The 41,839-nt window shown below is 41.5% G+C and carries 38 protein-coding genes and 1 riboswitch; of the genes, 17 read left to right on the forward strand and 21 right to left on the reverse strand.

The window, feature by feature from the left end; all coding sequences use genetic code 11:
- Window positions 1-35: 35 nt before the first annotated feature.
- Entirely contained in the window at window positions 36-587 is a 552-nt protein-coding gene (locus tag AAGC65_RS09985; RefSeq protein ID WP_343112300.1) for a DUF4296 domain-containing protein, read from the reverse strand.
- Window positions 588-733: 146 nt separating this feature from the next.
- Between AAGC65_RS09985 and AAGC65_RS09990 the strand changes: the two genes are divergently transcribed.
- The 6 genes from AAGC65_RS09990 to AAGC65_RS10015 all read left to right on the forward strand — a co-directional run bounded on the left by AAGC65_RS09990 (window position 734) and on the right by AAGC65_RS10015 (window position 5,854).
- Window positions 734-1,420, forward strand: a complete 687-nt coding sequence (locus AAGC65_RS09990; protein ID WP_343112301.1) for a YggS family pyridoxal phosphate-dependent enzyme — start codon at window positions 734-736, stop codon at window positions 1,418-1,420.
- A 173-nt stretch (window positions 1,421-1,593) separates the two neighbouring features.
- A complete protein-coding gene (locus AAGC65_RS09995) occupies window positions 1,594-2,061 on the forward strand; it encodes a GNAT family N-acetyltransferase (protein ID WP_343112302.1) in 468 nt (155 codons plus the stop codon).
- 4 nt (window positions 2,062-2,065) lie between these two features.
- Window positions 2,066-2,875, forward strand: a complete 810-nt coding sequence (locus AAGC65_RS10000; protein ID WP_343112303.1) for a DUF3298 domain-containing protein — start codon at window positions 2,066-2,068, stop codon at window positions 2,873-2,875.
- Entirely contained in the window at window positions 2,876-4,132 is a 1,257-nt protein-coding gene (locus AAGC65_RS10005; protein WP_343112304.1) for an aspartate kinase, read from the forward strand.
- Window positions 4,133-4,245: 113 nt separating this feature from the next.
- Window positions 4,246-5,106: a YitT family protein gene (locus AAGC65_RS10010; RefSeq protein ID WP_343112305.1), complete on the forward strand. Its 861-nt coding sequence runs from the start codon at window positions 4,246-4,248 to the stop codon at window positions 5,104-5,106.
- Between the two features lie 124 nt (window positions 5,107-5,230).
- Complete coding sequence (locus tag AAGC65_RS10015) at window positions 5,231-5,854, forward strand: porin family protein (protein WP_343112306.1); 624 nt, start codon at window positions 5,231-5,233, stop codon at window positions 5,852-5,854.
- Between the two features lie 102 nt (window positions 5,855-5,956).
- Here the strand turns inward: AAGC65_RS10015 and AAGC65_RS10020 are convergent, their stop codons facing one another.
- The 5 genes from AAGC65_RS10020 to AAGC65_RS10040 form a co-directional block, all read right to left on the reverse strand.
- A complete protein-coding gene (locus AAGC65_RS10020) occupies window positions 5,957-6,340 on the reverse strand; it encodes an acyl-CoA thioesterase (protein ID WP_343112307.1) in 384 nt (127 codons plus the stop codon).
- Between the two features lie 204 nt (window positions 6,341-6,544).
- Entirely contained in the window at window positions 6,545-7,546 is a 1,002-nt protein-coding gene (locus AAGC65_RS10025) for a beta-ketoacyl-ACP synthase III (protein WP_343112308.1), read from the reverse strand.
- Between the two features lie 57 nt (window positions 7,547-7,603).
- Window positions 7,604-9,910: a 5-methyltetrahydropteroyltriglutamate--homocysteine S-methyltransferase gene (metE, locus tag AAGC65_RS10030; RefSeq protein WP_343112337.1), complete on the reverse strand. Its 2,307-nt coding sequence runs from the start codon at window positions 9,908-9,910 to the stop codon at window positions 7,604-7,606.
- A 164-nt stretch (window positions 9,911-10,074) separates the two neighbouring features.
- A riboswitch (cobalamin riboswitch) is annotated at window positions 10,075-10,280 on the reverse strand.
- A 263-nt stretch (window positions 10,281-10,543) separates the two neighbouring features.
- Window positions 10,544-10,900, reverse strand: a complete 357-nt coding sequence (locus tag AAGC65_RS10035; protein ID WP_343112309.1) for an endonuclease domain-containing protein — start codon at window positions 10,898-10,900, stop codon at window positions 10,544-10,546.
- 336 nt (window positions 10,901-11,236) lie between these two features.
- Window positions 11,237-12,718 carry a TonB-dependent receptor gene (locus AAGC65_RS10040; protein ID WP_343112310.1) on the reverse strand — a complete coding sequence of 494 codons (1,482 nt, stop codon included), beginning with the start codon at window positions 12,716-12,718 and terminating at the stop codon, window positions 11,237-11,239.
- A 708-nt stretch (window positions 12,719-13,426) separates the two neighbouring features.
- Between AAGC65_RS10040 and AAGC65_RS10045 the strand changes: the two genes are divergently transcribed.
- Together AAGC65_RS10045 and AAGC65_RS10050 are read left to right on the forward strand one after the other, a co-directional pair.
- On the forward strand, window positions 13,427-14,314 hold the full coding sequence (locus tag AAGC65_RS10045) for a helix-turn-helix domain-containing protein (RefSeq protein ID WP_343112311.1): 888 nt from the start codon (window positions 13,427-13,429) through the stop codon (window positions 14,312-14,314).
- 87 nt (window positions 14,315-14,401) lie between these two features.
- Window positions 14,402-15,442: an NAD(P)-dependent alcohol dehydrogenase gene (locus AAGC65_RS10050; RefSeq protein WP_343112312.1), complete on the forward strand. Its 1,041-nt coding sequence runs from the start codon at window positions 14,402-14,404 to the stop codon at window positions 15,440-15,442.
- A gap of 326 nt (window positions 15,443-15,768) precedes the next feature.
- On the opposite strand, the gene AAGC65_RS10055 is transcribed toward AAGC65_RS10050, so the two are convergent.
- From AAGC65_RS10055 to AAGC65_RS10065, 3 genes are read right to left on the reverse strand one after another with little or no spacing between them, the layout of a single operon-like run.
- Window positions 15,769-16,338: an isochorismatase family protein gene (locus AAGC65_RS10055; RefSeq protein ID WP_343112313.1), complete on the reverse strand. Its 570-nt coding sequence runs from the start codon at window positions 16,336-16,338 to the stop codon at window positions 15,769-15,771.
- Window positions 16,339-16,354: 16 nt separating this feature from the next.
- Window positions 16,355-17,614 (reverse strand): MFS transporter, encoded by a 1,260-nt coding sequence (locus tag AAGC65_RS10060; protein WP_343112314.1) that lies wholly within the window; start codon window positions 17,612-17,614, stop codon window positions 16,355-16,357.
- A gap of 27 nt (window positions 17,615-17,641) precedes the next feature.
- Window positions 17,642-18,079, reverse strand: a complete 438-nt coding sequence (locus tag AAGC65_RS10065; RefSeq protein WP_343112315.1) for a MarR family transcriptional regulator — start codon at window positions 18,077-18,079, stop codon at window positions 17,642-17,644.
- Window positions 18,080-18,525: 446 nt separating this feature from the next.
- On the opposite strand from AAGC65_RS10065, the gene AAGC65_RS10070 reads away from it, so the two are divergent.
- Both AAGC65_RS10070 and AAGC65_RS10075 read left to right on the forward strand, forming a co-directional pair.
- Window positions 18,526-18,918, forward strand: coding sequence for a group III truncated hemoglobin (locus AAGC65_RS10070; protein ID WP_343112316.1), 393 nt, complete (start codon window positions 18,526-18,528; stop codon window positions 18,916-18,918).
- A 42-nt stretch (window positions 18,919-18,960) separates the two neighbouring features.
- Window positions 18,961-19,860: a glycoside hydrolase family 25 protein gene (locus tag AAGC65_RS10075; RefSeq protein WP_343112317.1), complete on the forward strand. Its 900-nt coding sequence runs from the start codon at window positions 18,961-18,963 to the stop codon at window positions 19,858-19,860.
- A gap of 3 nt (window positions 19,861-19,863) precedes the next feature.
- On the opposite strand, the gene AAGC65_RS10080 is transcribed toward AAGC65_RS10075, so the two are convergent.
- The 3 genes from AAGC65_RS10080 to AAGC65_RS10090 form a co-directional block, all read right to left on the reverse strand.
- Complete coding sequence (locus AAGC65_RS10080) at window positions 19,864-21,129, reverse strand: hypothetical protein (protein WP_343112318.1); 1,266 nt, start codon at window positions 21,127-21,129, stop codon at window positions 19,864-19,866.
- A gap of 74 nt (window positions 21,130-21,203) precedes the next feature.
- Window positions 21,204-22,718, reverse strand: a complete 1,515-nt coding sequence (locus AAGC65_RS10085; protein WP_343112319.1) for an FAD-binding protein — start codon at window positions 22,716-22,718, stop codon at window positions 21,204-21,206.
- Window positions 22,719-22,729: 11 nt separating this feature from the next.
- Window positions 22,730-23,080, reverse strand: coding sequence for a Bor/Iss family lipoprotein (locus tag AAGC65_RS10090; RefSeq protein ID WP_343112320.1), 351 nt, complete (start codon window positions 23,078-23,080; stop codon window positions 22,730-22,732).
- A gap of 177 nt (window positions 23,081-23,257) precedes the next feature.
- Between AAGC65_RS10090 and AAGC65_RS10095 the strand changes: the two genes are divergently transcribed.
- Entirely contained in the window at window positions 23,258-23,749 is a 492-nt protein-coding gene (locus AAGC65_RS10095; RefSeq protein ID WP_343112321.1) for a nuclear transport factor 2 family protein, read from the forward strand.
- A gap of 64 nt (window positions 23,750-23,813) precedes the next feature.
- On the opposite strand, the gene AAGC65_RS10100 is transcribed toward AAGC65_RS10095, so the two are convergent.
- Complete coding sequence (locus AAGC65_RS10100; RefSeq protein ID WP_343112322.1) at window positions 23,814-24,515, reverse strand: head GIN domain-containing protein; 702 nt, start codon at window positions 24,513-24,515, stop codon at window positions 23,814-23,816.
- A gap of 157 nt (window positions 24,516-24,672) precedes the next feature.
- On the opposite strand from AAGC65_RS10100, the gene AAGC65_RS10105 reads away from it, so the two are divergent.
- Complete coding sequence (locus tag AAGC65_RS10105) at window positions 24,673-25,563, forward strand: glutamate--tRNA ligase family protein (RefSeq protein ID WP_343112323.1); 891 nt, start codon at window positions 24,673-24,675, stop codon at window positions 25,561-25,563.
- Here the strand turns inward: AAGC65_RS10105 and AAGC65_RS10110 are convergent.
- From AAGC65_RS10110 to AAGC65_RS10130, 5 genes are all read right to left on the reverse strand, one after another.
- The gene (locus AAGC65_RS10110; protein ID WP_343112324.1) at window positions 25,560-26,282 is read right to left on the reverse strand and encodes a hypothetical protein; all 723 of its coding nucleotides are present in this window, start codon (window positions 26,280-26,282) and stop codon (window positions 25,560-25,562) included. The two genes, AAGC65_RS10105 and AAGC65_RS10110, sit on opposite strands and share 4 nt — an antisense overlap.
- A gap of 224 nt (window positions 26,283-26,506) precedes the next feature.
- Window positions 26,507-27,925 (reverse strand): glycoside hydrolase family 30 beta sandwich domain-containing protein, encoded by a 1,419-nt coding sequence (locus AAGC65_RS10115; RefSeq protein WP_343112325.1) that lies wholly within the window; start codon window positions 27,923-27,925, stop codon window positions 26,507-26,509.
- 73 nt (window positions 27,926-27,998) lie between these two features.
- Window positions 27,999-29,474 carry a RagB/SusD family nutrient uptake outer membrane protein gene (locus AAGC65_RS10120; RefSeq protein WP_343112326.1) on the reverse strand — a complete coding sequence of 492 codons (1,476 nt, stop codon included), beginning with the start codon at window positions 29,472-29,474 and terminating at the stop codon, window positions 27,999-28,001.
- Between the two features lie 21 nt (window positions 29,475-29,495).
- Window positions 29,496-32,549, reverse strand: coding sequence for a TonB-dependent receptor (locus AAGC65_RS10125; protein WP_343112327.1), 3,054 nt, complete (start codon window positions 32,547-32,549; stop codon window positions 29,496-29,498).
- Between the two features lie 315 nt (window positions 32,550-32,864).
- The gene (locus AAGC65_RS10130) at window positions 32,865-34,802 is read right to left on the reverse strand and encodes a 7TM diverse intracellular signaling domain-containing protein (RefSeq protein WP_343112328.1); all 1,938 of its coding nucleotides are present in this window, start codon (window positions 34,800-34,802) and stop codon (window positions 32,865-32,867) included.
- A 687-nt stretch (window positions 34,803-35,489) separates the two neighbouring features.
- Here AAGC65_RS10130 and AAGC65_RS10135 point away from each other — a divergent pair.
- From AAGC65_RS10135 to AAGC65_RS10150, 4 genes are all read left to right on the forward strand, one after another.
- Window positions 35,490-35,699 (forward strand): hypothetical protein, encoded by a 210-nt coding sequence (locus AAGC65_RS10135; protein ID WP_343112329.1) that lies wholly within the window; start codon window positions 35,490-35,492, stop codon window positions 35,697-35,699.
- Window positions 35,700-35,888: 189 nt separating this feature from the next.
- Window positions 35,889-36,962: a glycosyl hydrolase gene (locus AAGC65_RS10140; RefSeq protein ID WP_343112330.1), complete on the forward strand. Its 1,074-nt coding sequence runs from the start codon at window positions 35,889-35,891 to the stop codon at window positions 36,960-36,962.
- Window positions 36,963-37,172: 210 nt separating this feature from the next.
- Window positions 37,173-37,394: a hypothetical protein gene (locus AAGC65_RS10145; RefSeq protein WP_343112331.1), complete on the forward strand. Its 222-nt coding sequence runs from the start codon at window positions 37,173-37,175 to the stop codon at window positions 37,392-37,394.
- Between the two features lie 96 nt (window positions 37,395-37,490).
- On the forward strand, window positions 37,491-37,796 hold the full coding sequence (locus tag AAGC65_RS10150) for a hypothetical protein (protein WP_343112332.1): 306 nt from the start codon (window positions 37,491-37,493) through the stop codon (window positions 37,794-37,796).
- Between the two features lie 108 nt (window positions 37,797-37,904).
- Here the strand turns inward: AAGC65_RS10150 and AAGC65_RS10155 are convergent, their stop codons facing one another.
- The 3 genes from AAGC65_RS10155 to AAGC65_RS10165 are packed head-to-tail and all read right to left on the reverse strand — an operon-like array spanning window position 37,905 to window position 40,710.
- Window positions 37,905-38,591: a LytTR family DNA-binding domain-containing protein gene (locus AAGC65_RS10155; RefSeq protein ID WP_343112333.1), complete on the reverse strand. Its 687-nt coding sequence runs from the start codon at window positions 38,589-38,591 to the stop codon at window positions 37,905-37,907.
- 4 nt (window positions 38,592-38,595) lie between these two features.
- Window positions 38,596-39,741, reverse strand: coding sequence for a TlpA disulfide reductase family protein (locus AAGC65_RS10160; RefSeq protein WP_343112334.1), 1,146 nt, complete (start codon window positions 39,739-39,741; stop codon window positions 38,596-38,598).
- A gap of 45 nt (window positions 39,742-39,786) precedes the next feature.
- Window positions 39,787-40,710 carry a histidine kinase gene (locus AAGC65_RS10165; protein ID WP_343112335.1) on the reverse strand — a complete coding sequence of 308 codons (924 nt, stop codon included), beginning with the start codon at window positions 40,708-40,710 and terminating at the stop codon, window positions 39,787-39,789.
- A 631-nt stretch (window positions 40,711-41,341) separates the two neighbouring features.
- Here AAGC65_RS10165 and AAGC65_RS10170 point away from each other — a divergent pair.
- Window positions 41,342-41,749, forward strand: a complete 408-nt coding sequence (locus tag AAGC65_RS10170; RefSeq protein WP_343112336.1) for a hypothetical protein — start codon at window positions 41,342-41,344, stop codon at window positions 41,747-41,749.
- The last annotated feature ends 90 nt before the right edge of the window (window positions 41,750-41,839 follow it).

A 41,839-nucleotide genomic window follows, 5' to 3' on the forward strand; every position in this document is an offset into this window, starting at 1 on the left:
ATTCTTTTACCTCGGTAAACCCCAGCTTATCAACACTATTTTTTGGGTAAAGCATTAGAACGTTTTTGTTTTTTTAACTTTTTTAAAGAATCAACCCTTTGCTGGGCTTTTGTTTCCTGCACTTTTTTTAATGAATCTGCCTTCCGGATGGCGGCAGGTTTCTGTTGTGCTTTTTTCAGTGAGTCGGCCACGTGAACGGCTTTGATCGAATCGGCTTTCATGATGGCCTTCCGTTCTTTAGCCTGTATCAGGTTAATAGAATCTGAAAGGGCCTTAATGCGGTTATCCACATCATCATATATGGCTGATATTTTTTCGGGCTCGGTTGAATAGTAATTCATACTTTTCCTGAAAGCGGCCGAATCGGTATGGAATCGTTCAAACGCGGCCAGGTAGTTGCCCATGCCGTATTTATAAATGGTATCGGGTACCTGACTGGTGTTGGCCAGCCGGCCATCTATCAGGTGTATCTCGGTCAGTAAACCGGCCATCGTTTTAGGCTGGATAATGTCGCCCGGCACCGTATCGCTTTTACAAGAACACCAAAAAAGTGTTACTGAAAAAAACAAGATTAAATATTTATGCATTCTGTAATTTAGCGGCTAATTAAATAGGCAAACGAGCCTCTCCCAGCCCTCTCCAAAAGAGAGGGTTCAAAAATAGCTATTTTAAAGTCCTCTCCTTTGGAGAGGATTTAGGTGAGGCTCCTTTTACAATACAAATTTACGCATAAATGAGCATTGCAGACAATATCAAGAGTTTAAAAGTACAAACAGGCCCGGGAGTAACCCTGCTGGCAGTATCAAAAACAAAACCGGCAGCCGACCTGCAGGAGGCCTATGATGCCGGACAGCGCCTTTTTGGCGAGAATACTGTGCAGGAAATGGTGGAGAAATATGAGCAGCTGCCTAAGGATATTGAGTGGCACCTGATAGGGCACCTGCAAACCAACAAGGTAAAATATATTGCTCCTTTTGTGAGCATGATACAATCTGTAGATAGCCTTAAACTACTGCACGAGATCAACAAACATGCTGAAAAATCCGGTAGGGTAATTGACTGTCTGCTGCAGATTTATATTGCCGACGAGGAAACGAAGTTTGGTCTCGGCTTTGACGAGGCTATTGAACTGCTGCGGTCAGACGAGTTTGTGATGTTTAAAAATGTGCACATCCGCGGATTGATGGGTATTGCCACCAATACCGACAACGAAAAGCAGATCAAAGAAGAATATTACGAACTAAAGACATTTTTTGATGGCATTAAGCAAAGCTATTTCCGGAAGATAGATACTTTTGATACCCTGTCGATGGGTATGTCGTCGGATTATAAACTGGCTATTGAGCAAGGCAGCAACATGGTACGCGTAGGCAGTACCATATTTGGCAGCAGGGTTATTAAGCACTGGAAAAATAATTGAGTTGAGGAGCGGGGTTGCCGGTGCGGGGTGCGGGGATTGATTTCGGATTTAATTAGAATTTAGAACTTAGTTTTTAGAATTTATTATCCCCGATTTAGGATTTATTTTTTAGAGTTTAGAATTTAAAAAATACCGCTGCAAGGCCCAATGAACTAATGAGAACAACTGAACTAATGAACATTAATATAAGAATTGCCCGCCGGGAAGATTGCCCGCGTTTAATGGAACTGGTGCATGAGCTTGCACTTTATGAAAAGGCTCCCGAAGAAGTAACCGTTACCCTTGAGGCCTTTGAGGATGCGGGCTTTGGCCCTAAGCCTGTTTGGAAAGCCTTTGTTGCCGAGATTGACGGGCAAATTGCCGGCTTTGCTATCTATTACGTCCGCTACTCTACCTGGAAAGGCTGCCGCCTGTACCTGGAAGACCTGATTGTTACCGAAGAGCACCGTGGCAAGGGCCTGGGTAAACTGCTGTTTAATCAACTTATTGCCGAAGCCCGGGAACTGGGTTACAGCGGCATGGTATGGCAGGTATTGGACTGGAACGAGCCCGCCCTTAACTTTTATAAAAAATACGAAGCTAATATTGAGCCGGGATGGCTTAACGCATCATTGTCAAAAGAACAGCTTTTAAATTATTAAAACTATGAAAACCACCTACCTCATCTGTTTTATTGCTTTAAGTTTTACAGTTGCATCATGCCAATGGGGCGTACCTAAAAAGGCCGCTGAAGCTACGACTGAACACGATACGCTGGCATATACCTATAAAAGTGTGCATGAACGCGCGGCCGACTGCGGCAATAAACCTGATAGCGGTTGTACCGTGGTTAAAATAAAATACCCGGTTTTTACCGGTCAGCAAAAGCTGAATGACTCGGTAGTGCGCAACCTTACCAGCCTGTTTGCTATGGATGGCAGGCGTGATACCAGTATTGAACTCATGACCAAAAACTTTTTAAAATCATACACTGATTTTAAAAAGACCGATCCGCGGTCGGCCATGTATTTTGATCTGGATCTGTATGCTACCGTTTTGTTTCAGGATTCGAGCCTTACTGCGCTTGGTGTGGGTGGTTATACTTTTCAGGGTGGGGCGCATGGGTCGTCGGCAACGTTTTTTATTAACTGGGATACCAAGGCCAACAAAAATATCAGGCTTGATGATCTGTTTAAACCTGATTACCACGACCAGCTAAAAGCCATTGCCGAAAAATTATTCAGAAAATCTGAAAAGCTGAACGATACGGCATCGCTGGCCAGAGATTACTTTTTCAAGGATAATAAATTCGCCCTGAATGATAATTTTTCGGTTACGCCAACAGGCCTTAAATTTGTATATAACCAGTACGAAATTAAGCCTTACGCGGCTGGCATTACAACGCTGGTTATCCCCTATTCACCTATAAAATCATTACTGCGGCCTAATACGGTTGTGGCCAAATACATTAAATAAATGTTTGTTTTTAAATTCGGAGGCGCATCTGTTAAGGATGCCAGTGGTATCATTAACCTGGCCAGTGTTGTTAAAAAATATACCGGCAATCAACTGCTTATCGTGGTATCGGCAATGGGCAAAACCACCAATGCGCTGGAAACCCTCACCCGTGCCTATGTTGACCAGACCGACAATATGCACCTTATTTATGATGGTATTAAACAGTACCATTTTGATATTTTGGAAGAACTTTTTGATCCCAAGCACCCGGTTTTTGATGATATAGCCAACACCTTTGTGGAAATTGACTGGATGATTGAGGATGAACCGCATGATGATTACGATTTTATTTACGATCAGCTGGTATCTATCGGCGAACTGGTATCAAGCCGCATTGTGAGCGCCTATCTGGCTAAAGAAGGTGTAACCAACCAATGGCTTGATGTGCGCGGCTATATCCATACCGATAATACCTACCGCGAGGGCGTGGTGCAATGGGATAAAACACGCGATAGCATCAGCAAAGGCATTCCTCTCCTGCTTGAAAAAGGTGTTGTAGTAACACAGGGCTTTTTGGGAGGTACCTCAGAAAATTTCACCACCACGCTTGGTCGCGAGGGGTCTGATTATACCGCCTCGATATTCGCGGCCTGCTTGGGCGCCGAATCGGTTACTACCTGGAAAGATGTACCCGGCATACTCAACGCCGACCCTAAGCTTTTTGCCGATACCGTAAAGTTTGATGAGCTATCCTACTCAGAAGCCATCGAGATGACGTACTATGGAGCCAGCGTTATCCACCCCAAAACTATTAAGCCGCTGCAAAATACCCATATTCCGCTGCTGGTTAAGCCCTTTACCGATCCATCGGCCAGCGGCACCGTTATTAAGGAAAATGGTGTAAACCGTTTTGAAAAGCCGGTGATCATCATGAAACAGAACCAGGTGTTGCTTTCGGTATCATCTAAAGATTATTCCTTTATTACCGAAAACCACCTGAGCGATATTTTTAAACTGTTTGCCCAGAACCAGGTAAAAATAAACGTGATGCAAACATCGGCCCTGAGCTTTTCGGTTTGTTTCGATTTTTATGAGGAACGTTTTGAAAAACTATTACAGACCTTGCAGCAGGATTTTAAAGTAAAATACAATACAGGCCTATCACTCATTACCATCAGGCACCATGCGGATGGTGCAGTTAAAGAGTTGGTAGCCGGCAAAACTGTACTGTTAGAACAGATCAGCCGGAATACGGCGCAGGTGGTGGTGAGATAAGATTCACACTTAACGTCATGCCGAAACAAGTTCGGCATGACGTTAATAGAGGTTTATTAGTCACAAACCTCCTTTCTATTCCCCATTTTAGCCCTAATCTGTTATATTTGGGGATGAACGTTATCAAAACCATCAAGGATGCAATAACTATCGGGCTTGGGATACTATCAGCCGGGTTCGGGCTGAAGGGTTTTTTGCTGTCAAGCCATTTTATTGACGGCGGTGCCACCGGTATAGCCATGCTGGTTTCTGATATCAGCAACCTATCTATCTCCATTTTAATATTTGTTATCAATGTGCCGTTCCTTTGGCTGGGTTATAAAAAGCTGGGGCTGCAGTTTGCTATAAAAAGTACTATCGCTATTTTCCTGCTGGCGGTAAGTTTGGTGATCATCAAGTTTCCGGATGTTACGCATGACAAATTGCTGACCGCCGTTTTCGGCGGCGTGTTTATCGGTACGGGCAGCGGTTTGGCCATGCGCGGCGGCGCTGTTATTGACGGTACCGAAATTGCCGCCGTTCTCGTAAGCAAAAAAACACAGATACTCAAAGTAAGCGATTTTATCCTGATCCTGAACGTATTGATATTTAGTCTGGCAGCGTTCTTTTTGGGTGTTGAACCGGCCATGTACTCTATACTTACCTATATGGCTGCTGCCAAAATGATCGATTTTATTTTGAATGGTATTGAGCAGTATTCGGGTATTACAGTGATATCAACGCACAGCGAGGCTATCCGCAAGGCCATTACCGAAACCTTGGGCCGAGGTGTTACCATTTACCAGGGCAAAAGCGGTTACGGAAAAGATGGACATATTAATGATCCGCGGGATATTGTTTTTACGGTGGCTACCCGTTTGGAGATTCCCTCGCTTAAACAAACTATCCTGGGTATTGATCCTAAGGCATTCATTGTGCAGCAAAGTATTGATGATACTACCGGCGGCCTGCTGAAACGTAAGGGTTTGCACTAAGGCAGAAGCCGAAAGCTAACCCCAACCAATAAACAAAACGTAAGTTATTTTTGAACTTTTTGCTTTTAGCCTTCCGCTTTTAGCTGAAAAAGTATTTCCTTTGCCGCCTGAACCAAATCACTATATGAAAAAAATCTTTACTACAATTATTATTGTTCTTGGAGTTTATTCTGCATCATTTGCACAACAGCAAAAAGGTGATGTTGAACTGGGTATCAATACCGGCCTTAACTCTTCTACCGTATTCAACGATGGTTACGGAAATTCCTCGTATCGTACCGGTTTCAATTTTGGACTTGCTGCCGATCTTTATTTCTCAAACAGATGGAGTATTAAAGGGAAATTCATTTATGACCAGAAAGGTTGGAACAGTGGTGTCTTCATTGAAAAGAATGGAGTAGCCACCCTCACCAACTACCATTTAAACTATTTAACTGTTCCGGTAATGGCAAACTGGCACTTCGGTAAAACACGCAATTGGTATTTAAATTTTGGCCCTTATGCAGGTTTTTTAACTGATGCCAATGAAACCGCCTTTAACAATAGTTTAAAGCCTTTTTTTAAAAGTACAGATTTTGGAATCGCATTGGGAATTGGGGTCAAGATCCCATTATCTGACAAGGTAAAACTTAACCTTGAATATGAAGGACAGGGTGGCATTTCAGATTTAGGAAATGAGTATTCCGGATCAGCCATCCGCAATAGTCGCGGAAGTTTAAATGTTGGATTTAACTTTATGCTGAAGTAAATTGACGAAAAGTACTAAAAACAAACAAAGCCGGGCATGCCCGGCTTTGTTTGTTTTATATAAAAAGCTTTTCGCTTTTAGCCTCTTGCTTTGAGCATTCAGCTATAAAACCCCTATCGGGTGCTTGTGCTCATCAATGGCGACAAAGGTGAATGTACCGGTGATGGCCTTTTCGCGCACAAAGGAGTACATCTCTTCAATATAAATTTCAACCTGCACCTTTAAACTGGTATTACCAATGTGCGATACCGTACCGATCAACTCAATAATTGTACCTGCGGGGATAGACTTTTTAAAGTCGATCTTGTCTGATGATACCGTTACCATTCGTTTACGGGTAAAACGGGTAGCAGCAATAAATGCCACCTCATCCATCATGGCCATAGCCGATCCGCCGAACAGCGTGTCGTAATGATTGGTATTATTAGGGAATACGGTTTTAAATATCCGTGTTTCGGATGCTTTTATTCTTTCTTCTGTGGTCATGATTTTAGATAATAGATAACTTAAACCTGCCATCCTGAACGATGGCGAAGGATCTGCTCATCAGCATGTAAGTTCAAGAATAGATTCTTCGCTATCGCTCAGAATGACAAATTATTTAATGAGCCCTCTCCTTTGGAGAGGGTTGGGTGAGACTCTTACTTCGTTCGCAATGACGTGCGATATAAATAATATATTTTTGTGTTATTACCCTCTCAGCTTGCCCCATTTCAGCAGGGTGGCGCCCCATGAAAAACCGGCTCCGAAGGCGGTTAGTATCATGTTGTCGTTTTCTTTAAAGTCGTTTTTAAAGTCCCAAAGGCAAAGTGGTATGGTGGCGGCAGTGGTGTTGCCGTAACGGTCGATATTTATTTTTACGCGCTCGGCTGGCAAACCTAAATGGTCGCCTACAGAATGTATTATGCGGTAATTGGCCTGGTGCGGTATCAGCCAGTCAATATCATTAATGGTCAAATCGTTACGCTCCAGTATAGCTTTGCAAGTATCTGTCATTCCGTTAATAGCGGCTTTAAAAACCACTCGTCCATCCTGATGAATAAAATGCTTATTATCAGCAACACTTTCGGGTGTAGCAGGAATTTTAGATCCGCCTGCCGGAACCAACAGATGCTCGCGGCCTTTACCTTCAGTTCTGAAAACGCTGTCAATCAAGCCTTCGCCATCGGCACCTGGTTCAATTAACACGGCTCCGGCTCCATCGCCAAAAAGTATACAGGTGTTACGATCCTTATAGTTAATGATAGCGCTGTTTTGATCGGCACCAACAACAATAACCTTTTTATAACGGCCGCCTTCAATTAAGCTGGCGCCCATAGTAAAGGCATATAAAAAACCACTGCAGGCAGCATTAACATCAGTTGCCCAGGCGTTGCTTAAACCGGCCTTATCACAAACAATGCTGGCGGTTGATAACAGTAAATGATCGGGGGTTGAGGTAGCGATAATTACGCAGTCAATTTCCTCTGCAGAAACTTTAGAACTCTCGAGTAAATTTTTTATGGCAAAAGTAGCCATGTCAGATGTAGCGAGCGATTTATCGGTTAAAATTCTTCTTTCCTTAATTCCGGTTCTTGATACTATCCATTCACTGTTAGTGTCAACCATCTTCTCTAAATCACTGTTACTCAGGATACTATCTGGAACATAACCACCAACACCCGTTATAACTGCGCTACTCTTTAATCTCATAAATACTAAAATTCTACAAAAAACAGGCAATTATACGGAAATTGCCTGTTTTACCCATCACGAAACTGTTGTTTCTACAACTAACTGACGAAGTTGTTTCGCTGCGCTCACCATATTTATCAACGCGATTTGGGTTTCGGGCCATTTCCGGGTCTTTAAACCACAGTCGGGATTAACCCATAAATTACCCGCCGGCAACAGGGCAGAAGCTTTTTCAATCAGGCTCACCATTTCATCAACGGTTGGTACCCGCGGCGAGTGGATATCATAAACACCAGGGCCAATTTCGTTGGGATATTTAAAATTGGCAAAGGCCGCCAGCAGCTCCATTTGTGATCGTGAAGTTTCAATCGTGATCACATCGGCATCCATATCGGCAATGTTGCCAATAATATCATTAAATTCACTGTAACACATGTGGGTATGTATCTGCGTTTCGTCGCGCACGCCACTGGCCGATATCCTGAAGGCCCGCACCGCCCAGTTCAGGTATGCCTGCCAATCGCTTTTGCGCAACGGCAAACCCTCGCGTATGGCGGGTTCATCAATCTGTATCACCTTGATACCAGCCTGCTCCAACGCCACCACCTCATCGCGGATGGCAAGGGCTATCTGATAGGTAGTTTCTGACCGGGGCTGATCATCGCGCACAAATGACCATTGCAATATAGTTACCGGGCCGGTAAGCATACCTTTCATCAGCCTATCCGTATTAGCCTGAGCAAAGGCGCTCCAACGTACCGTCATATCTGCCGGGCGACTTACATCGCCATAAATTACAGGTGGTTTAACACAGCGGCTGCCATAGCTTTGCACCCAGCCGTTTTTAGTGAACAGGAAACCATCCAAACGTTCGCCAAAGTATTCCACCATGTCGTTACGTTCAAATTCGCCATGTACCAGCACATCCAGGCCAATCTCTTCCTGCCAGCGAATGGCATCAATAGTGGCTTTCTCAATCTGTTCGTCATATTGGGCCGGGCTTAACTCACCTTTTTTCAGGCGTGACCTTAGCAAGCGTATATCATCTGTTTGCGGGAATGATCCTATGGTAGTTGTAGGGTACAGGGGTAACTGAAAGCGTTGCTGCTGAATTTTTTGACGAGTGGCAAAAGCGCTCACGCGCCTGGCATCAGCATCGGTAATGGCAGCCGTACGTTGTTTTATTTCCTGCTTGTGAATGAGTTTTGACAGGTTACGGCTTGATATAGCCTGCAGGTTGGCCTGAAGTAAAGCATTATCACCATTAATAATGTAAGCCAATTGGTTAACCTCGTTCAGCTTTTGTTTAGCAAAGGCCATCCAGTTTTTGATCTCGGGGTTGATGTCGGTTTCCAGATCAAGATCAAAAGGGGTATGCAATAATGAGCAGCTCGGCGCAATCATCACCCTATCCTCCCCAAGCGCTGCAATGGCCTTTTTCAGGTGCGATATGGATTTGATATAATCGTTTTTCCAGATGTTGCGGCCATCCACCACACCTAATGACAGACTTAAGCTGATAGGCAATAGCTCCAGCACTTCATCCAACTGTTGCGGCGCGCGTACCAGGTCGATATGCAGGGCGCTTACCGGCAGATTCACAGCCAGCTGGGTATTGGCTTGCAGGCTTTCAAAATAAGTAGTAAGCAGCAGTTTAATGCCCGGACAGTTTTTACTGATCTCTTTGTAGGCATATACATAGGCTTCTTTTTCCTGTTGATTGAGGTCAAGCGCCAGGAATGGTTCATCTATCTGTACCCATTCTGCTCCATAACCTTTTAGCCTGTTCAATATCTCCACATAAACCGGCACCAGTTTTTTGATCAGATCGATCTTGTTGAAACCTGTTTGTTTCTCTTTACCCAGTAGCAGGTAGCTTACCGGGCCTATCAGCACAGGTTTTGGTGTATTGCTTAAGTGTTGTTTGGCCAGGTTAAACTCTTCAAATATTTTTTCGGAAAATAGCTTAAACTGCTGGTTTTGTACAAACTCCGGCACAATGTAGTGGTAGTTGGTATCAAACCATTTGGTCATTTCCATAGCGGTAACATCCAGGCCATCTTTTTGATAGCCGCGCGCCATAGCAAAATACAGGTCAATTTCATTATTGGCCTTGTTTTGAGTTAACACCGGACTGTAACGCTCGGGAATAACACCAAGCAGTAATGACATATCCAGCACCTGATCATAATAACTAAAATCATTACAGGGGATCAGATCAATACCGGCATTGGCCTGGGTTTGCCAGTTGTCAATACGGATTTTGCGGGCCACAGCAAACAGCTCATCGCGGGTAATTTTGCCCGCCCAGTACTGTTCATTGGCCTTTTTGAGTTCACGGTAGGCACCCACACGAGGGTACCCGAGGTTGTTTTTGAGCATACGCATAAAACTTTTTTGGTTAAACATTAAATTGAATTAATGCTCCTTACGGTTTTCGGTATGCTTTCGGGAAATGGTAATAAAAGGCAAAAGCATAACAAACAGACAAGTAGTACCCGTGAGTTATCCTTTTTCTTTGACTACTGCTTCAAAACGCGAAAGCATTGTCTTTTATACAATAGGGCAAGTATCCTGGCTTGTAACATTGTTGCCGTCCTTCTCATTCTGTTTTGGTTTAGAATAATGGACCTTGTTAATGGCAAACAACTTGTTGCGTTACTTACAGTTGCGCGACAGCCCGTGATTTACACACGGTTCCTTTTTAATCCCCGGTTTGTTACACCGGGAAACCTCATTGCTGAAAAAAAGTAAAGAACTTTATTGGCGGTAAATATAGGGAATAGATTTTAGATGTGGGGGTGTGCGAATTTTAGATGTGCAGATTTTTTGCAGGCGTAACGACTCACCCTGGCATCGCTGCGCTTGCCATCCCTCTCTTCGCCTGTGGCGGAAAGAGGGAGTTTGGATGGTGGACATAATAAGCTGGTATCTCTTTCCCAACCCTCTTCACGGCGAAGCCGAAGAGAGGGTGCCCGAGCGTAGCAACGGGCGGGTGAGTCTTCTGCGCAGAGCCTACAATCTTTCCTTTATCTTATTTAACACCAAATCTATATCATCCAGTATCTCTTCATTTTTAAACCTGAGTATGGTAAGGTTCAGAGCTGATAATACTTCATCTCTATTCTTGTCGTATTCCATTTTGAAGTTATGCACAGGACCATCAGCTTCAACTATTAATTTAGCTTCGTGACAGTAAAAATCAGGTATGTAATATAAATTTTTATTAAAAGTTGATTTAACGCATATTGGATATTGCCTTAAAAATTTCTTTTTAAAAAGGCCTCTGTTTCTCAAATGCTCCCATAAAATTTTCTCGGCAGGTGTTGCTCGTTGCCGCAGTTCACGACACAGATCTATAATAGATGGCATCAATAAATATAATAAAAATCCCCTATGCTCGCACAGAACTATGAATTGTCCAAGAATCTACTCACCCTGGCATCGCTACGCTTGCCATCCCTCTCTTCGCCTGCGGCGGAAAGAGGGAGTTTGGAAAAATTTTGTCATTGCGAGAAGGAACGACGAAGCAATCGCGAACAATGACAAAATTATTGCTTCCCAACCCTCTTTACGGCGAAGTCGAAGAGAGGGTGCCCGAGCGTAGCAAAGGGCGGGTGAGTCTTCGTTACCTGACTAAAATTTCACCATTTCGTCCTTGCTGTATACAAAAAAGCCCTCTCCAAAGGAGAGGGCCGGGTAAAGCTTTTACAGCGTTTCCAGATCGCTGCTCTTAATATCAAGGGATTCTTTGGCGGTATCATCGCGGTGATAATAGCCAAACAGTTTTCTTTCTTTAATAATGGCAGCCACTTCAGGCGGTACATATTCTTCCCAGCCATCGGCCCCATGCTTGATCAGTTGCAGCACATTATCGGTATCAACATTAAGGTTGCCTTCTTTATAATGCCTGATATCCTCAATTTTGTTATTGGTGATCAGGTAACGGTACAGATCTATCAGGTGCGGCGGCGGGTAAAAACGCAGGCAATTTAAAATTACCTCGTCGCGCAGGGTTGGATAGATAAACAGCTTTACCTTACGGCTAAACAAGGTAGCAAAAGACTCCAGGATACCGCCGGGAAGGTCTTTATAATGTTCTTCCGAAAAGATGTACTCCAGGTTGGGGTAACCTAAAACCACACCCAGCTTTAGCTTGGTAATTTTTGACAAGTAGGCCACCAGCTTATAATACTCATGAAAGTTAGATATCAATACTGTTTGCCCCAGCGAACAAAGAATATCTACCCGGTCAAGAAAATCTTTTTCATCAATATCGGCGGCAGGGTCGGCATTACGCTCTTTGAGGGCTTGCAGGGTAAGCTCGGTAATTACCTCTACATTATCCTTATCAACATCGGGTTCCTGCAAAAACTGCTTAACACCGTTGTTGAGCATATCCACATGTACGTTGATCAAAGGGCGAAAACGACCGCGGATAACCACAATATGTTTTTTGTACAATACCTCTGATGGCTGCATGGCCTGACCATGCGGACCAAATAAGGCAGCGTCTGAAAAACCGTATTTCACCAGGTGAAGGCTCATTAAACGGTTATCAACCTTTTCAAAGTGAGGGCCTTCAAACCTGATCATATCTATCTGGATACGATCTCTTGACAGGTTATCCATCAGCGAAAGCAAAAATACCGGCGGCACCTCATTATAATAAAAGCAGGCATACATCAGGTTTACACCCAATATACCCACCGCCTGTTGCTGCAGGTTATTATCATTATCCAGCAGCTTTACGTGTATAACCACATCATGGTATACACCATTGGGTTCCAGTTGAAAGCGTACGCCCATCCAGCCATGACCTTCATTGGTTTTATGGTAGTTAAGTGCCGAAAACGTAGCCGAAAACGCGAAGAAAGTAGAAGTATCACCTCTGAGCTGGGCCAGCCTTTCAATGATCAGGCCGTACTCATGCTCCAACATTGACATTAAACGTTGCTCGCTCACATACCGCTTTACCTGCTGCGCGCCATATATAGCGTCGGAAAAGGTCATGTCATAAGCCGACATGGTTTTAGCTATGGTGCCCGATGACGCGCCGGCCTTAAAGAAGTTGGCGGCAACATCCTGACCTGCTCCAATTTCGGCAAATGAACCGTAAATTTTAGGATCGAGATTAATGGCAAGGGCTTTTTGTTTTGTTCCTATATATGTATTATGAATGATATCCATACACCTGGGGTTTTGTAGTTAAGTGCAAAATCAAGTTATCAACGAAAAGATGCTCAAAAGTACAATTTTTAGCGTGGTGTATAGTCAGAAAAATATAAAAAGCGTGTTAACTTTTGGTTGTGTAAACCGGTGAAGAAGCCTTTGCGGCAGGGGCACTTATAACCAGGCACTTATTGTACCGAAAATAGAATTTATAGATAAATACATGGGCTCTGCCCCTTAGGACCGTGAAGCCCTAAGGGATAGAAATCGTTAACCTTTTTTAAAATACCTGTTTTTAACAAAAGATTTGATCAGGATGCCGGCTACGCTACAGGCAACCAATAGATAAACAATTAGGATATGTTTCTGCATTTGGGTTTATAATTTCTCTAATGTAACAGGTATGGTACACAAAATGCAAGTGTTTTGAAAAATAATCTTTTTACCGGTTTGGATAAAAAGTCAGCCGAGTGTAATTTTTCGGAAAACCAGGTCAATATATTTACGATCAAAACTCCCGGCAAAATTCCAATACGTAGTATTTATTCCGGTAGACCTATTTATTTAAGATTCAATTTATATACAACTAAAAAGCACTCAATTTAAGTCTGTTTCTGGCTCAAAACGAGTTAAAACACCTCATTTTTGCATAAAAAAAGACCATTTTTAACTTAAAATCACCCACATTTTTCACACCCCTCCCTTTGAAATGTTTAACTTTGAAAAATGGAAGCCACAAAAAAAACAGAGATCAATAACGATTATTTAGACAACTTAAAAACCGAACAAACCCAATTCAGAGTAGCACCTAGCAGTGAGGGTAACTGTTGCCTGGCTTCCTATAACCGCCGCGATTTTTACAAAATCACTTTAACCACAACAGGCAGCAGTCAGCTGCTTTACGCAAACAGGGGAATCCATATTGATAAACCTGCGCTGGTATTCACCAACCCAATGGTTCCGTACTCCTGGGAAGGCGACCATGCCGGTGCTAAAGGCTATTTTTGCGTATTTACCGACAAGTTTTTGCACTCAGGCAGTCGCATGGAAAGCCTGGAAGAATCAACCCTGTTCAAGGCAGGCGGCGACCCGGTTCATTTCCTGAACGATAATCAAACTGATTACATATACGGCCTTTTTAAACGTATGCATCAAGAGCTTGACAGCGAGTACCTTTACAAATATGAACTTATCCGTAACCACCTGAACCTCATTATACATGAGGCTATTAAAATGCACCCTACGGTAGCTTATTTTACACCTCAAAACGCGGCATCGCGCATTACTAAGTTATTTTTGGCCCTGCTCGAAAAACAATTCCCGGTTGATTCTGCTCAGTATTCTCTTGTCCTCAAAAAAGCCAGTGACTATGCTGACAAGCTGGCTGTGCACGTAAATCACCTTAACGCTGCCGTTAGTGAAATAACCGGACGCTCAACCACAACACACATTAATGAACGGATACTTGCCGAGGCAAAATCATTGCTAACTCATACCAACTGGAGCGTAGCCGAAATTGCTGTCAGCCTTGGTTTCGATTATTCTTCGTATTTTAATAACTTCTTTAAAAAACATACAGGCCTTACGCCTATGGCTTTACGCAAAGCTCTTTGAAAAGTATAATTATTGCTTTGAAACGTATAATTGCCACTTAGGCTATCCTACATAACTTTGCTAAGTAAACATAAACAACAACAACATATGATACAAGCAAAAGGATACGCAGCGCAAACTGCTGAAACTGACTTAGCTCCCTGGGATTTTGAACGCCGGGAAGTTGGACCACACGATGTTCAAATAGAAATATTATTCTGCGGTGTTTGCCATTCAGATCTGCACCAGATCAAGAATGACTGGTTCCCAGGTATATTCCCTATGATACCGGGCCACGAAATTGTTGGTAAAGTAGTTAAGGTTGGTGACCACGTGAAGAAATTCAAAGTTGATGATCTGGCTGGTGTTGGCTGTATGGTGGATTCATGCCAGGTTTGCGAGAACTGTAAAGATGGCTTAGAGCAATACTGCCTGGAAGGTAACACCCAAACTTACAACAATAACGACAGAAGCGGTAACCCAACTTATGGTGGTTACTCAAACAGCATTGTAGTTCGTGAAGAGTTTGTGCTGCATGTTTCTGACAAACTGCCGCTTGCTGCTACAGCCCCACTACTTTGCGCGGGTATTACCACTTACTCACCGTTACGCCACTGGAAAGTAGGCAAAGGTCATAAACTGGCGGTTTTAGGCTTGGGTGGTTTAGGCCACATGGGCGTAAAATTTGGTGTTGCCTTCGGAGCTGATGTTACTGTATTAAGTACATCTGCCTCAAAAGAAGAAGCTGCTAAAGCTTTAGGTGCTCATCACTTTGTAGTTACATCAGATCCTGAACAAGTTGCTGCCGTTAAAGGTTCATTTGATTTTATCCTGGATACCGTATCTGCTGAGCATGACATGAATATGTATTTGTCACTGTTAAAAACAAACGGAACGCTTATCGGCGTTGGCGTACCTTCTGAGCCGTATTCTATTCAGCCGTTTTCACTTTTGGCCGGTCGTAAAAGCATGGCTGGATCAGGTATCGGAGGTATTCCCGAAACTCAGGAAATGCTTGATTTCTGCGCTGAGCACAATATCGTTTCGGATATCGAAGTTATCGACATTAAAGACATCACCGCTTCATACGAACGCATGCTGAAAGGCGATGTTCGTTACCGTTTTGTGATTGATATGGCCACGCTGTAATCTTTAAAAATCCGCTTAATTAAAAAGCTCCCGCATGCACACGGGAGCTTTTTGATTTATACTCTGCTTATATTGATATTGTTGGGGAGTTTAGGCTAAAGCCCCTGCTCTGATATCTTTATCCACCCCATAAATGGGACGGCAATGAATGAAAATATTCAAAACACCTTACATTATCATTGCCGTTGACTTTAGTCAACGGGTTTAAAATAAAAACCATTAAGGCTTTAGCCGAATAGATATTACTGATCCATCCAATCCGCCTTTAGGGTTAATTTAACCTGAGCCGGCCATTGGATAACTTCTATTTTTACAGTTGATGTTTTTTACCTACCTAACTTTTCAATGATCTCATCGGTAGTACCTACTTCGCCCAAACGCGGGAAAATATATTTGAAAGCGTTTACATGCGTATCCTCAACCAAATCGGTCATGGCGTCGCTGGCAAAGGCAATATTGTAACCCAACTCATTAGCTCCGCGTGCTGTACCCTCAACCCCTATAGCGGTAGCAATACCGGCCAGTACAATACCTGTAATACCTTTTTTCTGCAACTCAGCATGCAGTTGGGTGTTATAAAACGCGTTCCAGGTCTCTTTGGTGATACGGATATCCTCATCCAACACTTTTATTTCCGGAACAATATCAAGCGCGTTATCAGGCAAAGCACCACCGGCCGAATGTCTCTGCGCGTCTTTACGAGTCTTAGAAGCTGCTGAATCTATAGGGTTCACATTTACGATCACTACCGGCAATTGAGCCTTACGAAAAGCGGCAAGCAATTTGGCCGAGTTTTCAAGTACCGGTGCCACCGGGTGAACCAGCGGTAGCTGTACTACCATATACTGTAAATCAATTAGTACAAGAGCGGTGTTTTTATCAAGTGTAGTTATCATGGTGTATGTTTGTTTATTAAGCGAGTGTATTGATGGGCTGTTGCTCAAGCGTTGGCTGGGTGACTTTTTTAAGTTTACTTTTGCGCAAAAAGCGGAAGTGCAGTATACCGATCAGCAGGGCTACCGCGCCTTCGAGCATAACAGTATCCGGTGTACCTATCCATTGCGAAACGGCGCCAACCAGCAAACCGCCAAGAGGCTGCATACCAAAAAATGCCATAGCGTAAAAGCTGATCACCCGGCCGCGCATTTCGGGTGATACGGTGGTTTGGATCAGGGTATTACTGATGGTGATCTGCGACATCATCCCGAAACCGGTAATGGCAGCAAACACAAGCGCCAATGGGTAACTGGGCATATGCGAAAAAATGACCAGTCCACCACCAAATATCAGGGTATTAATAGCCAATATCTTTTTCAGATCATGACCAGGCTTTAACGATGCCAGGTAAATAGCGCCAGAGAATGCACCCAAACCTATTATACTATCAATAACTCCGAAGGTTGATGCCGTACCTTTAAAAATATCCTTGGCATACACCGGTATCATGGTACTGAACGGCAACACCATTAAACTGATGAGCGAAAGCATGATGATCACAAACTTGATGGACGGGGTATTGTTTATATATGCAAAACCCTCTTTTAGTTCATAGAATACGTTTTTATCATGTTTTTTTGATTCTGCCTTGGGTAAACGCATCATCAATAAAGAACCAATTACGGCGATAAAGCTCAGGGCGTTGGCGCCAAAACATACGGTATCGCCAAATTTTTCCAGTACCAGTCCGGCTATACCCGGCCCAACCAGGCGCGACAGGTTAACCATTGATGAGTTAAGCGCTAAAGCATTAGGCAGATCGGCTTTGCTATTCACCATCTCATAAACCAATGATTGCCTTGCAGGTACATCAAAGGCGTTGATCAGACCTAATACAGCGCTCAGGGCAATAATTTCCCAAACCACATAATGCCCCCAGAAAACCAAAGCGGTTAACAGTACCGCCTGTATCATGGAAGCCACCTGCGTAGCTATCATCAAATGAAAACGGTTATACCTATCGGCAGCTACGCCGCCAATAAATGAGAACAAAAACGATGGAAACATACTGGCGAATAATGACAGGCCCAGCATAAATTCTGAATGGGTTAAATCATATACTACCCAGCTTACAGCTGTTTTTTGCATCCATGTACCTACTAAGGATACGGATTGCCCGGTAAAGTACAACCGGTAATTTCTACTTTTAAAAGCGTTGAATGTACTAATATTCATTATTCACATTCCCCTATTCGCCGGGGATCAATCAAAATCAACTAATTTGGTTAATGGCCCTATGGCCTTTTTCAACAGTGCTCTTTCTTCTTCGGTACAAGTGGCGTCCAGCGCCCTGTTCAGCCACTCCTCACGTTCATAACGTACTTGGTAAAGCAACGTGCGCCCTTCATCTGATAAGGTAATGATGGCCTTGCGCTTATCGGTTTCAGATATACGCCTTTTGATCAGCCCCATCAGCAGCAGCTTATTTAAAATTTGCGACATGCTTTGCGTGGTTATTTTTTCCATCGCGGCCAGCTCATTGGGCAACAGCTCGCCATACTGATCAAGCAGGGCGATGGTTGACCGTTCGGTAAGGGATAGCTGTAGAGCTGTCGATGATTTTTTACGCATTTTTTTGGTAAGGCGGGTTACTACGGTACGTAGTTCAGAGGCCAGCAGGATATCTTTTTGCTCTGTCATATATTTATCAAGTAAACTTGTAAGTTTACCTTACAAATATAGGGATTATATTATCCTTAGAATGTCATAAAGGAAAAACCTCAGGAAAATCGCTTTTAACTTTAGTGGTTATTAGGAGGCACCTACGGAGCCGTTTGTTAATTTGTTTTCAAGCTATAAACACGCTACTCCTCCGGAGTCAAAATAACAAAGAAACGATAGCTCCAGAGGAGCAACCTGTTTATATTTTTGGGCCATAAACACGTGACGCCGCCGGAATCAAATAACAAAGACAAAACTGCTCCGGAGGAGCAACCTGTTTATAGAAGGTATAGTGGTATCTTAACGGCTCCGTAGGAGCCTCCTGTTTTAAAAGTAATTTTCCTGAAAAAACCTGCTTTACCCAAAAATTACTTAGCCATTAAATAATTATCAATCAAAAGCTTCACCTTTGTATTATAAAAATAATGGAGCCCAAACACGATATAGCAACGCTTGATGACATTAAGCTACTGGTAGATGCCTTTTATACCAAAGTGGCTGATGATGCCCTGTTGTCTCCAATTTTTGGTGAACGCCTTGGCAATCATTGGGAACCTCACCTGCAAAAAATGTATGCATTTTGGCAAACCGTTTTGCTGGAAGAATATACTTACAACGGCGCACCTTTTCCACCGCATGCTAAATTACCGGTTGATAATTCGCACTTTGAGACATGGCTTGGTCTGTTTGCCGAAACCATTGACAACCTGTTTACCGGCCCCAAAGCCGATGAGGCCAAATGGCGGGCAGGCAAAATGGCCCAGATGTTTCAGCTCAAGATAGCCCACTTCAAAAACAATCAGCTGAATATATTATAACATGCGTTGCCCGGCATAAAGGCAATTTTGTAAATTTGCACCGTGCCGCCTCCTGTTAAAAAAACTCCTGCTGTTGTTAAAGACAAAGCCTCTACTAAGCCAAAAGCCGCGGTAAAAAGAAAAACCATAGCCCAAAAGCAAAAAGAGCAAACCGCTAAAGTTTACTGGAGAATTGCCATTGCCGGTTTGCTGCTGATACTACTATCACCGTTTTATTATGGATATGTATTGAGGAGTTTTAGCGCCACCTGGCGCTGGATCATGGATATTGGGCAGGATACCAATTACCGTACTTATAAAAACTTTAACGTTCGCATCCCTTCAGGCTATACGGTTCATGGTATTGATGTATCATCGTACCAGGGTAAAATTAACTGGCAAAAAGTTAAGGCTATGGATGATGACGGGGTGCACATCACCTTCGCCTTTATAAAAGCTACCGAAGGTGTGTTAAGTATGGATCCTTACTTTCAGCGTAACTGGCGCGAGGCACCTAAGGCCGGTATAGTTTGCGGAGCATATCATTATTTTTTACCCCAAAAAAGCGGAGTTTGGCAGGCACGCTTCTTTTTACAAACCGTAAAAGTTGAAAAAGGCGACCTGCCTATGGTGGTTGATGTGGAACAGCTTTACAAAACCACACCCGAAAAAATGCGCGAACAACTAACGCTGTTTGTTGACTATATTGAAAACAAGACCGGGGTAAAACCACTTATTTATACCAACATCAGTTTTTACCAGGATTACCTGCAGGGCTACTTCGACGATTATACCTTATGGATAGCCCATTACTATCAGCCAGTGTTAAATGTGAGCAGCCATACCAACTGGCAGTTTTGGCAACACTCAGATAAGGCCCGCATTAACGGCATCAGCCAAAAGGTTGACTTCAATATTTTTAAAGGCGATAGTACCGCTTTTCAAAAACTGCTGATACCGTAAACGTTAATAAACAATTTTACTGAAAGGGATACCCACGGTTAAACCAATGGAGGTTTTATTGCCGGGCAAGTTGGTTTTGATGGTGTTACTCATATCGGCAAACAATAGCTGGCATTCAAAATTAATAGCAGGTGCGCCTTTTTTATCTATCAGCACTATAGGTATGCCCAGTATAGAATTTAGCGCATGGTAAGTGCCAAAGTTTTTCTCGACTCTGAAACTTAGCCCAACATGTGAGTTACCGGGAATGTAAACTAATTTACCGGATACCGCCGGGGTGAAAAAGTTGCGGTAATTACCAATAAAACGATCACCTTTATTTATGGTAACCGTTTCGGCTCCGTTAATAATCGAGCCTTCATTTACATCTGCCTGATAGAGGGTTCCGCTTTGTACAGTATTATTCAAAAAACCTTTGGCGTTTATGGTAAAAAATATCCTTCCGATTTTAGGACTTTCAAAAAAACGAGTATGCGTTATAAAAACCTCGAACGGATAATTGTGCCGCGACGAAACATTGGAAGCCAGATCTGTACTTACCTGAAACTTTTGCGGTATCACGGGCAAATAAACCCCAAAGGTTGTCCAGTTATCGGTGATCAGATTAAAGTTATTGCTTTGCACCAGCAGATCAGATTGCACTTCAGAAAACTTTTGAAGGTACTCCAATCGCAGGGCAGCATAAAAATCACGCCGCAGGGTATTTTTTGCTGATGCCAGGCTCTGTCCTGGGACTTCAGATTGTTTAACAGAATCGAGTACTTGTTCATAATCATTTGCCTTGGTTTTCAGTTCGGTTGCAAGGCTATGTAAAAGCGCTGCTCTTTGTGCATCCATAGCCAATTTTTGGCTGCCGCAATTGTTATAATACGTAACCGGTTTGCCCATCCAGGTTTTTTGAAGGACGAAACCCAGTTGATTATTGACATACTTATTAGAAAACCTGCTGGCATAGGTATTGGCAATATTAACCCGGGCACCTACCACCACAAAGCTTCGCACATAGTCATCAGAATCAACAGGCTGGTGAAAATTATGACTGATAGAAAGTCGCCCTTCGGCAGTGTTCAGGTTCACATAATTTTTGTAGAGCGACAGATCGGTACCATCAGAAAGATAAGAGCTTACCTTGTTGTTCAGGAAAACATTCATAGCCTTGTTTGATATCAACATCCCCTTACCCGTGTTGCAGGAGGTGCCGCTAACTTTAGCATTTACTTCTTTTAACTCGGTAATAATATGCTCCTGGGTTTGGGCGTGGGTTAACATGACCGTAAAGCCAAGTATCAGCATAAAGCATACTCTTCCCCACCAATATTTGCAGTGTAAGTTTTGGCTTGCTATTAAACTATCACTTTGTTCAGCCCCCATTGCTCTAAAATTGGATTTGTAAAAACCCTCATACTGTCGGCATCAAGCAGTTTGTTGCGCGCGGCTATCCATGAATCAACAGCTGCACCGTACATAGCTGTCATCCGCTCCGGCGACAGTTCATTTACCTTGCCCCAATGAAAGGTAAAGGGGATCTGCTCGTCCTCTAATTTTTTCCATACTTTGGTATAAAAAGTATAGGTTTTATCAGAAAAAGCCGCATCAAGCTCCATTACGCAAGTATGTTCAAAACGGGTAAACCCAAGCGTTGCCTTAGTCTGCTTCACATACCTGAACGAGAACAAACCCGCAAAAGGCCCTATAGATTTATTGATGCTTACCATCAGGTCGGCCACACGCGTACTAAACTCAATTGGAAAACCGACCGCGGCACTCAGTAACTTACCGCGCAGGGTGGTATTGCTAAAAATCTCATTCAGGGTGCCAAACTGTTTTTCGTAAAGCGTAAGGCTGGCTCCAAGTACTTTGGTAACCAGCGTGGGTACTATGGCAGGCAGGGCGTCGGTTATTGTTCCTATAAAACAGGGTGCATCATCTCCGGGGCCAATGCCATTGGGATTATCAACAGGGGGTTTATAGCCCGCCGCAAAGGGCCGTTTGTACATGGTAGTAACATATGCACCCTTATCCATATCATAAGGGTTAAGCAAAACCGCAAAATGGTAAGGACGTTCTGTACCGCCGGGTAAATGAGCGTTGCTAAAATCAAGCGTATTCATGATGTTCCTGAGCGAATCATCATAAGGTATGCGCTGCATATAGGCCTCCAGCAAAAACACATCTTCGGTTTCGATCATTACCCCGTGAATAATCCCAAAACTGCCGAAACTGATGAGCACTGCATTAAACAGGTCGTCATCCTGTACCAACTCCGTTTTCAGGTGCTCAATAAACAGGGCCGATACTACGGGAGCCGATGCCCTTTCAAGCCAGATATGCTTATCTGGGCCTGTAATTAAGTGTATACCTACTACGTAATCCTGCACCGCGCCAACATCAAATGCCGAGCCGTGCGCACCCGTACCCATAGCTCCCGCAATGGTTTGACCACTGCTTGCCCCCGAGGCTTTTAACGATTGGTTCTTGGTTCGTAGATATTTCCCCAGCTCCCAGATACCCGTTCCGCTTTGTGCAAAAAGCAGGTGCCGTGGTGTACCTGTGTATGCGGCAGACACGCTGCCTTCCGTAATATCAAACACAGTATTGAGCGGCTTGGTGTCCAGCATAATGCCATCCTGCACAGTGGCTATCTTTGTCCATGACCAGCCGGCGCCTAATGCCCTCAGCGGTACATTTGTGGTAATGGCTTTGCTTATCAGGTCCTGGATACCTTTGGTACTGTCATTGTAGCCTTCAAGAGCATCCAGGGCATCCGCATTACCCAGTACATACATATCATTAATATTCTCCACAAATATTTCATGCCGGTTTTCCCAGGTCTTGTTGCCTGTTTTAATAACTTTCATTTGCTTGCAGTTTAAAGTTTCCCTACTTTTTGGCAAGGCTTGCCACACTTCCACTCTATACGGGTTGGACTCCAGATGCCCAGGGTAACCACCGTGATCAGCGAATAACCAAAGTTGTTCTTCACCGTTACCTCGGCCATGCCGTTTACACCTAAGGAATCGCAAATGGGCGTAGTTACCCGCTTAGGGTTTTGTACCAATCCCCAGAAAAAAGAGTTTACAGTTTTGCCTGACACTTCGGTTCCGGGCTGTGCGCTGGTTGCAACACGAGTGGTATAACAACTGCTAAAGGTTAGCGTGATGGTTGTTGCCAGCAAAAGTTTACGGCAATAAGCTTTAAAGGAGTAATGCGGTGAAATCATAAGGCTTAATGATTAAAGGGGTACAACCTGAATTACATACAATAAAGATACATAATTAACTGATTTACAAATCGGTAAAACCACCTGATTTTTATACGTGATTTTACGTAATTTGAAGGCCATTACTTAATTAGGCTGTAACGATTGCTTACGCCAAACGTCATTCAAAATAAAAAGATGAGATCACAATTACACCATTGCCTTATGGTTATTGCATTTACAATAACCGGTACCCTTGTAAACAAAAACGCCTGCGCGCAAAACACTCAAAAACATTTTGATCAGCAACTGTACAATACCATTTTACACATGGACAGTGTTTGCTTTGATGCCTTTAATGCTCATGATATGGAGAGGCTGAAAAAAGTATTTGCCGATAACGTGGAGTTTTATCATGACCTCGGAGGCCTTACCTACTACGACCAAACCATGCAAAACTTTGAAAAGATGTTTGCGCAAAACAAAAACACCGGGATGAGAAGAGATTTGGTAAAGGGCAGCCTGGAAGTTTACCCAATTAAAGATTTTGGCGCTATTGAAGTGGGTGTACATAAATTTACCCATACAGAAAACGGCAAAGAAGAAGTTGGCCTTTTAAAATTTCTGCACGTATGGCAATACAAAAACAACGAGTGGAAAATTACCCGGGTAATCAGTTATGATCATTGAGTTGTTTGAAATAAAAAGGCCTTCCCAATCGGAAGGCCTTGCTTATGTTTATGAAGAAAAAAGCTTAATCCACTTTATTAAGCCTGCCTGAGCCTGTATGCTTGTCTGCGGCTACGGTAGCGCCGCCAGAGTAATCTACCCCTCCCGAACCGGTTATGTGCGAAGAGATGCTTTTAGTCGCGCGAATGGTTATGCCTCCCGAGCCGGTTACATTTGCTGATACTGTTTGTACGGTTAGTGATTTACCTTCAATATTGCCCGATCCTGATATGCGCAGGTTAGCCTCATCAGCACTTCCTTTAAGATCAATACCACCCGAACCACTAAGCCTTGATTCTAATGAACCGGCTTTTACTGCGGCTTTCATATTACCCGAGCCACTCAGTATTACCTGAACATTTTGACCTGTAAGCACACCATCAAGATCAAGGCTGCCTGAACCGCTATTGGCAAGTGCTTCCAACGATTTCGCGGTTACATATATTTCACCGCGTTTGATGTTGCGGTGTTTGAATGAAAAATTATTTTTAAAACCGATTTTCAATGTTCCACCCACTACTTCTGTTCTTACATCGTTTATTACATCTTCATCAATGTCAAGTTTGATGCTTTCGGTTCCGTCAATTTTTACGTGTACATTGAACGGGCCTCCCGAGTCAATACTGTTAAAGCCAGACACAGACCTGCTTTGTCCACCCTGTGCATAGGTAACGGAGGTAGTCAGCGCTAAAGCCGACACAAATAATATAAAGGTTCTTCTTTTCATAATCAGATCGTTTTTTTTGAATTAGACGCAGCATAAAAGTAAATAGTTGCACTAAAAGCGTTTTTTCTTTTCAACGCAAGGTTTTAGTATTACTTTGGGTGATGTTATGTACTGTTGAATAATAACCAGCGTTAACAGCTAAAGTTTTATAAATCAAGTGCCTGAGCAATTTAATCACTTTAACAAAACACGTTTAGCCCCTACCCCCAGCGGCTTTTTGCATTTGGGCAATGTGTTGTCATTTGCTATCACCGCAGCTCTGGCTCAAAAAAGCGGTGCTAAACTATTTTTGCGTATTGATGATATGGACCGTGCAAGGGCAGAACAACGGTACATTCAGGACATCTTTGACACCCTGAATTTTCTGGAAATCCCCTGGCATGAGGGACCGAGCAACGTTCAGGAATTTAATGATAGTTATTCGCAAATACACAGGTTGCCCCTTTATCACAAGGCCCTTGAACAACTCGTTCATAAAGGACTTGTTTTTGCCTGTACCTGCTCACGCAAACAGTTAAATGAAAATACCTGTACCTGTTTTGAAAAAAAAATTTCGCTTACTGCCAGTGACGCTAACTGGCGGCTGCGAACCAATAACAGCCATGAACTGGCTATTAAAAACTATAATGGTTCCGTAACCCCGGCCGCTTTACCGGCAGATATGCACAACTTTATTATCCGTAAAAAAGATGGTTTCCCGGCATACCAGCTTACGTCGGTAGTTGATGATCTATTTTACGGGGTTGATCTGGTAGTTCGGGGACAAGATTTATGGCCATCAACACTGGCACAACAAGAACTGGCTATGGTATTAGGTGAAAATGAATTTCTAAATACCACTTTTTATCATCATACCCTGCTTACTAATGAGACTAATGAAAAACTTTCCAAATCGGCCGGGGCAACATCCGTTCGCTATTTGCGCGAAAGCGGTAAGACCCCGGCCGATATATATAGGCTGATCGCAGGCATGCTGGGGATCCAAACACCTATCGGAAACTTTATGCAATTGGCCGATGCCTGGCTTGATCAACAAAAATCCGTTTAATGCGATGCTGAACCATAAAACGAATCACCGCGGCCGCCTGAAAAGTTTTCAAAGCTTTCCGGGCCGGATGAAGACCGGATCATTTCAGAAACATAAAAATCATTTTGATAGGCTACAAACTGCGGAACGTTGTTTTTAAGGGTATACACCGTTAAATAACTTTTGAAAAACAAGGGGCTGTTCTCTTTATTAAACTTAGCCACCTTGGCGGTAAGCCCCAGGGCTCCGTACGAAGGGAATTTAGTTTTTACAAAAAGGCTATCAGGAACAGATTGAAAGGAACGATCGTTGATTCGCTCTATGGTCTTACTAAACTGCGAATGCGGAGGTAAAAAAGCCACATTTTTGGGCAAGGTAGCCTGAGCAACAATACTGGCATCAGAATAGCGGTAACCTTTTCCTACCGATACGCCAGAAACATCACCGCTGATCTGGACGGCATTATCACCATAACTATAACTCTTATCATCCAGAATCATGGCCGAGCGCTCCCAATCAATATATAAAGGCTCATTTAGTTTATTGTAAATACTTAACTGGATAGGCGCGTTTTTACCCGCAAAGGAATACTGAATTTTGACTGAATCATTCTCCAGCTTGAACATGCCTGTTTTTTCGTCATGCGCGGAATTTGTACTGCTCAGGGTACTCATTTGATAGGTGCTGCAGGCCGACAGCAGAGCTATTGCTGCCAAAGGGATGATAAGTAGCTTTTTCATTGGTTAAAGGTTAAGTAGTGGTTGGTTTTTGAGTGTTCGACTTTAATAACTTATCATCGTTTAATGCAGTTGATCAGCGTAATATGAATTTTACAATAGTCGTTTCACAACAAATGCCACAGATGTTGTATCTGCAGCATTTGCTTTCTAAATAACAGTTGAAGAATGTACTTCTTGTTATACTAATATTAAGAAATAATTATTGACAATATGCTGTCTCGGTCTTATAAAACATAAGTACCAACAGCATTCGCATTTAGCACAGATGATACCTCATTACTGCCATACTTAATATTGAATTTTTGTGTGGTTTGACCATTATTAAAAACAATAAGCACTGTTTTGCCAGCCGGAGTAACAAAAGCTACGTTGGGTAAATTGGTTACTAAATTAGATGCTATACGCTTTGAACCTGGCCTTACAAATTTTGACGCGTGAGCTATAATGTAATAAGCAGGGTTACGGGTAACCGCATCTTTAATAATGGTGATAGCACCCAGGCAACGGTCGCAGCCGCCGGGAGTATGCGGGTTCTGATCCTGATCGGCAGCTAAATTCCATTCAATAACGTTACGGCACCAGTTTCTTGGAGCACCGATGATGATATCCTTCATATGGAAATCCAGTTCCTTTTTCAGATCGCCGGGAGCCCCTACCCATTCCTCTGTAAAATACAGGTTTTTATCTGGGTGAGCGTCATGTACCTGAGAAAGCGCTTCTATCTGGCCTCCATATAAATGGAAAGCCGAACCATCTGTATATTTTTTAGCCTCCGCGTTATTTAATACATCAATAGGATAATCGGGCCTATCGGCATTATGATCGTACAAAATTATTTTTGTTTTGATGCCCGCCGCCTTAAACTCAGGCCCAACGTTTTTGGCTATAAAGGCAGCCTGTTCAGCAGCTTCCATCACCATGCTTGGGTTATTTTTAGGGTTCAGCGGTTCATTCTGCAAGGTTACCGCATCAATTCGGATACCATTGGCCTGCATTCCCTTAATATATCTGATAAAGTACTGCGCATAAGCATGGTAGTATTCAGGCTTTAAGTTACCACCAATGGTGCTGTTATTAGTTTTCATCCATACAGGCGGGCTCCAGGGCGAACCTAATATTTTGATATTCGGGTTAATTGCTAATATCTTTTTCAGCACCGGGATCAATGCCTTTTGATCATTATCCAGGCTAAACTTTTTCAGTTCGGGATCAGTTTCACCGGCAGGTAGATCATCGTACGAAAAAACATGATCGTCAAGGTCTGACGCGCCTATGCTGATCCTTAAATAGCTCACACCAATATTGCTTTTATCCTGAGCAAATAATTCATTCAATAAACGAGCCTGCTCCGGGCCGCTCATTTGATTGATCAATGCGGCGCTACCGCCTGTTAAGGCAAAGCCAAAGCCATCCATTTGCTGATAAACTTTTCTTTTATCAACAGTAATAACAGGTGTGCTGGCATCCTTACTGGCCGGGCCTATTTTGTTGTCCTGCTGTTTAAATAAAACAGAATCAGATGGGTCTGTGAGCCACATCTGCGGTTTGCTTTTCAGCGTTCCTTTGCTTTGAGCATTAACGAGGGTAACCTGCGCGCACAGGGCTATAACTAAAGTAAAAATTAACGATTTGCGTTTATTCATATTTGATGATGAGGTGATACATTATACAGAAAAAAAGCCGCAACATTACTGTTGCAGCTTTTTTTAAATTGAATTAATAACCCGGGTTCTGGGTCAGGTTTCCATCAAGCTGGATCTCATTGTACGGTACAGGCAGTAACAGTTTTGCCTGGTTAATAGGATAATTGAACGGCTTGCCAAAAGGATCAACCTGGCTTTTAACTAAGTTGATGGTATATTGGGCACCAAACCTTAATAAATCATTCCAACGGTGACCTTCAAAGGCCAGTTCCATGCGGCGCTCGGTTAAAATAGCCAGTGCTACATCTGTTTGGGATGTTACGGTAATAGCAGGTAGTTTTACCCTTGCCCTGATCTGGTTAACCAATGGGATAGCGGCAGCGGTTTGCCCTAAGTTGTTTGATGCTTCTGCTTTTAACAGGATGATATCAGCTAAACGAAGTAACACATTGTTATCGGTACCGCCGCCAAACTGCGATATATTGGTTTTCCATTTGTAAAGGAAAGGCACCATAGGCGATGCAGTGGTGTATGGCGCAGGGATCGGGTCGCCTGCGGCAAGACCGTCGGCAGCTACCTTAGCCTGATAAACCGATGCATTTAAGCGAATGTTATCATTTTGTGATTTGAACAGCGCAATAAGATTGTCTGTTGGCAGATCAAACTTTTTGAAAGAATAAGTTCCAAACTGAGCCGGTAAAAACAATGAAGTATTGTAAGTAGTAAAACCACTTGCACCTGAATGCTGGCTTTCAAATATAGATTCGGATGTGTTTTTAGTACCATCAAACAAAGTAGCATAATTAGGTACCAGGCTGTACTGACCGCTGTTGATCACTTTGTTACAATAATCTAAACACTGCTGATATTTACCTTCCTGCGCGTATACTTTGGCCAGTAAAGCCTGTACAGCACCTTTAGTAGCGTGACCAACATTAGGGAACGAAACCGGTAGTACCGCTTCGGCGGTGGTCAGGTCATTCTCTATCTGCGCGTATACAGCTGTAGCTGCCGCACGTGACGGCTTAGCAGGCGTATTGATGGTTGACAGGATCAATGGCACGTCACCAAATGTTGTTACCAGCTGAAAATAAGATATAGCCCTGATGAATTTGGCTTCGCTTAAAATTTCCTGCTGCCTGTTACCCGAAAATTGAGCTGCCGGAATTTTAGCCACATAGTCTAAAACAATGTTAGCAGCATAAATATCCTGGTAAAGGCCCTGCCAGTCGCGGGTTGAGTTACCGTTTTGCGGGGTAGCGGTAAAACCTGCAATACCAAAGTTGTCCGGGTTATCGCCTCCTGCGTAGCAATTATCCGCACGGGCATCGCCATTACTTACATAATCCCAAACCCAATATTGATCGTTGATAAAGGCTTGTGAATATGCACCAACTAAACCACCTTCGGCATCTTCTTTTGTTTTATAGTAATTACCTGCGGTACCCTGAGATATAGGCTGCTTGTCTAAAAAGCTCTTTTTACAGGCAGATGTTAAGCCAACTGCGGCAAGCAGCACAATTGGCAATATTTTATGATATTTATTCATTTTCTTAAAATTTAGGATAGATTAAAAGGTTACGTTAATGCCCGCGGTATAAGTTTTTGTTTGCGGATATGTACCGTAATCAATACCCACAGCAGTTGAACTTGGTGCACCCAATGAACCATTGTTTTGCGAGCTGCCGCTAAACGAGTTAACTTCCGGATAATAACCTTTGTATTTGGTAATAGTAAACAGGTTTTGAGCAGTTGCGAATACACGCACTTTTATACCTTGTTTATCCAATAAACCACTTTTGATAAGGTAGCTTAACGATACGTTTTTTAATCTTAAATACGCGCCATTTTCAACAAAACGTGATGACGGTAAAATGGTTGATGCACCTGCACTGTTTACGCCACCGTAAACCGCTGCCGGGATATTGGTTATATCGCCTGGTTTTTCCCAGCGACCTAATACCGCTGTGCTTGCGTTGCCAATCAGATACATGCCTTCGGTTTCAACGCGGGTTGCGTTAAATACTTTGTTACCGGTTAAGGCGTCAAATAAGAAATCTAAACTGAAGTTTTTATAGCTAACGGTGTTGGCAAAACCATAAACCGCTTTTGGTAAACCACTGCCCAGGTAAGCCTGATCGGCTTGTGATGGGTTTACGGTAGTACCGCCATTTGCTGTTTTATATAAGGCGTTTCCATTTGCAGGGTCAACACCGGCAAACTGATAACCGTAAAAGGCGCCTAATGGTAAGCCGTTTTTAACAATAGAAAGATTGGTAGCGTTTCCGTTACCGCCAAATGCAATACCGCCAAAAGGGAAAGTCTGATCAACTTTATTGCCATTGGCATCTAATATTTGCGGCATACCGCTCACGTTATTCTTATTAAATGAAGCGTTTAAGGTAGCAGTCCATTTAAAGTCCTGGGTATCAAAAATCCTCGCGGTTAATGAAAACTCAACACCTTCATTTAAAACGTGGCCCGGAAGATTGGTGTTTTTAAGATTTGATGCACCACCCTCTGCTGCAGAAATCACAACCGGGAAAATAAAATTAGTTGTTTTTTTATTGTAGTAATCACCGCTTAAGGTTAACCTGTCGTTCAAAACAGTGATATCAAAACCTACGTTGATACTTTTGGTTGATTCCCATTTCAGATCGGGGTTACCGGCCGGGTTAGTTGGATAATAACCAGATGCCGCATTATTGCCAAATAAATAACCTGTAGGGTTCAGGGTGCTGTAGCTGTTGTAAATAGTTTGAGGTAAGTTACCTACTTCACCATAACCAGCCCTTAACTTCAAATCGCGGATAAAGTTGTTATCCTTCAGGAAATCTTCCTGAGATATGCGCCATGCACCTGATACAGCCGGGAAATATCCCCATTTGTTATTGATACCAGCCCTTGATGAACCATCGGCTCTTAATGATGCTGTTAACAGATATTTATCAGCATAACCATAATTTACACGACCAAAGTATGAGTTGGTTGTCCAGTCGGTTCTGTAGGTTGATACTTGTTTGTTAGCACTGGCCGCATTTAAAGTGGTAATACCTGCCGGGAATCCGGTTCCATACAAATAATCGTTGTGATATTTTTCTTCAATGGCCTCAGTTCCTACTACTGCGGTAATGCTGTGTTTTTTGTTAATTACTGTAGAGTAGGTTAAAGTATTATCCCAGGTATAGCGGAAGGTCTCATTATTCGTGTTACTGCCAATACCATTAACCTGGCTTGCACCCTGGTTAGTTAGCGGATTGGTAAATGAATCCTGATTGTAGTTGCTTAACGATATACCAAATTGTGAACGGTATTTGATGTTAAACGGCAGGGTGATCTCTGTATGGATATTGCCTAACAGGTTGTTACTGATATACTGATTATTCGGGCTATAAATATCATCCAAAGGGTTAGTTGTATTATCAGAGTTTGACTGATACATGCCATTTGCACCAAATATAGGTACTATTGGAGGGGTAGATAATGCTGCCAAAACTGTACCGCCATGATTTGCCGAGCTGTTATCATTTACAGTACGGCCATTGCTTCTGTTATAAGCGATGTTAGTACCAAAGGTCATCCATTTTTTAGCTTTTTGCTCCAGGTTTAAGTTGATGGAATAACGTTTAAAGTTGGTTCCGTTAATAATACCGTCCTGGTTCAGATCGCCTAAACCTAAGTAGTATGTGCCTTTTTCGCTGCCGCCAGATAAACCAACGTTAATACCGCTTTGGTTAGCTGTACGGTAAGTTAGGTCCTGCCAGTTGTTATTGGCGGTGAAGTTTTGCGGAAACGCCGGCGCTGTTTGTCCTGCGTTGGCATATTCATCAGCAATCAGGCTTCTGTACTGGTCGGCATTCAGCATATCCAGTTTTTTAACAATTTGCTGTTTACCTGCATACATGTTGATCTCCACCTTAGGTTCGCCGCTGCTGCTACCTTTTTTTGATGTAATTAATACTACACCATTTGTAGCGCCTAATGAACCGTAAATTCCGGCTGCCGACGCGTCTTTTAACACACTGATAGATTCGATGTTGTTCGGGTCAATACTGGCTGTATTGGTTACAATAACCCCATCAACCACATATAATGGCTCTGAACCATTTGGCGATGATGCACCGCGAATCCTAACGCTGAAGTTGCCACCACCCGGTGCGCCAGACGCGTTGAATACCTGTACACCAGAAGCTTTACCATCAAGTATCTCTGATGAGTTAACAATCGGCCTGGCACTTACGTCCTTTACACCAACAGTTGCAATGGCTGAGGTAATGTCCTTTTTCTTTTGTGAACCGTAACCTACCACCACAACCTCATTCAATTGTTTATTGTTGGATGTTAATGTTACGTTGATCTCGGTTTGGGTGCCAACAGGTATTTCCTGGTTGTCAAACCCGATAAATGAAAATACCAGCGTGGCGGTTTGATCGGCCTTGATGCTGTATTTACCATTTAAATCTGTTGATGCAGCCTGGTTTGTGCCTTTGATCACAACGGTTGCTCCGGGCAGGGGCAATCCCTGGCCGTCCTTGACCACTCCTTTAACGGTGCTTGCCTGCCCAAAAGCAAACAAACAGCCAGATACAAGAAGGGCTACTAATAGCGTAATTCTTTTTTTCATAAATTTTAGTTACTGATAATTAAAAATTGGTTACATGCACTGCATGTTAAAATCAATGCGCAAAGTTATATGCATTGGGAAGTAAAACGAAGGAAAAATTCAATTATTTTCAACATAAATAACTGATATATAGATAGTTACAATTAAATTGATACGGTTTAACACCTTAGCAATACGCTTCGTAATTGATTGATTATTAATACAAAATTTACAATTAAGGCACTTACCCATATCTATTTTGATACGGATAATAACCTTTTCATGGTAATTGATAATCAGGCAATTAAAAATGAGTGTTATGGATATAAAAAGCGATTAATCGGCAGAGTTATCTACTACAAGCTTACTCCAACCCTCATGGTTGTCGTTTTTACCAGCTGTTTTACGGCTTGAAAGCAGCTTTTTTATCCGGTTGCTGTAAGCCCAGCAAGTGCTTTGCCTGATGGATAGTATTTCAGACAACTTATGCGATGATATTTTTCCGTTGGTGGAGTAAACTAAAAATATCATGTAAAAGGCTTTAGTGATCGGGATCCTGGTATTCTGGAATATGGTGTACGAAGTAACCGATTCGTCATAGCTGCATTTGCCGCAGCGACGGCTGTAAGGCAGGTGACCGCTAATGAAATGGGTATTGCCGCATTTATGACATTTATAGCCATCGCGCCACTTTAAATCGGCCAGGAACTTATGGCAGCTTTCCGGATCGGGATATATCCTACTGAACTCCTCAAAATCAACCCCTGCCGACATGATCCTATCGCGTGATACTTTGTCAAAACTTGCATGCAGTTCCTGATTATCCTTTTCAAGCAATACGTTCATCCTTGAAATTTCGGCTGCTTGCTGCTCCAGTATTTCATTTACGCGGCTCAGGTCTTCATTTTGCTTTTCAATAATGCTGGCCTTTTCAATAACCTCATGCGTTCTTTCCTTTACCTGCTTTTCCAGCTCAATGTTGATCGATTCTTTTAGCTTTTCGTTATCCCGGAGCTGCTTAATAGTATCCTGCTGTGCCTTTTCCTTTTCGCTTTTTAATATCCTTACTTTATCGCCAATGGCAAAACCAAGTAGTATCATTTCAAAAATAAAGCACATGCTCAGGCTGTAATAGCTTATAGCTCCCCAATTTAGCCAGGAAACATTCAGCATGATCAAAAACTTGAGCGTAAAGCCTATAAACAGAAAGCTATAGCCCAGCACAAAGAACCTTGCAGGCCTGTACCCTTTCCGAAATATGTATATACCTGTATAAAAGGCAATGCACAGTGGTACCGCCTCAATAAATTTATAGTTGAACCACTGCTTGTTAAAAATAAGGCACACTGCAAAAAATGTTAACCTGGCTACAATTACCGTATTAATGAGTGTGTATAAACGTGGGGCTTTTAATTTAACAAATAACAGTTTGTTTGTAAACATGAGGGCAAACACACTTATACAGCACAAAGCAAAACCATAAGCGTACTTGTTCCACATAGGCGAATCTGGCCAGAGGTATTGGTAACCGATGCCATCATTACAAAGCTCATAAAAACCAACGCTCAGGATATAAAAAACGTAATACAAATGCTGTATATGCCTAATGGCAATAAACATCATCATATTATAAAACGCGAAAACCAATATCATACCATAGAATATCCCAAACATTAAATACTCATTCAGGGCATACTCCACAAACCAGTTAACCGAACGCAATACAATAATAACATCTGCCGTTTGATGCGATTTGATGCGAACATAATAGGTACGCTCCTGCCCCGGCTCCATATTCAGGCTCACCTCAAAGTTTTTATGCTGAAACTGTCTGTTGCCGAATGCTTTTAAAGCACCAAACCGCTCAACCTTATAACCTTTATTGCCGCTGGGCAAATACACGGTAATATCATCAATAGTTTGATCAAAAAACTCCAGCATCCAGTTTTTTCGGGTTTCGGGCGGATAACCAACTGTCACTTTATACCAATAGGCCGATTTTAGCTTATAATTTTGAGGCGTGCTTGACCAGCTTGCTTTAAACTTTGCAGCCAGTTCCGGCGATTGCACATCCTGAAGTGTAAACTTGCCGGAAGGATCTTCTAAACAGTAGATCTCTTTGTATGAAAATATATGCTGGTTTACCTGGTCTTGTATATTAACTTTTTGCTGAGCGAATAAAATATTAGAAGAAAACAAACAGATAAAGAAAACTAAAAGCTGTTTTATAAAATGGGGATCAGTAGTATATAACTTATACTTTGATTGCTGCATGTGCCAAAATTCTTTATTGAGGATATTAATTGAATAATCTGCAAAGATGAATAGTATGATTGTTTATCAGAGAATATTTTTTTGCATTAATTGTATTTACTAAGTAAAAAAGCTGGCTGTTTTGGTAGGTACGCTCTTTTAAGTAATACCCCGGTAGTTATTCGGTATAATTCCGTAAAAACCCTTTCAATACATGAGTATTAATACGCAATTTCCATATTTATTCATTTCGTTCACCGCCAAAGCCCTATACTTGATTCAACATAACTCTCACATTAACAGCAAACACCCTTAGTTAAGCATATAAACTAAGGGTGTTAATATGTAAAGATTTATGGGCTGTTGGTGTAAAAAATATGAGTTGTTACCGAAAATCTGTTAAATCGCGACAAATAAGAAAATTGAGCTTTGGAGAAGGCATCTGTTTATTACAAGCCGGGAGCAAGAAGACTGAATTTGGAAAGGGGGGATCAGGCGAACCCGAAGCCCCCATGTTTTTGTAACTGATCAAATATGAAATTAAAATTTGTACCAAAACAAGGATACCAGGCAATTGTACACGCAATTGTGAAGTGTGTAATTTTTTGTGCAATTAACTGCGAGCACATTGCCAACGCACTTTGATTAACTATTAGTTGATAACAAATAAAAATATGGAATGTATTGATTTATATAAATTGTAATGTTATGGACAGTTTAGAAAGATGGCTGGTTAAATTTTTACGAGAAAAAAACCGGCAGGGACTTAAATGCAAAATAACCCTCTACATGAGAGGTAAAACCAAAAGGTACATGTTTCACATTGATGGCGAACTCAGGAACATTGAAAACTACCTAACTGCCGACGAGCTGATGGAGTATAAAGAACTGCTTAAGGGTACAGCTGTAGCCGTTTGATAACATATAAGGGCCCGATTTGTGAATCGACATGTATAAAACCGTATAATAAGCTATTGATTATGTGCTGAATATGATTGCGCAAAGTCAAATAATTGAATTAGTTTGCGGTCGGTATTTTTGGTGTATAAGCAACACAAAGCATAAAAATATCGATTTATTTATAACTACTCATTTAAAGTATGCCTTATGCCAAACAAACGCTCTTTTATACTTATCGTATTGTTTTTAACAATGTTTGCAATATCCTGTAAAAAAGATCTGAATGTTGAACCTTTAAAAACAGAAACTGCTGCCGATACCTCAATCCCGGAAACGCAGGAGGCAGCAGCTACAACAGCTCCCGCTACAACTACCCGGAAACTCATAATGGGCATGAATGGGCATCCCCTGAGTGCTGAAGCTTATATTCAATTAGGAATAGCCGACCAGATTAAAATGCTTAAAAACATGGGCATGACCTGGTACAAGATCAACGTTTCTGTAAACGCCGATGGCAGCATGCAGAATATAGAAACATTTATTCCACTGCAAAAACTGGCCAAAAGTAACGGTATTAATTTGTTACCCTCACTATCTACGGCGGGATTAAAATTCAGCGATACAGAAGCGCAGGCTTATGCTAAGGGTAAAACCAGCGGCAGTAATTTTGCAGGTAAATACAGCCAGTATTTTACTACCTACCACCTTGGTAATGAAATGGAGCAGGAAATAATTTTAGCAGGCAAAAGCGGGCAATACACCAGCAATTACGATGCTAAAAAGTTTAAAGTAACCGCCGCCTATTTAAAGGGAATGAACGAAGGCGTTAAAGCCAAAGACCCCGGAGCCATTACACTGGTGGATGCCTCCTGGTTACATTATGCCTACATACAAATGCTCATTAGCTATGGAGTTAAGTTTGATGTTTTAAGTTACCATTGGTACTCAGATATGGAGGGCGCCGCAGCTAAGGCCCCATACAACATCCCGGATATTACCAAAAAGCTATCCGGCTTGTTCCCAACCAAACCGATATGGTTCACTGAATCAAATTTCAGGCCCAAGGGCTTAAGTACCGACGAAGCTAAACAAAAGGATTTTGTAAACCAGTTCATAGCAAAATGCAAGGCCAACAGCAAGGTGCAGGCTTTAATTTTTTACGAACTGTTAGATGAGCCCGGAATCAGGAGTAGCAACGAAAACAGACTTGGCTTCACCAAATGGAATAAACCATACACCTCCTGGACATACAAGGCCGCTGCTCAAGGGATGGTTAAGTAAACAATTGCTGACATAATAGTGGTTTAGCATCCACAAAAGATAAGGTTCACCTCAATTTAGAGAGCCCAATGGTTAATTGATCAAAAAATGTGAAATGTGTGAAAAAGTGTGAAATTCACTACACAATTATTAAAAATATTGATGTATTAACTCATAGTTTATAACAAAATATTAAAATACTTGTAGTAATCGTCAACTATTACGAGTGATATGTCCGAATTAGAAAAATGGTTCGTTAAAATTCTGAAAGTCAAAAACAAACAAGGAATCAAATGCGAAATAGCCCCTTACATGAGGGGGAAAACAAAAAAGTATATGTTTATGATTGATGGAGAACCCAGAAATATTGAAAAGTATTTAACCCCCGAGGAGCTTACCGAATATAAGGCGTTAATAAAAAAGAAAAACAAGCCTTGCACACTTAAACCATAGCTATAATCAATAATAGCTACCCCTGTTTCCTTAACCTTATAACCTTTAACCAAATAATTACGTTAAATATGAATAATTAACCCCAAATTACTCTAAATGAAGCGAGCCTTCCAAACCATTGCTAACTTTATCTGGCCCAAACGGAAAAAAACAAACATTGCCGAATGGTTCACTAAAACAGAAACCCTGCAGCTCATCGGCCAGATCAACCAGGTACTGGAACTATCAAACATCAGCATTGGCGATACGGAAGATCAAATGCTGTTAATGGATTTGTTTAGAGACACCCTTAATGAAGGAAAATATAAGCCGGTTAAAAAACGCAGGCCCCGCAAATGGAACTATCAGTCTGTTTTAACAAGTGTACGCTTAACCAGTACTGCACGTTTTTTTCATTTTTAATATTTTATTGACTAATAAAGACGAGGCTTGAACATTAAAAATGAAGTCACAGATAAAATTGTTTAAAACTTCAATTAAACCTCATTCCCATATTAAAAAACAGAAATATTACTGTTTAAGCTTAAATAATAAATCGTCCTTATAAGCTGCTGAAAGCGGAACTTTTACGCCATCTACTATTAACTGGCTTCGTTCTATTTTTTCAATAAACTTTAAAGCTATAATATAAGATTTATGTATACGCTGAAAAGCATCCGGACTTAGCCTGTTGCTTATCTCTGTCAGCGTCATTCGGGTTAAGGTGCGTTTATGGCCCTGATAAATACTTAAGTAATTATCTCCAGCTTCAATGTAGGTTATTTGATTCAGATCAATTTTAACAAGATCATAACCTTCTTTTACAAAAAGATGTGCTTCCTGTTTCTTTGCTGCTGAATCTTTTAACATTCTTTCTTTTACCAAGATGCAACCTTGCAGTAATCTGCTTAAGTTTATTGGTTTTAAAAGATAATCAGCCGCAGCCAGGTCAAACCCTTTTACTGCGTATTCGGCATAGGCTGTAGTAAAAATAACGTGAAGCGTTTTAGGAAGTAATGTTGCCAATTCAATCCCGGTCAGATCAGGCATTCGGATATCAAGAAAAACAAGATCTACTTCATTAACCTGCAAATATTTCAACGCTTCTGTTGTGCTTACAAACGTTGCTTTCAAATCAAGAAAGGGAATCTTTATAGCGTGCAAGCGGATCACATCCAATGCAATCGGTTCATCGTCAATGGCAATTGCCCTTATCATTTAGTTAGTTTACTTTTTCAATTAATTTCTGTAATGCCTCAGGCTCTATATCTTTTGCAATAATATTTCCTTTTGGATCTATCAGTACATTTTGAGGGATAGCATTAATTCCATATTGTTTAGCTACTTCATTATCCCAATGCTTCAAATCAGATACCTGGGTCCAGCTTAGGTTATCGGCTTTTATTTCATTTAGCCAAGCTATTCGGGTGTCGTGTCCGTCAAGGGACACTCCTAATATAGTAAAGTTTTGTTTTTTTAATTGTTCGTATACCCTCACCCATTTAGGATGATCTACACGACAGGGAGCACACCACGAAGCCCAAAAATCAAGCAATACATACATACCTTTAAAAGAAGCTAAGCTAACAAAATTGCCGGCTGTATCAGGCTGATTAAAGTCGGGCGCCAACTTTCCTATGGCCAGATTACTATTACTTTTGAGCAACGCGTTAAAATCCCTACCGAGTTTGGAGTTGGTCACATCAGCGCTTAACTTATTGAAAATCGGCGTTATCTCCATTTCATTGGGAAAAGCGCCTGCATATTCTTTCAATGCCACCAGAGCTATATAGCTCTCTGGATTTTCTTCTGCAAAACTTTTCAATAGCGGTTTACGTACCAATTTCAAGCTATCATAGCAGACTGCATACCGTTTTGCAGAGGCTTTATCTTTATCTCGCTGCATTTTTGCGGATAATTTAACTAATAACTGATCAGCCTGTTTATTCAACAACTTTTTAAGTCTTATATAATCCATATTTATATTCGAATTTGTAAAAACAGCTTTAAAAATTGAATCCTTTCCCACAACATCTATAACTCCCTTATGCAAATAAAACTGCAGAACATCCACTTCATCTGCAAACTTGCCCATAGTATACCGCAGGCCTTTGCCATCATGATCTAACAATAAGGTTGCAAATAAAGGTTCAGTTACTATTCCCTTAAATTCAAAATGCGAATTTTCGATTGTTGATGAGTCTATCATCTTTCTACCTGCTGTCTGGTACAGCAAATACATTTTTGATGCAGGTAATGGCTTATTGATAATGCCCTTTAATTGGAAATCACATCTGTTACTTAGAGTTTGTGCCGATGCAAACGTTGCAAAAAAAAGGTAGAGCAATGTTTGTATTATCCTTTTCATATCAAGTTTATGAATTAAATAATTCGTTAAATTTTTAGAAATAAGTTATTTGAGCACGATGGAGAGGGTTATCCTATAGTTATTTTCATCTATTTCGGCAAGATATTCGTAACGATTTGGATAAAGCAATTTTAAACGCTGTTTTACATTACTTAATCCCAGACCCGACCCGCGATTGTCTGAGCGATTAAGTAAAATACTATTAGCAATGTTCATAATCAAGCAACCATCAGTCACATTGATATTTAATTTAATATAGCAAGGCGCGTCCATACTGATGCCATATTTCCAGGAATTCTCAATCAGCGGCATCAAAAGCATTGGGGCAATTTGATACTGCCTATCCGGGTAACTGATGTTTATAGCTATATCAATATTTTCTTTTTCGGGAATTCTTAACCCCTGAAGCTTAATATAATTTTCTATAAATCTAAATTCTGTTTCTATATTGGTATAAGTATCGCGGATACCATCCATATTGTACCGCATTATCCCGGAGAGCAAATCAATACCGCTTGCTGTTTTGTGAGCTCCCTCATTTAATGCCATGCCATAAATGTTATTCAGCGTATTGAAAAAGAAATGCGGATTTATCTGAGCTTTCAATAAATAAAGTTCGCTTTCAGATTGCTTTTGTTTAAATCTGGCATTATAATACCGTTGATATAAAAAATCATATAGTACCGCATAACCAACTATATAAATTGTTATACCAATAAAACTTGTTAAAAATTGAGCCTCGCGTGGATAGATATCAATTCCAGTAGTAAAAACCAAGCTTATTGCACTTCCGGAAAGGCCGACACAAATACTGCCTAAAGCAAACCAGACAACCTTTTTCCGAAAAAAAAGCAAATAATTCCATTCTGATAAAAAAGCTATGAGCAATACCCATAATATTAATGGCTGATGCAAATTATGGTTAATAAACTGATCAAATGCACTTACTAATGAACCATCATCATGCACGGTAAAGGCCAGATTAAACAGTATGTTATAATAATAAAGTATATAACTGCCTATGTTTATTGCAAACCATATGATTAATGCATGTAACAGAATTCGTTTAATAAAATGGTAAAGCGCAGGTGAGTTTTGCATAGCCTATGTTTTTGATTGCTCAAATAAAAGGCGAAAAAATTTATTTTTAAAATAAATGAGGTGAACGCCACGTATTATGTGGTGAAATGAAATAATAAAGGATTAATAATTATTTCTGAAAAGAAAGATTACTCAATTAATGATTGAACTTGAATCGAAAGCATCGGATGACCAAGTTATTCAAAATTGTTAAACCGATAATTGGTATGTGAAACAAAAAAGCCTCTCATTTTCATGAGAGGCTTTAGGGTGGATAACAGTACAGAATTCGAATCAATTGATTGACGAATTAATTGAGATTGGACGCTTTTCAATTTTATAAATATATCGTTGATTCATAATCATCCACAAACTGATCTTTTTTATCAATGTCTATATTTAGTTATAAATTGATTCTAATCTAAATTTAGTTAGACAGACCACATCATTTTTAGACTTGCCGTAAACTGTCTATTAACTTGAAATTATTAACAAATAAACTTAAATTAGATAAAAAAACATGAAATATACAACCGGCAAAGCAAAGCCTTTAGACGAAATAACACTACAAGATGTTCTTGAATATCCAATTTGGGAATGGGCAACAAACCAAGAAACAGTTGAAGGGCAGGACGAAACCTGGCAACAACCAATAACAAACGCAACTGATGTTACTACGGATATGGTTCAACCTACGATTACATTAACAATCAAAGGAACTGATGAGTATGCGAGTGCTGAATATAATTTCGATAACAATCAATTAGAATCAATAGCAATATGGGAAGGTGACGAATGGATTTCGATATTCGATAAAGAAGGATTAACCTTTCCATTGAGATTCATTTCCATCCCAACAATTTTGGGCTTGCCTGCGGCTGAATTTGAAATGAATGATTGGCAAGCGGATTTTGCTAAGCGGATTTAAAAGTCGTTAAAAGTGTTCATGCAAGTGACTAATTAAGCTAACAAAAAAAGCCTCTCATTTTCATGAGAGGCTTTAGGGTAAATGATGGGG

It is taken from the genome of Mucilaginibacter sp. (assembly GCF_039207105.1).
In the GTDB taxonomy this organism is placed as follows: Bacteria; Bacteroidota; Bacteroidia; order Sphingobacteriales; family Sphingobacteriaceae; genus Mucilaginibacter.

Excerpts from the sequence above, each read along its gene's own strand:
- AAGC65_RS10070 (WP_343112316.1), top strand. The coding sequence starts at position 18,526 with ATGGAGCCCAAACACGATATAGCAACGCTTGATGACATTAAGCTACTG.
- AAGC65_RS10170 (WP_343112336.1), top strand. The coding sequence starts at position 41,342 with ATGAAATATACAACCGGCAAAGCAAAGCCTTTAGACGAAATAACACTA.
- AAGC65_RS10010 (WP_343112305.1), top strand. The coding sequence starts at position 4,246 with ATGAACGTTATCAAAACCATCAAGGATGCAATAACTATCGGGCTTGGG.
- AAGC65_RS10025 (WP_343112308.1), bottom strand. The coding sequence starts at position 7,546 with ATGAGATTAAAGAGTAGCGCAGTTATAACGGGTGTTGGTGGTTATGTT.
- AAGC65_RS10065 (WP_343112315.1), bottom strand. The coding sequence starts at position 18,079 with ATGACAGAGCAAAAAGATATCCTGCTGGCCTCTGAACTACGTACCGTA.
- AAGC65_RS10145 (WP_343112331.1), top strand. The coding sequence starts at position 37,173 with ATGTCCGAATTAGAAAAATGGTTCGTTAAAATTCTGAAAGTCAAAAAC.
- AAGC65_RS10090 (WP_343112320.1), bottom strand. The coding sequence starts at position 23,080 with ATGATTTCACCGCATTACTCCTTTAAAGCTTATTGCCGTAAACTTTTG.
- AAGC65_RS10040 (WP_343112310.1), bottom strand. The coding sequence starts at position 12,718 with ATGGATATCATTCATAATACATATATAGGAACAAAACAAAAAGCCCTT.
- AAGC65_RS10080 (WP_343112318.1), bottom strand. The coding sequence starts at position 21,129 with ATGTTAACCCACGCCCAAACCCAGGAGCATATTATTACCGAGTTAAAA.
- AAGC65_RS10055 (WP_343112313.1), bottom strand. The coding sequence starts at position 16,338 with ATGATAACTACACTTGATAAAAACACCGCTCTTGTACTAATTGATTTA.
- AAGC65_RS10120 (WP_343112326.1), bottom strand. The coding sequence starts at position 29,474 with ATGAATAAATATCATAAAATATTGCCAATTGTGCTGCTTGCCGCAGTT.
- AAGC65_RS09990 (WP_343112301.1), top strand. The coding sequence starts at position 734 with ATGAGCATTGCAGACAATATCAAGAGTTTAAAAGTACAAACAGGCCCG.
- AAGC65_RS10140 (WP_343112330.1), top strand. The coding sequence starts at position 35,889 with ATGCCAAACAAACGCTCTTTTATACTTATCGTATTGTTTTTAACAATG.
- AAGC65_RS10035 (WP_343112309.1), bottom strand. The coding sequence starts at position 10,900 with ATGCCATCTATTATAGATCTGTGTCGTGAACTGCGGCAACGAGCAACA.
- AAGC65_RS10060 (WP_343112314.1), bottom strand. The coding sequence starts at position 17,614 with ATGAATATTAGTACATTCAACGCTTTTAAAAGTAGAAATTACCGGTTG.
- AAGC65_RS10050 (WP_343112312.1), top strand. The coding sequence starts at position 14,402 with ATGATACAAGCAAAAGGATACGCAGCGCAAACTGCTGAAACTGACTTA.
- AAGC65_RS10135 (WP_343112329.1), top strand. The coding sequence starts at position 35,490 with ATGGACAGTTTAGAAAGATGGCTGGTTAAATTTTTACGAGAAAAAAAC.
- AAGC65_RS10115 (WP_343112325.1), bottom strand. The coding sequence starts at position 27,925 with ATGAATAAACGCAAATCGTTAATTTTTACTTTAGTTATAGCCCTGTGC.
- AAGC65_RS10005 (WP_343112304.1), top strand. The coding sequence starts at position 2,876 with ATGTTTGTTTTTAAATTCGGAGGCGCATCTGTTAAGGATGCCAGTGGT.
- AAGC65_RS10095 (WP_343112321.1), top strand. The coding sequence starts at position 23,258 with ATGAGATCACAATTACACCATTGCCTTATGGTTATTGCATTTACAATA.
- AAGC65_RS10110 (WP_343112324.1), bottom strand. The coding sequence starts at position 26,282 with ATGAAAAAGCTACTTATCATCCCTTTGGCAGCAATAGCTCTGCTGTCG.
- AAGC65_RS10020 (WP_343112307.1), bottom strand. The coding sequence starts at position 6,340 with ATGACCACAGAAGAAAGAATAAAAGCATCCGAAACACGGATATTTAAA.
- AAGC65_RS10130 (WP_343112328.1), bottom strand. The coding sequence starts at position 34,802 with ATGCAGCAATCAAAGTATAAGTTATATACTACTGATCCCCATTTTATA.
- AAGC65_RS10160 (WP_343112334.1), bottom strand. The coding sequence starts at position 39,741 with ATGAAAAGGATAATACAAACATTGCTCTACCTTTTTTTTGCAACGTTT.
- metE (WP_343112337.1), bottom strand. The coding sequence starts at position 9,910 with ATGCTCAAAAACAACCTCGGGTACCCTCGTGTGGGTGCCTACCGTGAA.
- AAGC65_RS10155 (WP_343112333.1), bottom strand. The coding sequence starts at position 38,591 with ATGATAAGGGCAATTGCCATTGACGATGAACCGATTGCATTGGATGTG.
- AAGC65_RS10100 (WP_343112322.1), bottom strand. The coding sequence starts at position 24,515 with ATGAAAAGAAGAACCTTTATATTATTTGTGTCGGCTTTAGCGCTGACT.
- AAGC65_RS10150 (WP_343112332.1), top strand. The coding sequence starts at position 37,491 with ATGAAGCGAGCCTTCCAAACCATTGCTAACTTTATCTGGCCCAAACGG.
- AAGC65_RS10015 (WP_343112306.1), top strand. The coding sequence starts at position 5,231 with ATGAAAAAAATCTTTACTACAATTATTATTGTTCTTGGAGTTTATTCT.
- AAGC65_RS10125 (WP_343112327.1), bottom strand. The coding sequence starts at position 32,549 with ATGAAAAAAAGAATTACGCTATTAGTAGCCCTTCTTGTATCTGGCTGT.
- AAGC65_RS10045 (WP_343112311.1), top strand. The coding sequence starts at position 13,427 with ATGGAAGCCACAAAAAAAACAGAGATCAATAACGATTATTTAGACAAC.
- AAGC65_RS10000 (WP_343112303.1), top strand. The coding sequence starts at position 2,066 with ATGAAAACCACCTACCTCATCTGTTTTATTGCTTTAAGTTTTACAGTT.
- AAGC65_RS10085 (WP_343112319.1), bottom strand. The coding sequence starts at position 22,718 with ATGAAAGTTATTAAAACAGGCAACAAGACCTGGGAAAACCGGCATGAA.
- AAGC65_RS09985 (WP_343112300.1), bottom strand. The coding sequence starts at position 587 with ATGCATAAATATTTAATCTTGTTTTTTTCAGTAACACTTTTTTGGTGT.
- AAGC65_RS09995 (WP_343112302.1), top strand. The coding sequence starts at position 1,594 with ATGAACATTAATATAAGAATTGCCCGCCGGGAAGATTGCCCGCGTTTA.